Here is a 57,671-nt window from a genome sequence, read left to right as displayed (position 1 = left end):
GACAGTGAGCCGCCGAAGAAGTCGATCCCCTTGCAGGATGATTGAAGGTAAGGAGCCCTAACCGCCACAATCTTTTCGTTAGTGGTTTTAATCCGTACCGACGCACTCCCCAGAGAAAATCCGTCACGTTTAGCGCCTGAATATGAAGTTGCACCGGAGCTGGCAGACAACATCTGATCCCATAAATTGTTTAACCCGCTAGCAGCTGTCGCTGATAACGGGCAACAAAGTAAAGCAACTATAACTTTCTTTTTCATTCTTGTTCACCCTCGCTATCAGGTTTTCCGAGCATAAAATTCCGCATCTTGTTAATGAGGTAGTCTGGGTCTTCATACACTTTTTGCGTGTCAACCTTGGCTTCTGCATCGGTCATATAAAGAGCTCGTACCTGCTTCACATTATTAAGTTCTGCTTGGCTAATAATTTTCTCGCGGCTAGCAAGTTCGATGATCCTTTCACTGAGAGAATCCATGCCGATTAGCCCAGAACTCAACAGGAAGTAATCACCCGTGTTGTTGGTTAGATACAGTGTTGGTGTCGCCAAGACGTCGAAGCGCTGCGCCATGTCGGAAGTCGCCACTCGATAATCGCCTAATGCTAAAAAGTCATCATTTGGAACGGTGCCGCCATCGAGAGAAACAGGCATGATCGACCATCCATATTCCTTTGCCAGACGGATTAGGTAGGGAGTTTGCTTTGCGCAATACGGACACTGAGAGCCGTAGAAATAAATGAGGGTGGCTTTCTTGCCGATGGCTTCAATTAACTTCCATTGGTTTTCAGACTGAGCGCCTTTGAAAGTTTGCAGCGTCACGTCGTTTTCAGGACGGCGTAACCCTTCATCGAGGTAAGGGTCAAACATTTGTTCGGAAATATAAGTAGCGGCAAACTGGTTGGCGCGATCTATTGCGGCACGCTGGATGTAAAGGTAGCGTTTAACGTCTTCTGGTTTTCCAGTGTTAAGCGCCAACTCCTTTGCCTTGGGCAAGTTTTCTTGGAACCACTTAACGCTCATGGCCTCTACTGAATTTTTACTCGTTTCAGTCTCAGTTGGTGCAGAAGATGGCGTTGGCGCTATAGGTTCTTCCTCTTCCTTTTCTTCGGGCTCAGGAATGTACTCGTGCCAATACCAGCCCTTTTCGCGTTGTTTATAGAAGTTACCACCATCATTGCTATTTGCAGGATCTTCTGCCACAACTGGCAGAGCCAGAGCCGCAAAAATCAAAGCCATCAATTTATTTACTTTCATTACGCCAACACACTTTTTATATTCTATAGGCTAAATATATCACGCCTCACTGGATGAAAAAAAGCCGCCTTAATTGCAGGCGGCTGATTTATTGTTTTTCACGTTTCTCGGGCGACAAAAAAATCATCACTAATATCAAAGTCATCTTCCATTGGACTTCGAGGTTCTGCATCTGCTTCCACTTTCTCCCTTTCACTTTCGACTTCTACCTTCGGCGCCAACACAGTGCCTAGATTAAATCCCTGCTGTCTCACCATTAATCCAAATTCCATCAGGGTCATCATCTCGCGGGTCAGTGCCTTTGGCCCAAACTGATCTAAATGAGCAAAAATTAGCGGGTGAGTATCATCGGCAATCCGAATGTGTCTCTCGATTGTTTTGGGCATCCCTCACCTCAGACTGCTTTTAACTTTTGATAATCGCCTCGCGCTATGGCTCCACGAATGAATTGCTCGCCTGCGGTTTGCAAGCCACGGGCAACAGCTGTCAGAGAGTCATCAACGACTTCGATTTTGTGGAAAGGGAATGCGCGCTGAATCGAAGGCAGGTATACCGCTGCGGCACCACCGGAGACAATAATCAGGTCAATGTCCTGACCATCACCTACTTTGTTGACGACACTTGTTAATGCTTCGTCAGTAACAGACCGAATCGCGCTAGTCACATCAAATAGATCGCACTTAGGGAATTTCATCGCTTTACCGTACAGCTTAAGCTCACCACTGATAAAGGCTTGGTCGATCAACTCAGGGTTAATCTGTTTGATGTTGAAACCTTCGAGTTGCGAGCGCAGCGCGACTTCGACTGCACCAATCACTTTGGACATCCCAGTTTCAGAATCACCAGAACGATTTGGACTGACCTTCAATCCTTTCGACGTAATGAAGTCGGTGGTCATATAACCTGGGTCAATGGATAACATGGTTTTATCTTTGCACTGGGCAAAGCGTTCATTTCCGCCTTGGCGCAAAAATGACATCAACGCACCAAGCGGTTGTTCAAAAACCAAGACCTGACGAATGGTGACCTTGCGACTCGGTGTGATTTGGTGAGTGCCGGTATAAATCTTGGCGAGTTCATCTTTCCTGAACATGACACTCACTGGCAGACCAAGCACTAACACATCTATATCGATGTGATTTGATTTGCCTAAAAATGACAGGGCGCCAAACAATAACGCTTTATAGCGGTCACTCGTGATAAACGATTCTGTGTTGAGAACGCGAACATTTCGCGAACCGACCGAGGTCCCTACGTCTGAACCAACCTCATAGGTGATTCCATCGACTTCCACGTTTGTTACATCGCGTTCCTCGCCTGCTAAACCCAGATTAATATCCGATTTAATCGGAATAGGCAGGGACGGGAACGTCTTCACTGAGTAATTGCCTAGCGATTCCTTGTGTACACAAGTCGTTGTGCCATAGCCAACATCGACTGTGATGATGACGGGATTATTCATAAATACCAACTCCACACCAAATGACCCCCAATCTGGGGTTTTAAGAGGGTTTTAAGAGACTTCCAAAACCTTTCCAGCTTGCTCTTGAAGATTATTCTTACCATTCCAATACCAATCTGGGATCCATATAATACACAATATATTTAGCTCGTGTATTATTTATTTTGTGTGTATATTATGCACTTTGTTATCCATAACATGTCGCTAGTGAATTAATCAAAACATGAAATGGCTAACGAACTGAAGTGCAACTAAGTCTGGCTTAGTAGCGAAATTCCTACTCTGGATTCTTCGAAATTAAGCAGTTTTAACGGCTTCCAAAATCAGTAAATCAACGCTCTGAAAGCGCAAGTTGGCTCACGAACTGGGAAAAAACCTGAAGTGGCCAACTGAATCGCAGACGTGAGAAAGGATTTCTCAGGGGGCTTGCCCATGAATCGGTGTGTATATCACGCGAAAAGCATGAGTTGGCCAACGAACTGAAAATCTTCAAAGGATGGCCAACACCGGAGGCACCTGGGATTTATCCCAAACTCAACTGGCAGAATGACGATTAGTGAGCGACACGAGTTCGCCAACGAACTGGGTTTCTGCATGAGTTGTCCCCGTAGGCCGAAAACGGATTACTGAAGACGAACAAACAGTAGGTAAATGAATGAATGACTACTCAGGTACTTCGGGTAGCTCTGAGAACGGGAAGCCCGTACCCGCATTAGGGTTCCAGTTGGTGAATACCATCAGAAGCCTAGAGGGGTTGATTGAAGCCGCTCAGTTTCAGGCAAAGGTCATTGTCGATGATTACTGGCTGAAATGGAGATCTTCAAACCGTCAGTTGCGCAGTGATGACGGTGGGAAGTTTAGTGGCGGTGAGATGGCCCCCCGGGTCGTTGTAAAAAACGAAAAGGTGTATTTGGTCTGGACGAGGTATCGACCAGGGCGAGTTGGAAACATCAGCAAGTCTTGGGGCGATGACGTTAAACCGACCCAGCGCGGATACACCTTAGACCAGTTAACCCGCAAATCCCCAGAGTGGGAGGCGCGAATGATTGAAGACACAGAGAATCGATTGGCTCCGTTGAGAGAAACCCTTGAGTGTCTACATGAAGCAAAAGTCAAACTACGTCGCATAGAGCGAAAACAATCCTAGGAGGATTATATGAGTCAGACCAACGAGAACCCACAAGTTGCATCAAAGCGTACTCAGAAACCATCTGCAGTTCGTCAAGTTCAGCAGCGTAAATTCATTCTGAAGGAAATGGATTTCAAGAGCAGCGCCATCCAGCAGCTGTTTAGCAATGATGCTCGTCAGCAGAATATCAAATACAGCATTGCCCGTATCGCTGGTCTATTTGTGTTGACGTCTAACAACAAAGAAATCCGTGACCGTTTAGATGCGTGGTTTGTAGCTGAGCAAGAAGAAGCTGTTCGTCGCAGCACCCTTCTCAACACAATCCACAACAATGAGTTGTCTACCTCGCTTGGCAACAATGCCGATTTTGACGTGGTGACACCAGAATCGTTCAGAGTGACGTTCCAAATCGAGCACCCAATCTACTGGCGTGTAATCGACGTAATTTCCCAGATTGATGAATCTATCGCAGCTATTGAAAACCTCTGGTTAGCTGGCGTGATTTCTGAGTCAGTCAGCAACAATAGTCGCGGCATTGCGATGAACACCATGACTCGTTTCTTTGGTCGCATGAGAACTGTAGCTACAGATTCAGCTGACCGTAAGGGCGGAATTTATTCGTTAGACGCTTACAACAAAATCATGCAAACCATCACCCGCAACAATCCAGATGACCAGTCAGCCAATGACGACTCAGGGGCTGAAGAAATTGAGCAGGATTCCGGAAACCTGGTAGTGAACGCATAATGAAGAAAATAGCCAAGCTAGTTAGTTTGGCTGTTCGATCCTTCTTACTGGATGGCAAAACCCCAGATAAGAATGCGGTACGGATGGCTTTTGGTGGGATTGAAACTAAAGCGGTCAGCGAAGAGTTGGTAGAGACTTTCTACCCTCCCGTAGCTGACGGTGTAGCAGTCGTGAATCAAGCGAGAATCATTAAATCCAATAATGACCTAATCGATATGTCGATTCGTGAACTGGGTTTGACTGATATTCACCGTGACACGTTCAATCCTGCCAACCTATCTGAATACAATCAAGTCTATAACGCACAGACATTGGTTAGAGATGTGGTAGCGAATTTCCTTTCTTACGCTCACTTACTCCCAGCCTCAGAAAACCATCATCACGCAGCTGTTGGTGGTTTAGCACGTCACAGTCTTGAGGTGGCTCTGTTCTCCCTGCGTCACATGGCGTCGGTTGATATTAGAGAGACCAAATTTACCGACGAATTGCACGGAAAGAAAATCCGTTGGCAATATGCGGCGTGGGTAATCGGGTTAGTGCATGACATCGGTAAAGCGCTGCATGATATGACCGTGCAGGCCGATGATTCAGTCTGGAACCCACAACTCGAAAATATCTATGATTGGTCAGGGCGCAACCAAGTATCCCGTTATCAAGTGACGTGGAACTATGCAGACCGTCACGGCAAGCACATTGGGCTTGCATCATCCATGCTCAACACGGTACTGACCAAGGCAGCTAAGCAGTATTTGTTTGGCACTCAAGATGACCTTCAGGTCGCCATCTATGAAACCTTATCAGGCAGTATCGAAGTTAATAACTCACTGCGAGACAGTCTAAAAAAAGGCGAAGCGCGTTCCGTCCACAAAGACATGATGTGGCAATGGGACAGATTAACCGGTGCTCGCAAGATGCCACTGGAAGCAGCGTTTATTAAGCGCTTACAAATGATGCGTCGCGGCTGGAAGGTAAACGAAGAGAAAGCCGATATTTGGTGCCTGGGCGCCGAAGATGTGTACGTGTCTTACCCAGCAAGTTTCAACAAGGTGATGTCATCGCTCAAGGAAGATGGCTTTAACGTCCCAATGCAAGTCGGAAAAATGCTTGAGATGCTGGTAGAGCGTCAGCTATTTGAACCGCTGTTTGAGGATTACACCAGTGGCCACTTGCACCCTGTTACGAATCCAGAATGGACGGCAGGGCCAATCAAAGTCGTTAAGCCAAAATGGGCAGGCATCGTTTATGGCGAGGATATTCCGCAACGCGGCATTCATGGAAAAATCTCATTAACCCGTGACGATTCGCTGTTAATCCATTACGCCGATACGGGGTTAATCACCCTGACAGATACCCGTGAGCCAGACCCGCAAACTCCGGCTAACAACACGGCTGCACCAACCCAACCCGCTCCTGCGCCAACCCCTACTCCTGTGGTAGCACCGGTACAGCAGAATGGGTCGCAAACAAATCAAAGTAAGGCTCAGACAAAGAAACCGAAGAAGCAATCAGCTCGAGCGAGCACCAACACTCCGGCACCAGCACCAGCAACAACGCCAAGTGAGCCAGCGCCAGAGAAATCGCAAGTCGAAACTCAGGTAGAGCCAGAACAATCCAATACCAGAGCTCCGGCGCCAGACACCAAGGGTATCGTGTTTAAGAACATGAATGACACTCCGATAGTCAGTGAGCCAGCGGAGGCGGCAGTAGAGATAACTGAGCCAATAGCTCAAGAAATGCCTGTAGAAGTGTCGAAGGAAAAGACCTGTATTGAGCTGGTAATCGAATGCCTGTTAACGGCTAACAACACACTACATCGAGCAAAGCTGGATGGTGAAGTGCTGACATTGAATGCCAGTCTATTCGAAGAAATCGACCAGCAAATGAGAGGGCTTGGTTTTGACGAGGGTGCCGTGCTGACGGATTTGATGGATAACAAGTTACTGGTTCCAGACCCTAAAGCGCCGCGTAAAGTTATTCATGTCGTTAACAAACAAAAGTTCTACCAGCTGAAGCTAACCGACGTTCTGGCCAAGCCAGTGGGTGACATGCTGACTGAGCTTCAAGCTAAAGCAGATGAACGCAAAGCTAGAAAGCAAAAGAATAAAGCCCTAACCACCGAGGTCATTACAGAGTCGAATAACCTGCCCACGCAGGAGTCATCTATCAATGATGTGATTGATGGCACGATGACAGAAGTCGCGGAGCAAGATTTATCACAGTTAACGCCTAACGAAGTATCACCTGAATTAAGTGGTCAGTTTGATTTAGAACCGTCGTTCATTGATGACGCGGTAGATAGCTTGATTGCTGAAGACCAGGAGCAAGATTTATCTTCGTTAATGACTGACGAACTTCCACCGTTATCTGAGTACGCCCAAGAGATGTCCTTGGCCATGCCGGAGAATGAGCTGTCATGGTTTACGCCAGAAGAACTATCGATGTTAACTACTGACACGGAAACATCCGTACCCGTCGCTGAAGTGGCCATCGAAACCACCGTAGAGCCCGTTCCCACGACTGCGAGCGCTCCCCCTCCTGCTCCGCAGATATCGACACTTTCACAACTAAAAGACGCCACTGGTAATAAATCTCCGAAGGAAAAGAGCAAGTACCCGCCAGAGTTGCAAGTGTTCATTGCTTGGGCGATGGCTCGCGCAGGCAAGTCCGGCATTGACCGCCTCTCAGGGGTGATCCGAATCCAAAGTTTCGCGTTAACCACTTACGAGCAAGAAGCTGGGTTAGCCAAAAAAGAGGCGACTAGCCTCAAGCGCACAGCAGGCGACAACGCCTCAATTGCGACAGACAGCAACCAAGTTGCATGGATGGTATTTGAGACAGTAGGAATAGAGCATGAGTAAAAGCATCGAGACCAACGGCTTGTTCATGGAAAACATGTATAGGCCGATATATGAAATTAAATCCAGTTATGCTTGGGCTGGAGCTTCCTTGTTCACGGCAGGCTCGTGGGTATACCACGGGGTGAGTGGACACGATGTATCGCTGGTTGCAGTTTCAGTTATTGCGGCCACAGCTGGTATGTCTGTTAAGCGTTTAAAAGAAGCCTTACCGCAAATCCGTCGGCAGGTTAAGCTGGTCTACAACTATCAATACTTCGTTGAATCTAGCGCTTTGTGGGCGCTGAGCAAAACCCAGAGGGATAAGGCCTTCTTTGGTCGCGGCTTTGAGTGGACGATCACCGAAGCAAACCGAGCTTATCAGCTGGTGGGTAAACGCCCAGAACACGCTAAGGGTTTCTTGCCTTGGGCAGTGCGAAGAGCACTGAAGAAAGTCGAAGCAGATACCGAGAAATTAGAAGGTCGGCCGTGGATTCAGGGGTGTGGTGACGAGCAGGATTTGTGGCTGGATGCGTCGCTATTCTGGTCTCACAGTTTCTACACCGGATTACCAGGTGCGGGTAAAACAACGATGTTAACGCTTAACAGTGTTGGCGCCCTTTACCGTGGTAACTCTGTATTAGTGTTAGACCCTAAGAACGATCCAAACTGGAAGAACAGATTACGCGCAGAAGCGAAGCGTTTAGGCGTCCCGTTTTATTACTTCAACATTGCTGAGCCAAGTCAGTCGGTGCGTATCGACCCACTGGTGAACTTTACAGTGACGACCGAGATTGCATCGCGCTTAGCTAACGTCCTAGAAAAAGGTTCAGGAAGCTCTGAGGGTTTTCGCTCCTATGCCTGGGACTCATTCTACGTCACGGCTGAAGCATTACGTTTTATCGGTAAGCGACCATCAATCAAAATGGTCGCTGATTACATGCTAAACCGCAAAAGCGAATTAGCCCTAGCAGCCTTAAGCAAGATTATGACTATGCATTACGGGCCAGATTGGTACGCGAACATGGCGACCCAAATTGCCGAGGAAGGCCGCGGCAGTTTGCTACAGGGTTTAATCATGCGCTACCAACAGGTGTTAATCCCTGACGACAAAGGTGAAGACGCGGTATCGAGTTTTATTGGTTTCTTAACGCACGACCAATCTCACCAAAGTAAGATGTTAGCGACCACCAAGCCGATGTTAACCCAGTTAACCGCTGCGCCGCTGGACAAGATGTTAAGCCCTGACCCGAATGATACGGAAGACGAGCGTCCTATTATCGACATCAAGAAATTCATTGATACGGGCGGCGTGTTGTACATCGCCACCGATTCATCGGGTAATCCTGCAATTTCAGCAGCTACATCGAAACTCATTATGGAGGATACCTGCGCGGCAGCTGCTTCACGTTACAACTACGAAGGCGGAAAAGGGGTGCGTGTGTCGGTGTTTGGTGACGAAATCCACTCTGCACTCTCCGACGGCCTAATTAACTTAGCAGCGATGGGTCGTGGTGCAGGCTTTGAATTGCACCTATCTACGCAGGGTGTTCCCGATTTGATTGATAAAGCCGGTGAAGCAGTAGCGAGCCGGGTCCTGTCTTTAACCGCTAACTGGTTCTGTCTGCGAGCTCGAGATGATATCACCAGGGAGCGATTTGCGGCGCTACTCCCGGAGTATCCAATTAAGTCAAAGCAATGGCAGTTAAGCTCTAACACCGATTCGACCAGTAAGCTCCATAACTTCTCGGGCTCGGTGGGTGAGCGGATTATGGAAGCTGACAAGCCAGCGTACCCTCTTTCATTGATGTCGGAATTACCTAAGTTGCAGTACGTCGCACGTCTGGCCAACGGTAAGACCTATCAATGTCGTATTCCGATTTTACTGTAGTGAGTGTTGATTATGGACGATGTAGTTGAGAGTAAGACCCTGCACGGCAGGTTGATTTTAGCGGCTGGGGCATTAATCAGTATTTATGTACTGATTTTCATGCAGCCCCAAGAGCATAACGAGATGTTACGAAAGGAAATCTCAAATATCGAAAAGGCCATTAGCACTGAGGCGACAAAGGTTGTGGTGTTCAGGGCGAAGGGTTGGTACGAAGCGACGATGGTGGAATCTGGTTTAGCCGCGTTCATCGACCAGTATCACCAAGACACTGGCTTAAAGGGGGACCAGTTGTGGCGTACACCGCTTACACGGATTGCTCAAAACATCAAAACCATTTGGTATCAGTGTTTACTGAGAGTATCCCTGCTGATTTTCTGGTTCTGGATGGCCATTGGTTTGATAGCCGCGTCAGCGGTTGACGGATTGATGCAGCGGAAAATTAAGCAGCATGAGTTTACGGCGCCTTCGACGGGTTACTTCAGGGTTGCGCTCTGGTCAGGGATATTGGTCGCAATTCTGTTAGAGCTTTACTGCATTACCCCTGCGTTAATCTCCAATGAGATATTCCCGCTATTTCCACTATTCGCCGCAGTCATTATCGGTTGGTTGTTGAAAACCACCTTGGCTAACAGCGCGAAGAACATGTAACCCCCTCTTCCGTGTGCCATCTTTAATATAGATAGCACACGCTTTATAAATAACGTGTTGACAGTAACAAGCAAACAGTTAAAATTTGACCGTCACATTTAACGGAGATCCACAATGAACCAAAGCGCTAAAACCGAAAAGAAAGGACTGATCCAGCAGTTTAAAGAAGCCCCTGTTGCCGTAAGAGCGTTTTTCGCACTTATCGTTGTCGCGGTAGGTTGCTCATTGCTGTTTGCTGGAGAAGCAAGTGCGGTATCAGCATCTGGCGCGACCCTACACACTTTCTTCGACCAAATGTGGGACGAGGTAAAGGGTTTAATGACGGGTGCGCCTGCTAAGGCAATCATGGGTTTGTCGATTTTAGGCACTATCGCATTCTCAATGATTAAACCAAACCTAATTGGTTTCTTAGCATCTGTAGTCATAATTCTGGTACTAGCTAACGCTCCTACAACTATCGACGGCAGTTTAACTGTAACCGTAGAAGCGCTGAAAGCTGGCCTAGTTCACTAATAGCGACAATTTTTGCGGTATCAAGGAAGGGTGCAATCTTATATGCACCCTTTTTTTTCAAGGGGTGAGACATGAGTGAAGCGAGATTTCCTAAGCGTTGTAACGGCGCTATCAAAGTTGGAACTATCCACTGGGACTCAATCAAGCTGGCGGTGATTGTGATGGTTTTTGGTCTTGCATCAGGTCACATCAACTTAGGCATTATCGCGGCAATTACCAGCATGGCCGTAGTAGAAACACTGTTTAAAAAGTTTGGGCGTGGCGTATTAAAGCATCTGTTATGGGTAAACGGTTTGTGGATTTCCAAAGGGCCGGAAACCCTCATGTCACCAGCCATTCGTCGATTAATTAAGTAAGAGGTCAACATGCTTTGGAAATCGAAGATTAAAGAGAGTTACGACAATCTCAATATCTCTAACAAAAACATAGGTCGTTCTAATCTGGCACTAAGCATTAGCGTGGTGCTTTTGCTGTTCATGGTGATGACCAAGCAGACCGAAGTCATTGTCATGCCGAACGACTTTAAAGAGCCGATTGTCATGAACGGCAATAGCGTGACTCAAGAATTCAAAATCCAATGGGGCCTGATGATTGCAACCATTATCGGCAACATCACCCCCAAGAATGCTAAGTTCGTCATCGACAGGGTGACCAAGATGATCCCGTTAGAACTTAACCCCGATGAAGCGGAAGCGACGATGGCCGCAGCTATCGAAGAAATGGCGCTTAGGGGTGTTAGTCAGAAGTTCGTCCCGTCTGACGCGATATATTCATCTGTCACAGATTACGTATGGGTTGTGGGTGAACAAACCACAATCTCATTAAAAACAGGCGCAGCTGATACTACTGCATACACCTTTGAATTAAAAATCGGGATCCGAAACGGCAATCCCATGATTCTGGATATTCAACAATATCCAGCTGCTGTTAACCCTGCTCAACGTGAGCGTGAAATTCTCCAAGGTAAAAACGCAACAACGGCCTTGGATAAAGACAGTGTGATTAAAATCGAGTCACGGTGAGACCTATGAATAAAAGACCCCTTTCAACTGCAATCCTTCTTTCATTAATGATCGCTCCTGCTTTTGCGGCTGACGATGACATTTATTCGTTACCGACTGAATCGGTGAATCCGCAACGAGTACCTGTTTTGGGTACTGATTTCAATCAAGCAGAAGAAAAGCTACAGGCTGAATTAAACAGCCCTTATGCGAATCAACCTCTGGCCATCGATACGAGCCAAGAAATTGGTACCCAAACTGCATTATCGGTTTCGCCCAATGAACAAGCGCTCTATCAACAGCCAGTGACCCAGCCGCCATCGCAGCAACCGATGCAACAGGCAGATCATCAACAAGTCCCCACTTACGGCGGCGCGAGCCCTGTTAATCCGACGGCGATCTCCCCTGCCAATGCCGGAGAAGTCATTAGCCGTCGTGATGACTCAATGGACTACTTACGCAAGCAGTACAAAAGCCATCAAGTGATTGCATTGAAAGCCGGTGGCACAACGACATTGCCAATTTCGCTGTCAACCACTAACCGAATCGCGACCTCGTTCAAAAACGCCAAAATCACCACGTCAGTACCGAGTGATGCGGCGCTGGTTTACGGTGAGCAAGGTTTTGTGTACGTCACACCTGGCGTTAACGCTGGCGCGATTGACTTGATAGTTGAAGAAGATGGCGCACCAGAGACCGCAGTATCACTCTACTTGGTGCCATTAAACGTCCCGCCAGTGCTCGTGGAGTTAACCGTTAGCTATAACGCGAGTCAACGCAATGCAGCTTTGCAAGCCGTGTCTATCTACAGCGAGAACGCAGCTAAGGAGCTGGAATCGGCAAAACAAGCAGAGCGTGAGCGTATTGCTAATAACCAGCCCGTCGCTGACAGCCATGTTGACGATGTAATGACGTTACTGGAAGTTGTGGCCAAAGCCGAAGTTCCGGCAGGTTACGAACTACTTGAAGGTGACACCATTCCGGCGGAAGTGCGTTACCCGTGCGATATTCGCCAAATGCTCCCACTTTACCATGAAGTGAAACAACGCTTAATTGGATCCAAATTGGTCGTTGACATCATGGAGGTCAGAAACGATGTCAATGGCTTACGTTCATTCCGCGACGAGGCCTGCATGGGGCCTGGTCGTGAAGATGTGATGGCCGTTGGTGTGTTAGATAAAGCGACATTAGGCCCAAGGGAAAGCACCGAAGTGTACATTCTGCGTGACCGCAGCTACTTCGAGCGCCAAATGAAAGTTCCACGTCGTAGTCGTGTAGGAGGTTAACATGCAAGCGTTACAGGATTTAAAAAGCAAGTGGCTTGCGCTTCCGTCGAATCAGCGCACTATCGCGTTAATCGTGATATTGGCAATACCTGCTTATCTTGTGGCTGAAGCCATTTTCCCTTCAGCGCCGAAAACCCCTGTCAGCTCAATCCCAGCCAGAGCGAAGCCTATGTTTATGAGTACCATGGGGAGCGAGCGCTTGGAGTCCACCCAGACTTCCGGCCAGCTCATAGCGATGCGAAAGAAAATTCAAGAGCGTGAAAAAGCGATTGATGCACAGTACACCGAGCAAAAAGCTAGTGAAAAGCGAATTCAGCAACAGGTCGATACCCTGCAAATGTCTCAGCTTGAATCACAAAAGCGCCTCGAGACCATCGCGCATCAAATGCAAATGCTGGTTGAACAACAAAGCAAAAATGCCGCAACAGCACGAGACAGTGTGAGCGCGAAAGGAGCTCGACCAGAAAATATCGCCCAGCAAGCACCTTCATTGCCAAGTACCGAGTTTAGCCTAGACCCAATGGCAGGCCTTAAGTCGAATGTCGCCATGACCCCGCCAGTGTCAAAGCCTTTAACCATGAACCGTGGTGACGTGAGTTTAGGTAAGGCCGCTGCGACAGGTGCTGAAGCAAATGTTGGTAATGCGTCAACAGCCAAAACCCAAGTCGCAGCCAAAGCAAAACAAGCGATTTCTCAAGAGAATACAGGTTCTAGCAAGAAAACTGAAAAAGAGCCTGAGACATGGTTGTCAGCTGGCACAGTGATACCAACCGTCTTGCTTACGGGTCAACATGTACCTACCAGCTCATCGGCGCAATCAAACCCAGCTCCAGTGTTATTAAAAATCGTAGATGTTGGGGTGATGCCTAACGGTTTCACTATCGATCTAGTGGGTTGTACCGTGATTGGCGCGGCCCGTGGTAGTGCCAGTACCCGTCGTGTCGAAATCCGCGCTGAGAGTATCAGCTGTATCGACCAGAGAGGTCGTGCGATTGAGCAGCCGTTCATTGCCGCAGTGCAAGGCCAAGACGGTCATAGCGGTATCCCAGCCAAGTTAGTAACACTCTACGGTGAAGTGGTGAAGCAATCCTTCTGGGCAGGCATCTATGGCACTGGCGCCCAAACCCTCACACAAGCCGCGACCAATCGAGTGTCTGGAGATGTGGTTTATGACGGCACCTATTTCAAAAACACGGCGACCAGCTCACTTGCTGGTGGCTCAAGTACCGCATTCGACAAGATTGCTGACTTCTACCTGCAGTTAGCCGACGAAGCCAGACCGTATCTGGAAATGCACGGCGGTATTGAAGGTGTTGACCTCATTGTTCAACGCGGTGTTAGCCTCAAATATAAGGGTTAAGCAATGACAACCGAAAACGTAAATTCTGAAAAATTGGAACCGACTATCGGCGCTCTGGCTGAGCCAGAGCAAGCCGCTCCCGCTGAGGTTGCACAATCCGTCGCTGGGCCAACGCCAGCGACACCCGCGGCTCCGCAGGGCTTGTCCCCCGTCAAAATGATCATGGTGATGGCAGGCCTAGTGCTGCTATTTGGCGTGATGAAATTTGGCATGAGCTTCTTTGGCACGGGCGTAAGCGCCGAACAAACCAATACTCAATCCAAAATCGTAGTAGCAGATTTAGGTGAGATGTTTCAGCAATGGTCAAAGGAATCGGTTAACCAAGCGGATTTAAGCTCGGCGGCTCAAGAACTGGGACAGCTCTACTTTGACATGGGATACCTCGTCATCGATAGCAGCATGACGCTGCGCATTCCTGAAGAGTTCAAAATGGAGATCCCAAGAGCAGAGGTGTTGCTCCGCATTAAGCAAATTCGAAGCGAATACCAAGACGAAGGCAAAGTACCGCCATCGCCACAGCAGCTGCTTCAGATGGCCACGGAACTGACGGGGAATTAATTGTTTATGGCTGACATGGAAATCGAACAAGCGTTGTTGGCAGCGAGTGAACAAAACCAGCTAGCCCAGGTTATTGAGACTCACAATCTGGGTGAAACCCCACACTCACTGCGATTAGCCATCAACTTATTTGAGATTAACGCAGAGAATATCCAGCAACACCCCGAGGCAGCACAGTCCCTTCTGCGTTGCCCAATCCCAACGACATTTGGTGAGACCGAATCAATCAGGCGCACCATATTGTCACTGCTCACCCAAAAGCACAGTTAGGCAGGATGTATGGCCAGTAAGAAAGCAGCCAAAAAAATCACCGGCGATGACGAAAATGTTATGGGCTTACGCCAACAGCGTCCCATCCGTGTTCATTTACGTCGGCACTTTAGCGCGAGCAAATCAGAGTTAACTCGTGCCGTTGAGCGGTCACAAGAGATCTATAAAATCGCGCTTTGCTTAGGGGCGCTTGACTGCCTTTATTGGCAGGCTATGGGCTTAGGGGGAATAAAACTGGCCAAGGGCATTAGCCGCTTACTGGCTAAATCCTATCAACATCACCCAATACGGGTTAGCTCAACACCTATTTGACGTTATCAGAAGGAAATCATGGACGTAGCAACATCTTTTATTCAACTCGACCAGCCTTTGTTTATGCCTGGGATGCCGGAAACCTCCAAGGCCTTATCGGTGTTGTGCGTTTATATAATAGTTTGATAATTCTTAATAATGTTTGATCATTTATATAATAGTTTGATATTTTTTGGCTCTTTTGGTGAATGTGCGGATTAAGAGTTAGCACATTTTTGCCCCATTATCATTTAGAGCGATTGAATTAGTGCCGTAAGTTACTGGAAATTTTCCTTACTAAACCTCATATTGGTTACTGCTAACGGATTGCATAAAAAGTAACGAAATACGAATTAATATTCGTTATAGTGTTTTGTGGTACAACTTAAAATGTCTGTCGCTCTGGGACAAAAGCGCCTTAACTGCGCTGGCTAAGGTAGGAAAGTTCCGAGTAACATTCATCCTAAATTAGTAGTTCCCAGATTGTCTGAGGTGTAAAAAATACCTCTTATCTAGTCGCCGAGTTTACTATTTCACAACAAGATCAAGCCTGAGCTAGTCCAATTAAAGTAGACATTTCCAAATTTCCTCAATCTCTGAGTGTAGGGAAGAAGTTTCCCCTTCCTTTTTGCGACTTGGCTTCGACTCTTGGATTGGCAGGATTTCACGCTGACCAAGTGTGATAACACATGGTCAGTCAGTTGATTAGCAGTCTGCTTCTATAAATTAATTGATATAGCCGTAGCCTAATTGATTGGCTGTTAAGTCATCACCCGATTCGTCTACAAGACGCTTTCCGTAAAGTGTATGCTCAGAAATTTTTTGCCCAACAAACTCCCAGCGATTGCTATCACTATCTCCCTGATACACTCGGGTTGATAAAGTGGTTCCCGCTGGATACCAAGCCACGATGTTATAGACTTCCACCACAGTGCTATCAACGATTGCTAATGCAGTTTTATATTCTAAACTCTCACGTTTTTTAGCCGATACGTTGTGCCAAAATTGTCTTACATAATCGTATAAGCGATTTTCAGATAGAGTCGGTGAATAAGTTCGATTGATGAAAAACATCATACATTTCTCATCGATGTTACTTACACATATAGGGTCTGCATCAAAGTACTTTAGCTCCTCAACCTTCATGCGCCCACGCGAAACTCCGTGTCCCCGAACCTCGTTAGTAAGATTTTCCATTCCAATCGAATCAATAATCGCCGCCTCAACCTCAAAGGCCACATCCTCGCTGGATAAACCACTACGGAGAATCTCAACCAGAGGCTCTCGTCCTAGACTGCGTATTTGATCGATCATCGTCGTCTTTCTAGACTCTTTAACATTTTCCTTTAGATGGTCAAATGCACGGTTATTCCCAGATGCTTTACCTACATAAAATATTTTCCCTGTAAATGGGTCAATTAACGCATAAACATAAAACCCTAGATGTTCCTTCACTCTCTGCGAAAACTTCATTTTCTGCTCCATGGATGAACTTAATTAATTACAATAGGTAGAATACTGTATCTTTATTAAAAATCGATTTTAACTTATATCACGTCACAATATTTACTGAGTTCGAGCTGACTTTAAAATTTAGCGGATAAATCCGATACGAGGTTGCCCTTGCTTGCGGTTGTTCTCGGCAGTGAGAAGTACAAGGGCAGTCGCGCGGTGGTCGCGCTTAGGTTCAAAACGTTGGCGTCTTGCCAAGATGGCGAAATCGCCAGGCGTTAATTGGTTTAGCGTGTTTAGGGTGCTTATCTCTTGGTTGGTCAGGCGTTTAACGCCAAAGACCTGCTTATATAGTGCTTGGCGCTGCTCAGAGTTCAGATAGTCACACTCTAACTTAACGTCAAAGCGGCGCATAACCGCACTGTCGATACTGGCAAGCGCGTTAGTAGCTGCAAACACTGGCATGGTGTTGCACTCAAGCTGTGACAGTAGCTCATTCACGAGCTGCACTTCATAGAGCGCATGAGCGCTATCACGCTTGCTGAGCAGACTATCAACTTCATCAATGAGCATCAGCTTTTGCTGCTTGTGCGCTTGTCTGAAGAGCCTAGCGACGTTCTGCTCACTGTCGCCGACATACTTGCTTAGTACGTCAGAGCATTTGATGTGCATCAGCTCATAGCCGTGCATCTGGGCTAAGTGGTGTACCCATGCTGTTTTGCCTGTTCCAGTAGGACCACTGAGCATTACCCTAATCGGCAGGGCATGTTCAACCGCATGGTTGATTGAGGCGAGTACCTCAGTGGTTGAACTGCCGTTGTGTTTAAAGCTGAACATGCTGCTATCAAATGCCAATTCACCTTGATACTTCGGGGGTGGTGTTTCTTCACCGCAGGCTTCCAGTGTGGCTTCTATAACTTCATCCACGATTGATTCAGCCTTGCCACCTTTAAGCTTGAGTGTCATGGCAACATGCGCTGCATTACCGACCATGGCAGGTGTGACATTGGGTTTCTCAGCCAATAACAGGCGGTAATCTTCAGAGACCTTCAGTGATGTGAGTAACTGCTGCTGGATAGCATAAGCAAAGGGTTCATCCGGTACAGGCACTTCCATGACCAACTTAAAACGGCGAATAAAGCTCGGCTCCAGTAAGTCCACGTGGTTGGTTATCCAAATGGCAGGTACACGGTTTTGCTCTAATGCCTGCATTACCCGTTCTTTGGAATACTGCTCATCCGCTTGCAGAAACAGCGCTTCGCATTCATCGACCAATAGCAAACTGTCTTCACTACCAGATAGCAGTCCTTGTAATAAATTAAGATGGGCAAGACGTAACGTCGTCGCTTTTCCGTAGCTGCTATTACTGCGGTATCGGTTCTCGATGAGCTGTTCACTTTTCACTTCAAGCAGGCTGCGTTTTACCGTCTTCGCCAGTGTTCGAGCCAACTCAGTTTTACCTGTCCCCGCCTTGCCGTAGAGCAGAATATTCACGCCGACGATAGGGGCTTTGGTAATGGCGGTTAGGTACTTTGCCAGTAAGTCAGTATTCACATGCGCAAACTGCGACAGGTCAAATTGTGCCTCGGGGCTTTTACTGAGCATCGGTGCTAGAAAGTCCACGGCACTGGTGAGCTTGCACTTCACTAATATCGACACCAAGGCAGTGGGCATAATCAACTGGGAAGGGTCATCCAGTGATGCGTCAGAAATCAGCTGATACCGCTCGAACACGGCTAACTGCGAAAGGATGATTTCTAAATCCAGCTTGGCTTTTGCCTGTAACATACGTTCAAGCACACCGAAGTCGGCATCGACGAGTGAGTCTGTCAGCTCCTTGAGTCCAGCATTGGCATTCATCACTATCATGAATTCAACCACCGACTGCATCTGCGGCATTAAGCCGAACAGCTGACAAAGAAATAGTGCATTATGGTGCACCATTTCAGTGTTCTGCGGTGCGCGGTCTTTACTCTGGAGTTTGACTAATACCTCATCCAAGCTCACGCGCATAAAGGGTTCGACAGACTCGCCCGTTAAAGCCCCCAGAACAGAGGACGTCACATTTTCATCGTCGTTAATGACTGAGAGGATTAACTCCTCACTGTAGCGGCACGCCAGATAGTGGCAGTGATGGGCACGCCATTGGCGCGAGGGTTTAGCGCGTTTTAGCATGAAGTTTTCCTCGTATTTACTAGGCAGAAATTAAATTCTCGAATAGAAGATTGGTAGGTGCCCGAACTCGACCTAGCAAAGTTCATTCAATCTGAAAATGTAAAAGGTACAGACGTACCAATACCGTGCATGACTTGGCGCTGCATTCTTTGCTTTATTTCAGCTATATGAGATTTATGTGTTGTAGCTTTAGGTGTGAAGGATTGAGACAACCTGAGGTTGACATCAGTTATTAATATTACACAATTAAAACAAAATTTCAGCTTCTATTTTTGACACGGTTAGGGATTAAATGTAAAGAACGAAATCCAGATAAACATCAATTATTCAAAGAGTTATATAAAATTCCATTTTGGACAAATCGGCACTATTAAAGCTAAAGCAGACTTAAGTTAACTTTTGGTGAAATGGCTCGTTTTATGAGAAGTAAAATGCCCATTTTGGGACAGAAGCGACTTAGGCAAGAGTCACCCATTGGCATTTGCTATGCGCTACATCGGTAACTCTATAGGTGTTGAGTCTGCTTCTTCTCCCATCATCATATTGTAGTGTGAGAGATGGCCAGCATAATCAAAGACTTTTTTGAACACAGATATATATAACTCTGTTGAGTCATCTGGATGCTGAATATAAAGGTCGTCTGGGAGACAGTGGGAACCATCATTAATCCAATACATTAGTGAGTTGCAAATTTGTTGCTCCTGCAAATTTTCAAATTTTGATAATATATCGTCATCACTAAAGCGTCCGAGAATCTTGAAGTAGTTCTCAATTATTCTACGCATCGTGTTTTGGATGGTAATACCGGAGTTTGCATTTCGTTCTTTTAACTCACGCCAGAGTAATTCGTATGATGATTCAATAGGATTCTTTTGTTCGTATGCGCTTACACTAGTGACATTGTTAGCTTTTCTTAAGATCCAAAAATTTGTGTCCTTACAGCCATTTGAACGACCATTTTGAAATGAAGCCTCTTTATGGAAATACACATTGTGAGTCAATAAGATAAGTTGCTTTATACTGGACTCTTGATCTGTTTTGATTTCTCGAATGAGGTCTTTAACCAGAGCACTAACAATATAAAGTACGTTGCTATCAAGACTTGATATTGGATCATCGATAACTACAACCCGATCTTCAGCTATTTCTTCTTCGGAAAACGAACCACGGGTTAGTTGATAGAAGTAGAGGAAAGTAATGAAGGTTACTTCTCCTTCACTCAAAGTATCTTGAGCTTGTTCTCCATCTAGGCGTTCAATACTGTAATGGTTCGGAAGAGTTGTTGATGGGGATATTTTGAAGTTAAGGAAGCCAAATCCAACCAACAACCTATTTATTTCATCGACTGTAGGTTGGACACTTGTCATATTTCGACTCAGATCTTTAATATCCCGTGTTAGCCCAGATTCCTTAGTTCTTCTTTGGGTAAGGTTTTCAGATATCTTTGTGACAGCTTTATTTCGTCCTTTAGTTCCTTTGTTGTACTTCTTTAAGTCGTCTTCTATTTGATTCGTTAAGAATCGCCAAATCTCTTGAATAAAAACAGCTAGAGAAGAGTCGAAGTCTCGGGCTAGTTTGTTATGTTTATTCAGGGTGTCGTTTGCTTCTTTAATTAAGCTGTTAAGTTTAGCTATTTCCGCTCTGGAGCTTGTAACATTTACTTGTAAGCTCGCTTTTTCAGATTTTGAAACGAACTCTAAGTGATTAGACTTTATGATGTTCTTTAGGGAGGTTAAATGAGTTTGATATAGGTCAGTATCGAGCTTCGTATCGGTATTTTTCTTCTCCGTATCCAGAGTGTTTTGAAATTCTTCAAGAAGACTATCTGTCATACTCCGGTATGAACGTTCCAATGTTTTGACCTGTTCAATGTCTCTTAAGAACGTGTCATCAAAATATCTTTCAAGTTCTTTTTTAAACTCATCATCAATCGTATTCTGTTGGCAGAATGGGCAACGAGAGTCTGATCCTATGTAATTTCTACCTTGGTTTACCCAGTCATTATTACTGAGGTGCGAGATTAGCTCTGAAATTGCAACATCGGATTTACCAATAATTACTTTTGACCAAATACTATCTTCTTCTATCGTTGGAAGGGTTGTGCTAGTTGAAGAGCTGAGTAAAGGGTAAACAGGTGGTCTCTCTCCCAGTAAGGTTTTGCCTTTTGTTTGTAATTCTTCTAGTGATAAGAGTGCTGTAGAACCCGTGTTAGTTAGCTCTGAAAGCATTTTGTCTCGGAATCTTGCCTTACTACCAATGGAGCCTGTTAACGCAGAGCGAAATTCGGATTCATAAGATTTAAAGACTTTCCAGCAACGTTCAGTTATATCATTCTCTGCATCATTAGTGGCATCCGTCTGCTGATTTAAACTAACAATAAGGCGTGCAATCTGATCTTGTTCATTTTGCAATGATGCTTTTTTTTCTTTGATGGAATCAATCTGTTCTTTTGTCGCTTGGCCAAGCGTGAAAACACCAGCGATATCACTAGAGCCAAAATTCTTTTCTCTGAATGCTTTGTTATAAACTAGAGTGCCTAATGGTCGCTCGTTTTCCCATATGATTTGGCAGTGCTGATACTTGTCATCATTGGGTTGACTTAAGTAAGTTGATGCAGTGGTTTTGCCGCAACCATTAGCGCCATAGATGAAATTGATCTTTTTTAGGTCAGACAAATGAACACCTGAAGCATTGTATGTTGCAACGTTTGCTAATTTTAATGAGCGTATCACTGCACACCTACCTCTCTGAGAAGTTAATATTAAATCTTGGGAAGATACCCTAGGTCTCACAACTCTCCGAAATCCTTAGTGCATCCTCGATCTCGACACCAAGGTATTCAATCGTGCTTTCTAACTTAGCATGACCAAGAAGTAATTGAATAGCGCGTAAGTTCTTGGTTTTGGCATAAATTAATGATGCTTTGGTTCGCCGTAACGAATGGGTTCCGTACTGACTGGTATCGAGCCCAATATCACTTACCCAGCGATTTACCAGCGTCAGGTAGTAGTGGTAAGACAAATGTTGGCCTTTGCGCCGGTAACTCGGGAACAAGTAGTCCGCCATTTCCAGATGATTGGTAAAGATCCACTGCGATAAGGCTTGCTGTGTTTTAGGGGTGATCTCAAACTGGACTTCTCGATGGGTCTTCTGTTGTCGGATGGTGGTTCTGGATAGCACTGTTCCGCTGCGGGAGACATCGCGAACTTTCAGGCTCAGTAAGTCACAAGAGCGAAGTTTGCTATCGACCGCCAGATTAAACAGCGACAACTCTTCAAAGCGCTTTTCCAACTCCAGCCGAATACGAATTCGCCAAATATCCTCCAGTTTCAGCGCTTTCTTCTGCCCAACACGTATGCCCTTGTTCCAAGCGTCCATCATCTTATGTCCTCTTTTTGATAGAAAACATTTAAAGTAAGGCACAAACCAATGAAAACATGCCAATTTCGAGGTATTGTTTTTCGATCTAAACGTCACAAAAGTTGCCAAAGATGAACGAACTGGAACAAGAATTTCTAAAATCATTAGAAAAGAAGCTATGGAATGCTGCTGACAAACTCAGAGCAACGCTCGACGCCGCGCAATACAAACACGCTGTCTTAGGGCTAATCTTCGTCAAATACGTCTCAGATGCGTTCTCCATGCGTCAGGATGAGATTAAAGCCGACCTCACTAACCCAGAGCATGAGTATTACTTAGATCCGGCTGATTTCTCACAAGAAGAATTGGCGGAAGAGATCGCCACCGAGCTAGAAGTTCGCGATTTCTACACCGAGAAAAACGTGTTTTGGCTACCGACTGAATCCCGTTGGAAGTTCCTGCAAGACAACGGCCCGCTGGTGATTGGCGGTGCTGATTTGGTGATTGACGGTAAGCCTAAGAAAATCACCTCTGTCGGTCACTTGATTGATAACGCGCTGGAGGGCATTGAGCGTGATAACCCAAAACTCAAAGGCGTACTGAACAAGCACTACGCGTCGCTCAAAATCGACCAAGCGAAATTGAATGAGCTTATCAACCTGATTGCGACGATCCCGTTCACGCACAAATCACTTAACAGCAAAGATATTCTTGGACATATCTACGAATACTTCTTGGGTGAATTTGCCCTTGCTGAAGGCAAGAAAGGCGGTCAGTTCTACACAATGTCATCTTCAATTTGTTTTAGTAAATGCCATCTTGGAGTTTTTCTAAATAGTGTTACAAAGTCAGCGGCTTAATCCCAGTCAACTAGTTCCTTTACAGCTACATCATACATATCTTCATTGAGCCGACTCAGAAGGCTCTCATCATCAAGAAACCTAGCCAATCGCGTAACTATACTAGCTGGATGTCGTTTTAGCTCTTCGGCAATTTGTCTACATGTATAGGCTAGGTCAATCATATCGTATAGCAGCTCTTCATCATCTTTAGACCAGATCTTGCCGAAGTTTTCTGGCAAATCTAGCTCCCCGGTCAGATAGCGGTGATAGAAGTCTGATAGTTCACCAATGAATACTTCTGATGTTACGCCGGTAGGTGAGATATGTTGGTAGCGCCCAGACCTAGGCCATAAGTACCATTGACGATCTTTGTAATAGAGTTGGTATCTGTATTTGCTGACTTTTCTAAACTTAAGTCCTGGGTGATTCAGTATTCGTTCCAGCTGCTTTTGTTGACTACTGTTCCACATTCGCTCTTCCCAATTTTCTTATGATGGGTAAAGAGTAACGCAAAATCCACAGAATGAGCGATATATCCCGTGGCGATATATTCGTTACTTAGTGATAGTTCTGTTTTTTGAACAGGGCTGTTATGAAAGATCCACGTTTAGTCGCATTTGGGGAAAGAGTACGCCAGATAAGAAAAGAAAAAGGATTGTCACAGGAAGCCTTGGCCGATCTAGCAGGCATCGACCGCAGTTATATGGGGCACATTGAGCGTGGCGATCAAAACATCACACTTACTAAAATCTATCAGATATCTGAAGCTTTAATGGTGTCAGTTTCAGATTTGATTTCTGACTAAGTATAACGCCCTTCTTTGCAAGAAGGGCGTTTAATCTGCTAAAAAAACACTACTTGGCGATTTCGTAATACATTACCGTCATATTTATCTTTCAAAGGGTTAATCGCTTTTTGAACAGCTTCAGCAAGGTCATTAACTTCGTTGTAGAGTATCCTTAATGCCTCTACTTTTTCTTCTGCATTGAATATCTTTCTTGACTCATCAGGGACGATTAGCGCGTTTCTTTCGTCATCAAGATATGAAATGATTAGCAAGTATGAACGTAAGTTATCAAGGAGTGTAAGCGGTAGGTATTGGCTGCAAGACAATCTTTCGTTCATAGAATAGGCAATCGCAGCAATGTCATAACTAGTCAGTTTTTTTGCTTTTGATTTTTTATAATCTGGCATGTCGGCAATGATGTTTTTCATTAACCGAGTTACTTTTTTAAGGTTGCCGCCGTACTGCGTATCTCTGTCATTTACCTTCTTGATATGAAGAAAAGGCTTGTTCTCGATTAAAGCATGATTGTCTTTGTCGTAAATATTTACTGCTCTGAAGTGCTCAAACTTTGATCTTTGGTAGTCATGTGTATCGTGCCAACTACTTGGAACGATATCCACTTTTCGTTTGAGGCTACCCCCACTAAGGGCAATCGACTTGGCCCCACTAGTATTTACGTCAGCGGCATGATAGCGAGACTTGAGTTTCGCTTCCGACTGAAGTCTCAGCTCTCTTATTATATCAACCATTGACCGAGTATCGCTTGAATCTGAGTAATAGGTACCGGGCAAAGCTGGTCTTTGGACAGTAATTACGTCCGATTTCAGTATCAACATATCTACGTCAGAATGACCTTCGATATGAATATCTAATGCAACAGAGCCTTGCATTCTAGCTTCGGCATTTATTCCAGACGTTTTGAGCATGTCAATCAGTGTTGATGCTACTCGTTCACCCTCGTCTTTCGAAACTTTTGTAGACTCTTGGCTGACTGCCGCCATTGAACCAATTACATATTTTATCGCAGCATTTTCATGTAGTTTTTCATGCGCCTCTGTCGATCTTAGATCGCCATAGTAAGAATACATTCCTTTTTCCAGGCGATCTCTTTCGGCTGTCCCTTGGCGACGATTTTTTAGGTTTGCTAATCTGTTTTCAAAGTTGATCATTATTGTTCTTTCCTTAAAGTCATTCTTCCGAAAGTCCTTCTCCCGTTACTATTAAAGTAAGCAGCATCGCCTTGGTTTAGATCTTTGTTAAAAACTAATTCGCAATAGCCTTTGTGAGAATTCAATTCATGAAATTGATTAGTATCAGGGTTATTCGTATAGCTATAGTGAAGAATCCAGCCGCCTTTTGTTCCTGGCTTTTTGGCTAGAGTAGCGGTATAGCTTTCGCTTGAACTCTTTGCCGTTTTTAAAGTTATAGAGATTTTTTCCCAAGTTTGCTCAATGTCTATTTCGGCGTCCCAATTGTGCTTTATGGAGCCGTCTTCATTTAGCGTTTCACCTTTCACTGACCATATGCCAGTAATATCCGGGATGCTAAAGAATGGAATTTTCCAGCCAAACCGATCAAAACAGTAGTGAAGGACAAAATAAATTATGGCTGGCGTTATTATGGCAGTTGCGAATGCTTCTATGTTTGTAGCTTCATATAGCCAAACCAATAACGAAGAAACAGCACCTGTTAAAATTACAGATGCAACACCGAGCCATCTTCCTATAGTGGCTCTGCTGTGCCCAAATATTGCGTAGTCGTGCATATGTTTGCTCCTATGAATTCAGTAATCAATTTGCGATAACAAAAGCCATCCCATCCAGCCGCTCTTTCGTCTTTTCCCACTTTGGCATTACCTGGCTGATTAGCCGGTAGAACCGCTCGCTGTGGTTATGTTCGGCGATGTGGCAAAGCTCATGCAAAATCACGTAGTCAATACACTCTCGAGGCGCTTTAACAAGGTGAGGGTTCAGGGTGATTCGGCCATTAGGTGAACAGCTGCCCCATTGGGTTTGCATGGTCAGTAGGCGTAGCGGTGGTCGTTCTTCTACCCAAAGAGCTTGATCCAGCATGGCATCGAGGCGCTTAGCGAAGGTTTCCTTGGCCCGCGCTTTGTACCAGTCAGTCAGTAGCTCTTTCACCTTTTCGGTGGACCTTGCTCGTACTGAAACTTCCAGTTTGCCACGTAGCAGTTTCACGCCTTGAACCTGCTCGGGCGCTTCAATCACTTTCAGTAGGTATTGCTTCCCTAGATAGTAATGGCTCTCACCGCTGATGTACTGCCGAGGTGTGATGAATTCAAGCTGTTTGCGGAAATCCCTAAGCTGCTCGTAGATCCAGCGGCCACGCTTTTTAACAGCAGATAACACGACTTCGTTTTCAGCTCCCTCAGGAGCCGATGCGATTACTCGACAATCGGGATGTACCTTGATTAATAACTTACCTGTTGCTTGCGGGCGATTAATTCGCTCAAACGTAATTTGCTCGTCACCGTAACGGAAGCTCATGGTCAGACACGGTTTCGTGGATTGAGGTTTAATAGGGACATTCATCTGGTCATTCCCGTTCAAACCTCACTCAAACCGACCCGAGTGATCTGAACAATCATCTCAACAATCTTCTTTGCCTGATCCATACCGCCACCAATACCTTTGCATTCCTGAAACATTCGGGGAAGTAGCTTTTTACGAATGTCAGCCTCGATGTTCAGTGGGTTGATAGAGTTCTCCGCAACAGAGGTTTCTACCGCCTGGTCAATTTCAAAGGCAACTTTGACCCACTTATCCTGAACCTGGCTGTCGAGTAGAGCCAAAGCTTCAGGCAGCACTTTCTTGAATACGCCAAAGTAAGCCTGGGCATGGCGATTACCGGCAAAGGCATCGGGTATGTCGTTCAAGCGCCTGTCTTGAACTTGCTCTTCAAATTCACGGAATAGCATGTACTGTTTCAGTGGGTGGTCGAATAGCTTTTCAGCTTCCTCAATAGCTTGGCGTAGCAGCTTGGAAAACGCTTCTTGAGCATAGGGGTCATCCCGTAGCTCTTGTTCAATCATTCGGGTTACGCGGGTTTTGATGATGTCGGTTTCGTTGCGGGTTTTATCTTCGCTCCAGTCTTCCGGCTGTTGCTTTTGACCCATCTTGCCCACTTCATACACGCCACCGGGTTCTTTAACCTCAACACCCACAACATGCTTATCCAGCAGCTTTTTAACCTGTTCGGCGTATTCGTCGTAGTCAATCCTCTCACCGGCATCTTGCTGCACCAGTTGGCGCAGGCTGGAGAACTGCTTCACCGTTTCTTTGTAATGACGGCGATCCTGGTCGCTAAAGCTCTTGTCTTCAAAGAAGGTGGCGGATTGCAGCGCTACCTTCAAGCAACTGGCGAAGGCCGTCAGGGCTTCGTAAAAGTCTTCACGTACCTTTAGATGCACGTCAACTAGCTCTCCATCTCGCTGTTCAATCTTTGGTATCAGCACCTGACGCAACTGCTCAATGTCGTTCTTGTTTTTCACGCCATCGAATATGGCCCATAGCTGCTTATACAGCTGTGGCAGGCGCTTGTACTCGGTACTCATCTGATTGTAGAGGCCAGCAATATCATTAATGTCGTAACCGCCCTGAGTGCGGGAAGCTAGATCCTGATATTTCTGGATGGTGGTATCAAGTTCCGCCAGAATGCCGCGATAGTCGATGAGCAGACCAAATTTCTTCTTCGTGTGCAGGCGGTTTACCCGTGCAATCGCCTGGATCAGGTTGTGCTCTTTCAGTGGTTTGTCGATATACAGCACAGCGTTTTTTGGCTCATCAAAGCCGGTGAGCAGCTTATCAACTACGATGAGTATCTTCAGTGAATCGTCTTTGTCGAAGCGTTCAATCAGGTGCTTGGTGTAAGCCTGTTCATCCTGGCTGCCAATATTGTCTTTCCACCACTGGGTTACTTCGGGTGTGGCGGCCTCATCGACAGCAGTGTTACCTTCACGGCTATCCGGCGGGCTCATCACTACCGCAGATTCAAACAAGCCAGCTTCGTCGAGATACTTTTTGTATTTGATGGCGGAGGCTTTGCTGTCGCAGGCTAACTGGCCTTTCAAACCTTCGTCGATGTTTTTTACGAAGTGGTTAGCAATATCCAGGGCGATCAAGCGAATGCGATCATCCGCACCGTAAACTTGGCCTTTTTTGGCAAATTTTCGCTTTAGGTCGGCCTTTTGCTCGTCTGAAAGCCCTTCGGTAATGCGCTCAAACCAACTGTCGATAGCGCGTTCATTCACATCCAGATCGGGAATACGCTCTTCGTACAGCAGCGGCGTCACCGTCTGGTCTTCCACCGCGCGTTGCATGGTGTAAGCGTGCACTATGGGGCCAAACTTATTGGTGGTCTTGTCGTTTTTTAACAGTGGCGTGCCGGTGAAGGCGACAAAGGCAGCATTGGGCAGCGCTTGCTTCATGCGGATATGGTTTTCACCGCCTTGGCTGCGATGGCCTTCGTCAATCAGCACAATGATGTCAGAGCTGTTGTTCACACACTCTGGCATTTTGGTAGCAGTATTAAATTTCTGGATGAGCGAGAAGATAATCCGCTCAGTACCTTTGCCAATCTGCTCGGCCAGGCGTTTGCCAGAGGTTGCCATCGCTGCTTCTTTATCTTTTTTCCCGGCCAGCTCGCCGCCAGAAGCGAAGGTTTTGCTCAGCTGGATTTCCAGGTCTACCCGGTCAGTCACCACCACGATACGGCATTGTTTCAGGCTTTCGTGTAGTATCAACGCCTTACTTAAAAACACCATAGTGAATGACTTACCCGATCCCGTGGTATGCCAGATCACACCACCTTCACGACCTCCGGTGCTACTTCGGGTGTTGATGCGTTCAATCAGGCGCTTAATACCAAATACCTGCTGATAACGGGCGACGATTTTGCCAGCCTTCTTATCGAACAAGGTGAAGTAGCGAGTCATCTCCAACAACCGGGCCGGGCTTAATAAGCTGATTAGTAATTGGTCTTGACCAGTAACAGCAAGCTCCCCCGAAGCGGTCAGGCTCTGATACCAATCCAGATCTTTCGCCGGACGGTGGATGAATAAGCCTGCCAGCTGTTTATCTTTAAGCGTTTTGTTTTTGATGGCGTACATCTCGGCATGGGAGATGTCTTCTTCACGCCAGGCGGCCCAGAACTTAGTAGGCGTGCCACAGGTACCATAACGGCCCTCGTTGCCGTTTATGGAAAGCAGCAACTGGCTATAGGTGAACAATAACGGGATTTCATCATGGCGCTGGTTACGTAAGCTTTGCGAAATGCCTTCGTCAATGGTAGGGCCTTTTTTGGCATTGCCATCGGGGCGTTTCGCCTCAATCACTACCAGAGGAATACCGTTTACAAAGCACACGATATCCGGTCTGCGACTTTCAACGCCGCCAGTGCGGGTAACGGTAAACTCTTCGGTAAATACAAAGCTGTTATTGGCTGGGTTCTGCCAGTCAATCAAGGCAACCGTCGGGCTGGCCTTTTTGCCATCCACAAACTCACTGACGGAGATGCCATACAGCAGGTGGTTGTACATACGCTCATTGGCAGTTAACAAGCCTTCGTTAAGTGCAGGGCTGCATACCTCAGCAATCAGGTTGTCGATAGCCTTTTCAGACAGCGGGTAGCTTTTACCTGCAAAGGTGAAGGTGCGCTTTTGAAGTTCACTACGCAGCACCTCGCGTAAAACCACCTCATCGTTCTTGCCACCACGGGCGGCTAACGCGAGTTCAGGAGAGAGGAACGACCACCCTAGGTTGGTCAATAGCGTCAGCGCCGGTAACTTAGCACTATATTCTTCCTGAAATTTGGGTGTGTACTGTGTCATTCGTTATCTCTCTTCAACCCCTGATACCCAAGGTGCAATAATTCATTCACTGTCGCAATAAAACACAACAATCATCAATAGGAGTCAGGATTGTTGTCTTTTGCCTGCCTCGAGTAATACTTACCCTAAAATTTTGCCTCGCCTGACTGTTCACATTCTCTTTTGAATTACTCCAAACGATCCTATCTGTGTTGGCAACAATTTCTCTACCAGCCCATCTTGGCCACCCTTCAAAAATAATTACCTCATCAAATTGCTTGCCCTTAGCTTTATGCATATTCATAACGACAACACCACTTTCAGGTTTTGATGATTTCGAGAAATGTTCTTGTATAAATGATTTTCTAACTATCTCTAGAGATCCTTTATAGCTCGCGTACTCTCGCCAATTGTTAGCCAAATCTTTTCGTAGATTACTACCTCTAGCTAGCAAGCGGATATTCCGTACTTCCTCTGCAATTTCTGCCATATTTCGGCACGATGAACTAGCCAATATCCTGCGGATTGAATTCCAGTCAGAATCTGGGTCCCCCTTAAATTCACAATTTCGTACCAAGTTAAGAACTTCGATTGTTTTAACTAGCACACTCGTTGTGCGAATGCTTTTTCCTTGCGAGGTTTTTGTCATGTATTCTGCATAAGCCTTTCGATAGCGATCTGCCTCTTTTAGCGCTGTCTGTGTCGGTTGATTCCCGCCTTTTCCTTCAAAGTAGTTGCATATCAAGTCAACAAAAGTTGATAGTTGATTAAATTCATCAGTTGGCTGCATCAAATGAGCGATGATTTCTGCTGCCAATATTGCGGCGTCCATGTCAATCGATGCTGAATGTGAAACTGGTGTCAGTTTCGCTGGAGGCTCATGCAGCGCTTCAGACACTAAACGTGTCATTTTCTTGGTTGGAACCAAAATAGCTAGTGACCAATCGGGCTTATGCTGGTTTAGCAATCGGGATCTCGCGCTATAGACGGACGTTATTAGCTTTGTGATAGCTTTATGGTAAATGGATTCAAAAGTATCAACTTCAATGCCTACATATTCTTTCTGGCGGAATTTGCCATGTAATATGTCATTGCCGAATTTAGCAATATCAGTGCCTGCGCTGCGATGATTATCAGTAGACAAATCAATATCTGTGGGATTAAATGCCTCAATGAAATGATCCAATCTCTCGGGATCAGCGCCGAGCCATTCATAAATTCGCTGTTCCGGATCGGCAAGTGAAATCAATCTGCTACACTTGCCCAGTTCAAGAACGGCTGCCCATTGATCATCATTCGTATCTTGAAATTCATCAAGAATAATGACAGGGTACATGGTCCCCAGTAGCTTCCTTAGCTTATTGCTAGCGCTCAATAACCTAGCAACATAAGATGCAAAGTAGTCAAAGCATAAGCGCCCATTTTCATGGGCCAGCCGATAACGTTCGGCATGCTCTGCCAGTTCTTTTTGCTCTTTCTGTTCAGAAGTTAAATTTTTCTTTGGGTATTGAGACCTGATTTTTGATAGAGCTATTGCTTCACTCTGTGGTGTTAAAATATCAAGTCGTCTTGGCAATCCCAAAAGATAGCCGTGTGCTTTTAGAATTTGCCAGAAAAATGAGTGGTATGTATCCACCTCGATCTTCCGTTTCTGCTCCAGGTTGATTGTGCGGTCTAGTTCAATCGCTTCAATCACGCGTGATACCGTGGCGCGCGCAAAACTCAAAAACAAAATCTTCTGCCCAGGACGAATATCACTACTCGCTATCTGAGCCGCCTTCATAATCGAAATTGTTGTTTTACCTGAGCCTGGCCCGCCAGTTACTAACAAATGGCCTTCAGCTGATAGTACAGATTTCTGTCCCTCAGTCAGCTGCATCTAGAGAACCTCTTCAGCTGCATCTAAATGCTCGGGTGTATCACAAGGTTCTATTGGTTCGGCATGATTAGAGCAAACTTGTACTAATGTGGTAGCGGCACTTCTCAGCCATAGAGGGATTTCATCCTCACTGCATTGTGCAAGGAAATCAGCGATCCCCCAATTACCTTTAGCCCAAGCAAAATATTCACTTAATGCTTTAAAGGCACAATCGGTAGGGTTCGGATACTTGGCTTCTAAGTGTTGCGGCCAGTCCAAACTTGATGCAAATCGTGTCATCGCATCCTCAGTTGTACCTTTTAAAACAAGGTCTTCAAAGCCTGTTTCCTCATGCATCAAAAGAAGTTCAACCTGAGAATCAATAAGTGCTTTATTTTCCGCACCTTGTTTGTCACAAATAGCGAAAACGCGCTTACCAATGCTCTTATATAGGTCTGCCATTCCTGGAATATTTGTTTCGCCCCCCGCATCTACAATGCAGATACCAAGTGCTTCGAGAGACAGATATTGTTCAGGGTTAAGCTCGGCAAGCCGTCGGCAGGCAACTGGAAATGCTGAATATTCGGTTGGTCCCTCTGCAACAAGTACACGCCGAGCCAACAACCCCTCACAAAATCTGGTGCGAAACTCTTGACGGTAGCGCTTCAACTTCACATTTGCAGGCAAATTAATCATCTTTTGTGCTAACTTGCCCTCGGTATCTCTCGCCAATACGATTGTCTCTTCGGCAGTGAACTCTTCGAGTACATAAGGGGAATGAGATGTAAAAATGGCTTGTGATGACAGTTTACGTACTTCGTGAATAATGCGTTTTTGTGCATATGGAGGGATCGCAGTTTCTGGCTCTTCCATTGCAAAGATCACGTTTTGTTTACTTTCAGCTATTTGCGACAGCATTGCCAAAACTAGCATATTGATTGTGCCAGTGCCTTGACGGTAAAACGGCCCCGCATGGTCGCCATCACCTGACGAGATAAAAGCAGTGATTACTTTACGTAAATGTTCGCGGGTAAGCGTTGATACTTTGAGGTGCGGCTCGCCTCCCCATTCTTTAGGTACATACTTCTTAAGCGCGGTGTTTATGCTCTGTAGAACAGGCGAGACACCGAGAGCAGGATCATCTGCAACAGTCACTCCTGCCAAGGTTGAAAGTGTTGCCTCCCACATTTGAGGCCGCACCTCTTTTAAGCGCAGAATAATATCCAGCAAGCTACCACGTTCTAAACTTAATGCCCTTGAGCCTGTTCGAACTGTTCTCAGATACAAAAAACCGCAAAGCTGTTTGTACTTGCGTGTAAAGATAACTGGCTCACTACCATCAACAAGGCTTCTAGTGAAGTAAGTTGCACCTTCAAAGTCATCTTCTTCTGGATCATACCAGCCGCGAAATGTCACACGAAGCGCTTCAGAGATTTGCTCCGAGTCAACCCCTGCTGGATTTGGCTCTTCATAAAGGGCTCCATTCTCGAAATCCCAAAATTCCAATTCATTACCAAAGGTAGCAAGTTGCTCTTCACTTAGATCGGTTATGACGACCTCAATTGAAATAATTGGTGCTACTGATTCTTCGAGTTCATCTGTCGATTTTTCAATTTCTTCCTCGGCAGCAGCGTCTTCAGCTGATTTTGCAGTTTCAGTTAGATATTTACTTTGGTGAAAATCATGCTCATCAATCACTGGCATCCGATTTAAACGGTCAGGCCCCAAAACCAAATCCAGAGCTTCAAGAATTGTCGTTTTGCCTGTGTTGTTATCTCCTATCAATACACCGTGTTTAGGCAGCAATAAAGAAGCACATTTAATTCCTCGAAAATTCTCGATATTAATTTTGGTGATTTTCATGATTTTCCTTAAGTCAACTAATTAGCAGTGCACGCGGCGCTTGCCGGTAAGTAAGATTTGCATCAGCGCTTTCTTTTCTTGCTTTAAGGCATTGAGCTTTTGTTGCAGGGCGGAGATTTCCTGATCGGCGTTGGAAAGTACGGCGGCGATTTTTTGTTGTTCTTCAATATTTGGTAGTTCGACAACCCAACTGTTAAACATATCGGGACTGAAATTTCTACGAACTACTGATGCACCGACTATTGAAGAGCCTACTAAAATACGCAGGAATACTGTGCTTCTTACAAAGTGCTTCATGAAAGAAACATCTGCACTGTCTGAGATATCAAACACCTTATATGCTGGAGACACTTTTACTGGTTCCGAGCTACTGTGAACATCAGCCGATCCCATCCAGAAGTTTAATCCACTCATGATGAACTGACCTTTCCGAATTACTCTATAAGTTGAAGTGTCTTCACTGGCGACCGCTTTTTTGAAGTACTCTGCTTGGTCAATAAGTCCGTCCTTTGTTACCGAATAAACTCGATACGGACGATTTCCGGCTTTTTCTGTGCTTGGGGTAAAAATTTTCTGAATTTTTAACTTTCGCCAATTACTGTTAAACCTGACTCCATTGTTATCAAGCAGGCGTTTTTTGCCGGTGAGCAGTTGTTGCATCAGGGCTTTTTTCTGCTGCTGGCTGTTGGCAAGCAGCTGTTCGGTGGTGGTAATTGCCTTATCCCAAGTGGAGAGGATTTGGGCGATTTTCTGTTGTTCCTGGAGCGGAGGCGTAGGTATTGGAGTCTTCTCTAGAATTCCTTTATTGATTTTTACCATTGTGCTGCTACTACCAGCGGCGCAATTTTTAAAATATGTTCTAACTTTTGAGCTTTTTAATTGTTGCTCAATAAAAGACATATTCGCTTTTCTTTGATCTATGCGAAAGCGCATCATTAAATCTGGGTATGAACAATTTGCGACTTCACCTCTAAAGCGAACAGATCTTCCGACTTTGTCTGGAGTGTTTGATCGACTAACTAAAAAATCGTCTTTTTCTAGGAGATTATTCAAAACTTTATATTGTGGTGCTACAGGCTTAATTTCTGAGGCAACAATTCCATCTTCTCCAAGTGCTCCCAGCCCCAGTACCCAGTAACCTGTGTCTGATTCAGCAGGATTAGGTGAAAAACCGTTTTTAATTGAGCCCTCTATCAAATCTTTCAACTGCGAAACCTCCCAACCCTTAGGCACCATAACCCAGCTCCTCAAGATACTTGGCCATCTCGGTTTCCAGCTCAGTCAGTTGCGCTTTAAGTTGTTCTCGTTCACCTCGTACCGCCATCAGGTCGATCTCTTCCTCTTCTTCAAAAGTATCGACATAGCGGGGTATGTTCAGGTTGTAGTCGTTCTCTTTTATCTCATTGATGCTTGCGACATAAGCATATTTGTCTACGTCTTTGCCAGAGTGGTAGGTAGCTACAATCTTGGCGATATTCTCTTCGGTAAGCAGGTTCTGGTTTTTACCGGCTTTGAAGTCGCGGCTGGCGTCAATAAACATGACGTTATCGTCGTTCTTATTTTTCTTAAAGAGCAGGATTGCCGCTGGAATACCTGTGCCGTAAAACAACTTCTCTGGCAGACCAATCACGGCATCGAGCAGGTTTTCGTCAATTAGTTGCTGGCGAATTTTACCTTCGCTTGAACCTCGGAACAGTACGCCATGTGGAACCACTACACCCATACGACCTGACTTGGGCTTCAGTGTTTCAATCATGTGCAGGATAAAGGCGTAGTCACCTTTGGTTTTCGGCGGTACACCACGGCGGAAGCGGCTGAACTTGTCGTGTTCGGCTTCGTCATGGCCCCATTTATCCAGACTGAACGGTGGGTTGGCCGTAACGATATCAAACAGGATCAGATCGCCATTTTTGTCGAGCAACTTGGGGTTACGGATGGTGTCGCCCCATTCAATTTTGTGGTTATCTTCCCCATGCAAAAACATGTTCATTTTGGCCAGCGACCAGGTCGAGCCAATGGCCTCTTGCCCATACAGCGCGTAGTTTTTGCTGTTATGGTTTTTCCGCACCTTACTGCCGCATTTCATTAATAGCGAAGCAGAGCCACAAGCTGGGTCGCAAATGCTGTCGCCCGGTTGCGGGTCTAACAGTTCGGCAATCAGGTCACTGACTTCTGGCGGGGTATAAAATTCACCGGCCTTCTGGCCACCGCTGGCAGCAAAGTTTTTGATTAAGTATTCGTAGGCGTTACCAATTACATCCAGCGTACCGACGCGGCTTGGTTTAAGGTTCAGCTCAGGCTTAGCAAAGTCTTCCAGCAAGTGACGCAGAATGGTGTTTTTTTGCTTTTCTTCACCCAGTTTATCGGTGTTGAAGCTGATGTCTTGGAACACACTCTTGCCAGCGTCTTTTAGCTTGGTGCCGTTAGCTTCTTCAATAGCGTGAAGTGCCTGGTCGATACGCTCACCGTTGCCGGGTTCGTGACGACGTTCGTAAAGGGCATAAAAACTGGCTGCTTTGGGCAGTACAAAGCGCTCATTTTTCATCATCTCTTCGATGAGCTCCGGCTCGTCGCCGTATTCGGCCTTGTACCCATCGTAGTGATCCTGCCAAACATCGGAGATGTATTTCAGGAACAACATGGTGAGGATGAAGTCTTTATAGGTATCTGCGCTGATTGTGCCTCGGAAGGTATCGCAGGCATTCCATAGCGCCTTGTTGATACTGTCTTGATTGATCTTATCGTTCATTATTTCGTGTCCTGGTCGTTATTGTCGCTCAACTTCTTTGCTGCCGACTCTAGTTGTTTGATGCTTTTCTCTGGTGCGGGCAGGTTTTCAGGCATAGTGCCGCCCAGTTCAGCAATGGTTTGGCGAACCTTCTGGCCGACTTCATAGTGGGTTTGGTTTGCCTGCTGTTTGTTTTGGACATTATCGCGGCGGAGTTTTTCTTCTGCCTGGGTTGCTCGGAAAAGATTAGCTGCCAGCTCGGTCGATCCCATGTGGTCGAGAATCTTTTGGCTTTTCTTTAGTCCTTTTCGAGCGTGGATAGCTTTTTGATCTAATCCACCATATAAGCCTTTGTAACCGTGGTTTTGGAAGATTGCGAAATCGAGATTTGTCTCAACCCCGGCTTGCTGTGCAGCTTCTACAAGCTGCTTGTTATGTTCTTTAAGCTCATTACGCAGAAAAAGTCGCTTCTGCTCTTCCTTAAGTTGCTGGAAAGCCTGATCATCGGCCAACTCTTGTCGCCGAGTTTGTACCGCAAAGTAGGTTTGGCCTGCGGCGATCACAGGTTTTGTTGGATCACCATTTTGCACAACCAGATAGCAGGCATAGCGAGACAGTTTGATATCAGGCAATTCTCGCTGTGCTCCTGAGCCGATGGCGACCATTGCGAGTACGTCCTCGAAATGGTCTTCTATGGCGTGTTCGCTATTTATACAAGCTTCTTTTGCTTTTGTGATTACGGGTTGGAAGTGTCGATACTCGGAATAGCCTAATAGCTTAGAAATTGATCTTGCTGACCAAAATTCCATTCCATTTTCGTCAATTAGCTTGAGTTGTTCGAATAATTGATGCTGGTCACTCATGGGCTTACCTCCTTGTTTTCGAATAGGTCTTTAGCGATAGCACTCATCATTCGTTCGCCATTGCTCACTAATTTTTGTATCAGTTTATGTTCGTCACGTAGCGTAGCCGCCATCGAAATAATTGCTCGCTGCTTTGCCAGCGGTGGAACAACCACAGGAACATCTTCGAGCACACTGCGACGAATGCTTTTTGTTAAGGTGCCTTCGGCATTCTGCTCAAAATAGCGCTGAGCTGGGGTCTGATTCAGTAACCACACTAAAAACTCAGGCAGGATGTCTTTCTTTTTAAGGCTAATCACAAAAAAATGTGGTGCAGCAACAGCCTGCTTACCTATGGTAGCCAGTGCCTGATCCACCTGTACGGCGTAGTTATGGCTGCCTCGCGCGGCCACTAAAATATCACCTGTGGTGAGGTAGTCGGGTTCACGCTTGCCGGTTAACTCTGTTTCCAAACAGTCTGACCAGCGAATCCCTTCGGTTAGCGAAACATCCTTCATCTGAACCGCGACCATAGCAGAGCCAGGCACTTCAGGGATTTTTCCTCGAAATGGGTAGCCTGCATTGATGGTTGCGATCTGTTTAAGTCTCACACCTTTTCCTGTTCATAGCCGATGATGCATAAATAATCTGTTGATCCTGATTAAATGTCAAGCTAAAGTTGTTTCATCGCTTTTGATGCAAAATAAAATTACTCAGAAGCTTTTTTGTTCGCTAACTGCTCTATGTCATAGGTGATGATGCAAAAAAAGAATCTAGGTATATATAGACTGAAATTTAACGTGGGGACATTGCCGGTGTTCTCTGGTGAAATTGACGAGCATGGGATAAGAGCCATTGAGTACCGAGATGACCACTGGGTAGATAATTTTCCTCTTATCTGGTCGAGTGGACGCCAATTTGATGCACTGGAAATGAATTTGTATCTGGAGCATCGCTATAAAGGGCTGTACCGCGCTCCTAAACGGGCTGCCAGGTCGAACTCATTAGGTGGTGTCTCTGTCAAGACGCTGCAATCAATAGCTAACTCGTTATGTATTTTTCTGAGTTGGCTGGCAGAAGAAAACGTTGATTGGCGTCAGGTTACCGCTCAAGCATCGACACAGCGAGCCAAGTATTGGCTTCCTGTTTATCGATTTAGAAAATCTCTAATCGATTTGATCCAAGCAAAATCTTTAGGCCGCGATAGCGCCAATTTGTATATGACACATGTTAGACAGTTTTACGAGTGGGCACATCGTAGAGGGACTATCGAAAAACTACCTTTTGAGTATCAGCAGTTGCATATCAAGCGTAGTAATGAGCATTCAAATATTAACTCAGTATTTTTTATAAGCCATCGATCACCTGGATTAACTGTTCAAACATCCGACCTAACTATCCCGAGAAAATACCGGCAAAAGTCATTACCCAGCGATCAATTGTCACCTTATACCCATGACGAGCTTTGTTCTCTATTTAATACTAAGTACTTGAAGTCTTCGGCAAGGCGTTTATGGGTGGATTTGGCTCTATTTACTGGAATGAGAGCCTTTGAAATTGCACAGTTTCTGGATTCCCATGTAATTGATCCATCCGTAATTGATGTGGCTTCATACCATGCAACCATCACTGGAAAGGGTAATAAAGAGCGCCAGATATTAATCCCTCGAACATTGATGCAGCGATTATGGCGCTACAAAAATTGTGCAGAACGAATGCACAGAGTTATGAAATGGGAAGTTAACAATGGCACTCAGCACGATAAGCCGCTATTTCTTAACCGATCTGGAACAGGAATTTCTGAAAAGTCTGTTAGCAATACTGCTATTTTTGCACGTAAAGAGCTGTCACGCTCAGGTTGTGTTCTGGAGCGGAGCTTTCATGATTTACGTTCAACATACGCAACCAATCTTGCAAAATATATGCTCGACAAAGGCTTAGAGCCGGGATTCATAGAGTTTAAGTTGATGGCGTTACTTGGTCACTCAAATTTCTCAACGACCAGGAAGTATTTAAACTTTGCTCGAGCAGTCACCTTTGATAGTGAAATGAAAGGTTGGTCAGACACTATCTTCGATGGTATTGATGCTCGATTAGTTGACGATTACCAGCACTTACTTAGGGGGAATGATGCCTAGGCAAATGCTTTGCGACCTCTCCCCAGTGCTAGAGCGGAACTTTTTTGAAATTCAAAATGGAATTGCAAGTGGTTCAGTTAAAGCTAACAAGACAACACTGAATAGTTACCGTGCAGGAATTATACAGGGCATGAAGTTCTGGCCTGAGGCATGTTCAGAACAGCTTATTAACCTTAAAGAGCATGGAGTTGAAGCGCTCAGTAATAAAAAATATTGGTGTTTTATAGAAGTCAGGGCATTTAGAAATTTAGATAAGCAGAAAGCCATTGCTTTCAGTCGAGCAATGGACTTCCTTAGCAAACTAACTTATCCAGAGATTTATGAAGGTAAACCAACGACTGCATTGGTTCACAGTACCTCGGTTAGTTTATTGGATATCTACGTAAAATCTGAGCAGCTTGGAGATGATGTCAAAAATGCAATCACGAAATTCATTGACTCAGAGGCCTTATCAAAAGCTACCAAAATCGCAGTTGTTCAACAAGTTGTTAGTATTGTCAAAGTTTTTGCGTCAGATGAGAATTCAGATCTTGCAGCACTGCTCGAATCCGTCCTTGATGAGCAAAGTCTTGCTGAAGCGGGCATTAAAAAACATAGAGTTATAGCCGTACGATCGCAGCTAAGATCTTTTATTGAAGCGGTATATCCAGATCTTTTCACTAGACATAAGTTGATAGTTGGCGGGCTAAGACTGGATGTTACTGAACTTCATTCCATATCAACAGTTGCATTGGCCCAGATAACGGCGCTCACTGGAAATACTTACTATTCAGGTGAGTATGGGCATTGCTTAGGTGGGTTAAAGGGACGGTTGTCGTGCTCCATAAGAACAATTTTAAAATTTGTCCAGAAAGACAATCATTTTAAAAAGCAGTTTATGGAAATGGGGCTGGATGCCTTGGCATTGAATGGGTATCGCCCACTGAAAGAAATTTTTCGATACTACAAGCAATATGAAGCTACAGCGGCTGCAAATCTGTATGAGCACTATGCTGGGGTGGAAGTAAATCAGCGAATATTATTCCAAGATATTATAGGCCTTGAAAATGAAAAATCCGGAAGAGTTAAGACAATTGATATATCTTCCATTTCTGAAATTTGTTTAAAGCTTAGAGAGGAAATTATTTCGATTCATCAAGAGGAAACCGAACTTCTAAATCAGAAAAACTATGGAGCTGAAACGCTTTATAGTCGCTTTGCAATACTAATCAAAATCATCTCAAAATATTGTAATCGAGATGCGATAAAAGGACTCGGTTTGAGTTTTCTATCTGTGAATGACGGTAATATCCAGCTTGATGTTTTATCCAGAATACAAGCGGATGTTCTTGCTAAATCGCTGTCAAGACGAACTGCTGAAAGCTATATTTCTGCGGTAAGATGGCTGTGCGGAATCACTGCTCAAAAATTTATCAATGCTTATCGGGTAACTAGTAATAAGCATACAGTGCATGCTTTGAGGATGACAAGTGGTGATACATATAACTTAGAGGAAGTACGGGAGCTGGCGTTTCATATAGAAAAGGGAATTTTAAAACATGACTGGCCATTACAGGACAGGTTAGCAATGCACTTTGCTAGAATTCAAATAAAGACGTGTTGGAATACATCTGCAATAGCTAAACTAGAATGTTCGGATATCCAACAGGTTGACATACCTACCAGCAATCGCCCTATAACAATACTTCTCCAAAAGCCGCGCAAAAACTATCAAACAGACAACTTTAAATTTGACTATAAATCATCACGATCAGCAATTCATGATTTCCTAACGATACGGGATACCTTAACAAACTCTATAAGGAGCAAGTATAGTGCGTATGATAACTCAAGGTTCCTATTCATTTATGAAAAGCTAGGTCAACTGAATATTATAGATTACAACGGAATTGTATCTAGAATAGCTACTCTTCTTAAGAGTCTTGGGTGCTCTGTAAAATATAACTCCGCAAAACTCAGAAAAACTGGTACTAATGAAGTCTATCTTCAATTTTCAAAAGATTTTAGAAGATATAAAGATGCTTTTAAACATTCATACCCGACCTTTATCAAAAATTATCAACGAGTAAATGAAGCATCTTTAAAAGCAAATCTAAGCGATGCAGCGAAGATTATGGAACAGTACTTTATTGGAAAAGAGTTATCTTCTAACATCGTAATTGTTACTGAGTACGATTCCGATACTCAGCTAACCCCGTTAGGAGGATGTAACGCAGAGAGAGGCTCTAAAGAAGCGCACCGTTATGCAAAGCAAAACAGGATATTAGCTTCTGGTGAAATCAACAGGTGCGGTGATTTTATGGCGTGTATATGGTGTAAGCACTATCGGGTTGTTGCTGATGCCGATCATGTCTGGCAATTATTGTCTTTCAAAGATTATGTACTGGGCGATATGCAGGGGGCAATTGCGCATTTTTCTGATGTTAGCCTTCAAAAGCAGGCTCATCACGCCTTATCTGAAAGGGTAGATGAAATCGTATCTAGGCTTAAAATTACAAGCTCTCATCAGGTTAGTTTAGGTCAGAAATTGTTTAAAGATAACGGGCTGCATCCAATCTGGAGTTTTGCCATAACTGATATCGCAGGTGTTACATGAGTATTTCTGTCGTGCTTTCCGAGTGCCTCAGTGGTAATGGGGAATACAATTTAAAGCCTTATTGCGAAAAGCGTTGGTTGGATTTACGAGATGAAATTATCTGGAGTGGTTCTGACCGTAGCGGTTATTCCAGGGAGGTAAGGCTTTCAGATGCCACCTGGAAGCCGATAAGTGAAAAACTTGGTATCTCGTTCAATGAACTCAGTATCGAGTTTGAGTATGAATTCAAGATACTTATATTGGCACTATACACATCAGGGATTGGCGAGGGTATGCCGCCGCTGAAATGGAGTACTATTATAAATGGGGCAAGAAGTCTGATGACTATTGCCAGATTTCTCTGCGTAAAGCGCATCCATTCGTGGATAAAACTCGATCAACTCAATCGTTTGAAAATATCACATTATTGTGCTGAAGCGATTAGTTACATTGGTGCCAAAGATAAGCCCAGCTTGTGCATTTCAATTAACACGGCTATCAAATGGATGAGATGCTATGGCTTAATTAGCGAGGAAGCATCTAATGTGATTTCAGATAAGCTCACGCCTTTCGTGTCAGCTCATCAAGTAAACGGAAGGAAGAAGCATCCTGTCATCCCTAGTGGAATCTTAAAACAATTAATTTCAAAAGTTATCTCTGAACTTGATATGATTGATGAAGTTCGTGACGAATGGATTCGACTTCAATCAGATGAGATACGCAGAATTGAAAAAGGTCATTACAAAATTGTAAAGGGGCGCTACAGAAGCATCCGTGGCACTATTAATGAAGCGGTAGTAGCAAAGATTAATAGAATAAGAGGTTTAGTAAATATATTAGTTCTGGCCTTCACGGGTATGCGTGATGGAGAGGCCTTGGCTCTTGCAATTGATTGCTTAGTGACTAGAGATATTGGTTCTAGCGAACTTCAGTACTCATTGGTATCCGAGTTAACAAAAACAACAGATGGTTCGCAGCATGTAGAATGGGTTTGCGGAGAAATCGTTGCAAAATATATTAATTTAATTTCTTCATTAAATAATTCCGTTTATGAGAAAGCTACTGCCATCGTTGAGTACCTGTCATCTGAGATATCAGATGATTATCTGAATGAGTTACAGCAAGGGCTAAAGTATAAATATCTATTCGCAGCTAACTACACGCTGTCTGGCTGCGGATTCTATCGAATGAACAAGAGACCAAATTCCGCTGCTTTTAACATCAGTGATTTTTTTAAAATTCCCGTTGGCCCATCAGACATAGAGCAGCTGGAGCGTCTTGGATGTAATTACAAATCAGTTGCTCCTAATAATTCTGAACGGCTTAAACCGTATAAAGCAGGCGATTACTTCAACTTCACACCTCATCAGTTCAGGCATACATTTGCCTAGTTTATCATCGCAAACCGCTTAGGTGAATTAGATGATATTAGATACCAGTACAAGCACTTATGGCAAAATATGACACTGGTCTATGCTCAGCGTGGATTTGAGTCTATCGGAGAACTGCTAAATATAGCGGATGAATTCTCAGAGCATATTACAAGTTTGACGGTGAGCGAGATTGTCGAAGCGTCACTTGAGGGAAATATTGCCGGACAAGGTGGTGCTCGATTCTCTAGTCGAATCAAAGAAATGCTGGGAAGCCAAGTTGAAAATAATATTCAACCACACTTCAAAGATATGAATCAACTGGTGGAGTTCATATCGAAAAATTCACATGATTTGCGAGGAGTTGGGCATGGCTATTGTACTAAAGCCAAAGATTGTAAGGTTAAGAATGTAACTGATCCAAGCCATTGTATTTACTGCGATGGATACATCGCTACACCCAGGCATTTAACCTACTGGAAAGCAATTAAGCTTAACTGCGAAGATAAAATCAAGAAGATCGAATCTGCTCCTGAAAGTGTTCGAGAGAAGTTGGACTCATTTAGTATGGTTATAAAAAGTAACCTAGAGGCAGCTAGAATTGTTATCAATCAACTAGAACCCTCAAGCCAGGTTGATCAAGCATGAGTGAAGAAACTAGAAAAGTATTATTGAAAGCCTTACATGAACTAGTTAGTGAAGGCAAAAAAGTAAGTATCAAATCAGTTTCTGACCGAGCTGGTTTAAGTCACTCTGTCATATATAACCGTTATCCAGATTTGAAGTGCATAATTAAAGATGAGCAAGTTAAGCAAGCTGAACGACTAAAACGGGATGAGAATATAGCGGAGTTAGAAAGGCTAAAACATAAGCTATCTTCAGTTAAAAGAAAGACTCAAAAGCTTGAGCAAGAGAAGTCAATTGAATTTCCTGCTTTACTTGCCCATATTCAACAAGTGTATTCGATGTATGATCAATTGGCTGAAGAGCACGTTGAGGCTCTTAACAGATTGCGAGAAAATAAGGTAACTGAAAAATAAATTGGATTGATCTGAATTTAATCTGACATTAATCATGAGCTGGCTTGATCACATTTGACCGTAAACTTAGTGCCAAAAACAGACTGTCGGCTCTCGCTTTAGCTCTATTCATTGTCTTTGTGGTAAAAGTGAAGTGTATATGTTTTTATATACAGCTCTATTTGAAATATCCGCCATATCAGGTCAAATATCCCGTTAACATTGTGTATAAGCTAGTTGCTAGTTTTATTTACGTGCTATAAATTAGGTACTTACTAAAGCGAAGTACGTAAAAATGAAACACAAGTTCCGAAATATAACGTGTGCTCGCTTTCCCAAATAGTGAAAATGTGAATTGAGTATTTACGCTTATTTTTCAGTTGTTTATCAAATGATATTTTCTCTATCTGAACCTAGGAAATGAGCAAGCCCAATAATAAAATGTTAGAAATAAATTAAAGTAAGGAGACAACATCATGGCGAGATGTACTGCACCAGTGAGAGGGCATAGTTCAGCCGCAGCCGCAGCAAATTGTCCAGCATGTCGTTATAAAAGTCGCGGGTACGGTAGCTACAACGGTTATAGTTCTCCATATTCGTATTCCAGCGCTAGTAGCTATTCTAGTAGTAGTGGTGGTAGCTCCAGAAGCTCAAAACCTCGCTGGTCTAAACCCAGCTCTACAGTTTCCTATACTTCGTCTCAAATTCAATCCTTAACGCCTGTAAGGCAGGCGGTTGAAGTTAAAGCAGCTGTACAGCCTGATATTCGAGATGCATTTTTATGCCATGCGTGGGCTGATCGTAAAGAGTCAGCTAAGGAGTTACATGATTTACTTGAAGCTGCTGGTGTAAAAGTTTGGTTTAGTGAAAAAGATCTTGGCCTTGGTGTGCCAATGATGCGCGCCATCGACAAGGGCTTAGCAAATTCCAAAGTGGGACTTGTTCTGGTAACTCCCGCAATGCTTGAGCGTTTGCCCAAAGAAAGTGTTGCTGATAAAGAGCTATCTGCTTTACTGGCGGGAAACCGACTCGTTCCTATCGTGCACAATACGACGTATGAAGCTCTTCGTAACGTAAGCCCTTTGCTTGCGTCGAGGTCCGGTTTAGACACATCGGAAGATTCAATGGCTGAGATTGCTGAAAAAATCGCGGAGTTGGTAGCTATTTAATTCAGCGCGGTTTATTTCTAACAAGCGCAAGTTATCGAACTGGTTCTCCGCTACGCTTCAAACCAGCCGCAAATGCGCTTTTTAGCTTGGTTTCGTTTCGTCGGGAGTGGCGGCATGCAAAAAGATCAATGCTACATGTGTGAAAAATCAGCCACATCTGCTGAGCATGTCCCACCAAAGTGCTTATTCCCGGAATTTAAAGACGTCAAGAAAAACTTAAGGGTTAACTTAATTACTGTTCCTTCATGCGATGAGCACAATGGAAAAAAATCACATGACGATGAATTCTTGATGGTTAGCATCGCCGGAATAATTGGCAATAACTCAATCGGCTATCAGCATTACAGCGGGAAGATCCAAAGAGCATTAAGAAGAACATCATACAAGTTATTGGAAAAAGTGTTTCTACGAAAAGAGCTTGTGAGAATAGGGGATGAAAACAAATTCATCGAAATTCTTTGGGGTACTCCCGACTATGAAAGATTAATTAACTGTTTCAGCCACATCGCATATGGAATTTACCATCACCATTTCAAACAGAAATTCAACGGTGAGCTGAAGCCCTATCTAGGGTTTCTTCATACAAATGAGCAAAACCCAAAGGCATTCAAGGCTTTTATCAAAGAAAAGGTACGAGTTGAGCTGGCCGACGAACCGAAATATGGAGACAATCCCGAAGTTTTTTATTACCAATTTACGAAACCTGATAATTTTGGCATTTTTTTGGTCAAGCTTTGCTTTTACCAAAATGTCGATGTATTTGTCTCTTATATGCCATCAGGGTCTCAAAAGCCAACTCACCTCGGCTTCGAACTTATGAATCGAGGGATAAAAACTATTATCACTCTAGGTGACAAAGAGTACGAGTTCAATTGAAGCTTACAAGGCGCAGTATTCGCGGCCTGCGGCCGTTGGGATGCCAACCGCTACATGGTCGTCCCCCGTGTGCTTTGCGTTAATGTCAGCTTCACGCTCATAACTTACTGTCAGATTAGCTTGAAATCTCTCGGCTATGTACTAGCTCAGACCTGATCTGACAGTTGCCCATTTTTTAGGGTGTCACTGTCAGCTTAGATTTGAGCTAAATTCTTTTCAGCCCAAACCCGTTTCCCATCGATTAATGTGGTCATTGGTGTTCTACCACAGCACATTTTACCTTGATGGGTTCGTTCATTGTTGTAATAAGCCAGCCATTCGTCCAGATCTTTCTGTAGTTCCTCCATGTTGCCATAGAGTTTTTTGCGGAAAGTCACCTGATAAAACTCATTCAAAATGGTTTTATGGAACCGTTCGCAAATGCCATTCGTTTGTGGGTGTCGTGCCTTCGTCTTAGTGTGTTCTATATCGTTTATCGCTAAATACAGCTGATAGTCGTGCTGTTCCACTTTGCCACAGTATTCGGTTCCTCGGTCAGTCAAGATGCGCAACATGGGCAGCGCCTGTGCTTCAAAGAACGGTAAAACTCTGTCGTTGAGTAAATCGGCCGAGGTGATTGGGGTTTTCGTGGTATACAGTTTCGCGAAAGCAACTTTGCTGTAGGTATCGACAAAAGTTTGCTGATATATCCGGCCTACGCCCTTTAGATTGCCAACGTAGAAGGTATCCTGCGAGCCGAGATAACCAGGATGATGCGTTTCTATTTCACCGCAGGCTTCATCGTCTTGCTGCTTACGCTCAAGGGCAGCAACTTGTTCATCCGACAGGATTATCCCTTCTCGCTCGACTTTGGCTTCGAGGGCTTTTAATCGCTTTTTAAAGTTCTCTAAGCCATGCCGTAACCAAATGGAGCGCACGCCACTGGCAGAGACAAATACCCCTTGTTTTCGAAGCTCATTACTCGTGCGAGACTGTCCATGGGCTGGAAACGCGATAGCATGCGTTAAGACGGCATTTTCAGTGACATCATCGACACGATTCTTGAGATTAGGTGTTCTTCTAGACTGATTGATCAACGACTCAACGCCGCCGTTTTCAACCAGCTCTTGATAGCGATAGAAAGTATCACGGGAAAGCCCCATGACTTTACACGCTCTAGACACGTTTCCTAATTCTTCAGCGAGATTGAGTAAACCCGCTTTGTGTTTAATGATGGGATTGTTAGTATGAAGCATGAGAGTTACCTTTTTTCTTTGATTGAAGTTTCGACACCTTTATCAAAGTGGGTAACTCTCATCTTTTCAAGATGATGTGTCAGATCTAGTCTGAACTAATACAATTGAAAGATGTAACTCTGCTTTTCACCAAGCCCTCAACGTATAAGAGTTTCATAGAGCTTTGTGATGAGAAGAACAAACCATTCTATAAGCAGGTTGCTGGAGTAATTGTAACCGAGCAGGTGTTTTTCTGAAAATGCATAATCGGGTAGCCGGAGGTATCTATCTAGCCTCCAGCCCCCACACCACCCTGCATGCGGCTCCGCACAGGGCGGTTCATTTAGAACACCTAACCTGTTTTCTGGTTAGGATAGTGAACAGCAATCCATCCCTCTCTTAGTGAATACAATCCAGCTTTCATTAGGTACTCGTTACTCAGTGCTTGCTGTATTCCTGGTGTTTTCGAACTACGCCAAGGGCCTTTACTTGTGATCCCACAAGCAACGGCTGCTTGGATCCTGACCCCTCGTTTAAGTAGATTCTGCACCTTAGTCCGTGGTTTTCTCCACTGACGCCAGTAGCACATACGCACTCGGCGGCGGATCCAGTGGTCTAAATCGACGCACCCTTGATAAGCGTTGGCTATGCCGAAGTAATTGATCCAACCTTGCATGTATTGCCGCAGTTTAAACAGTTGATAGCTCATACTGACTCCCCAGTTGCGGTTCGTCAGTCGTCGTATCTTTTGTTTGAAAATGTGCAACGTGTTGTCATGCCATTGGATCTTTCCTCGGTTAAAGGTAAAACCAAGGAACTTGCTTTGGCCTACCTTAACCACTTGGCTTTTATGCTCGTTAACGATCAGTTTTAGCTTCGAATCAAGATAACGAGTAATACTCTTGAGAACACGTTCTCCCGCCCGTTGAGACTTCACCAAGATGATAAAGTCATCAGCGTAGCGGGCAAAGTGATGTCCTCGGCTTTCCAATTCTTTATCCAACCTATCCAGCATGATATTTGATAGTAATGGTGAGAGTGGGCCGCCCTGAGGGACACCTTCGAAGCTTGCTTCAAATTGGTCGTTGACCATGACGCCCGCTCGTAGGTATTTGCCAATAAGTGCCAGCAGACGCTTATCCTGCACCTTACTCCTTAACTGAGTCATCAACAGATCGTGGTTGACGCGGTCAAAGAACTTGGACAGATCAACATCAACAGCAAATTTGCGCTTCTGTTTGATGATATCCCTGACTTGCAGCACCGCCTGTTGGGCATTTCTGTTCGGCCTAAAGCCGAAGCTATTCACAGAAAAGTCATGGTCAAACAATGGCGTGAGTATCTGGGCGATTGCTTGTTGTATCACACGATCAATCACTGTGGGGATCCCCAATTTGCGTTTACCGCCATCGGGTTTATCGATCTCTACACGCCTGACCGCTGCGGGTTGATATTCTCCTCGCTCAAGCTGAGATTTACACTGTTGCCAGCCGCCTTGTTGCATCCAGCGCGGGAAGGCTTCAATGGTCATGCCGTCGATGCCCGCCGCGCCTTTATTGGCTTTAACTTGTCGCCAAGCTCGGTGTAGATTCTCAGGTTCGAGTAGTTGCTGAAATAGATTGCTGCTGAAGGCTGGTTGCTGGCTAATACGCTGTTGATAGTAATCGTCTGGCGACGTAGTGAATACCGACAAGTTTGGCAAGACTCCTCCTTCTTCTAAATGTTCAGCCCTCACCATATCCCATCCATTACGATAGGCGTTGGGCTACTATGCCGTCTGCTGACTTCTGCTTAATCACATGCCGAGTTGCCCCGTCATGCGCTATCGGTTTTCATCTAATTCGCTCTTTCCAGTCGATGAAATTGAAAAGCCAAGACACTTGTAGACCAGAGCCTTACTGGTTAATGACCGATCGCATGCTAAGCAGATCTCCCCAGATAAGGACATGAACTTTCTTTGCACTGCTGCATCATTTACGGTGGCCGTTAGATCACGTGGTTTCGTCGTCTTGTGCCAACTCACCTTCAGCCTACGCCTCATATGATGTTCTTGTTCATCAGCTCGCAAATTTGCTAGCGGCTTCCTTTAGACCGCCCCTCACGGGTAAGCCCTTGCCATTCGCTAGTAGTTAACGTTTAATAACAGCATGTTATCGAACGGTGACCTTCCTACAGAGGACTTTCACCTCATTAGTTCATGCCCATGCTGGGCGTACACAAGCAACTGCAGCGGATCAATTTACGCTGCGCTCCAATTGCCCGCTGAGTTGGGCGTTAAGCCATAGAAATTTTTATCTGAAACCAAAACATAGACACCCAGCCCTAATAGCGCGGAAGTAAACCTCCTACTATGCTTTGGTTAAGCATTGAACAAGGAGGTTTGTATGCCGCGCCCTCGCCGAACTCAGATAAGCCTTGAAGACACACCTTATTACCATTGCTGTAGTCGCGTGGTGCGGCGTGCCTTTTTATGTGGCGATGATAGTTACTCGGGTAAAAACTATGACCATCGGCGTGGTTGGGTAGAGTCATTATTGTTTGAACTTGAAGCAGTTTTTTCAATTGGTGTAGCTGCTTATGCAGTGATGTCGAATCATCTGCATGTGGTGCTACGAGTCGATATCGAGACGGCAAATCGTTGGACTGACCGCGAAGTGCTTGAGCAATGGCATAAGTTGTTTAAAGGCGATGTGTTAACGCACAAATTCGCCAAAGGTGAGTTGGTCGAGGCGTATGAGGTTAACAGATTAAAGCACTCAATCGCCCTTTATCGCAGTCGATTATGTGATATCTCATGGTTTATGCGCTGCCTCAACGAACCGATTGCAAGACAAGCAAATCAAGAGGATAACTGTACAGGTCGTTTCTGGGAGGGGCGATTTAAATCGCAAGCCCTACTCGATAAAGCTGCGGTGTTAGCCTGTATGACTTACGTTGATTTAAATCCGATTCGAGCGCAACTCGCTGATACACTAGAACAATCCGACCATACCAGTATCCAACTACGTATTCGGGCCGCATTAAAAGGTGAGCAGCCAAGCAATCTCCTGCCGTTTATTGGTAACGAGTGCGACAACCAACCCAATGGCATTGCGTTTTCATTAATGGATTACCTCGAATTAGTCGATGATACAGGCCGAATCATTCGCAATGATAAACGTGGATGTATCAACGAAAGTAGCACCAAGATACTGAACAGATTAAATATCCCCCATGACAATTGGCTCAAACTAACCACAGAGTTTGGCAAACTATTTCATGGTCCAGTGGGCACTCTGCAAGCACTAACCGATTATTGCGAACATCTCGAAAAGCGACGACGGCATTTTGCTAAATGCTGCCAGCACTTTAACAGTAACTGACAACTGCATATCACTTCGACAGCAATCCTTGCCTAACACTTCCCAAGCACTATGGGACGATTTACCTCGTCTGAAATACACCATTTTTGAAAGAATTAGCTCAAGCTATTACCTCAGATGCAGTCCCTGCGACTTTTGATGGCTCTAATTCAAATCATTTGAGCTAGAGCTGGTTGTAAGCAAACATAAAGTGCATTACGTTATTGATTTATATTGGGTTGGGTGGCTCAATTTATTCATGCGTGGTTACCTAATTGGTTAGGGGCTCCCTACGTAGAAACAGGCAAACTAGAATTGGTGATGGACAGCCATCGAGTGCAGCCGATTGATATTCATGTCGTTTGGCCTAAGACTAAATATCTACCGCAGCGAACTCGTTTGCTCATTGATTCACTTTCCGAGCAAGTACCACTGTTGATGGGGTAATGCCCCAAATCTTGCTAGAGATTGATCAGACTTTATTTGTCATTTCCACAGTCCTTCTGGTAGCAACGCCCCTCTATAATGATCTTTTATAACCTACAAATCGCTTGGAAAGGCACGTTTCCGATCAACGTTTATTGTCCTCCGACAGTTACCAATCTCAGCTGGCCTCACGAGTTTAGTTCCCATTCCAATATTTTGTATTGATATAACCCAAATCACCGTCAACATATGAATTACTATAATCATTAAGTGGTTTCACACTGAATTTTTTCTTATCACTTAACTTAACGGTTCTTTCTTTGGGCTCCCTGAATTCCGGTCGAATTCCAGTACCTTCGCAATTTGAGCAACTATTTCTCTTAGTACCACCCGCGAAAAAATAAAAACCTTCACCGTCACAACTTAAACAGGTGGTTTTATCTATAATCGCCACTGGAGCACTTAAATTTGACTCTTTCTTAAGATCACTAAACCACTCTGTGGTACTCCAATTCGCTGTATTTTGACTTGTTCTTACAGTGACCGCGTTACCTATCAATTGTTGAGCTTTTTGATAAACTTCAATTGCTGAACCTTGATATTTACTTAGGCTCATTCTTAAAACTTGCCCCTGTTCATTTTCTATCAGAATCATTGTTGGCGATTTTGACACCTTTACCAAAATACCAAAATTACTCCAGGTAAAATTTTGCATAATTAGTCTCCATTTTCGCTATGGTCTCGCCGCCATGATTTCATTCGTCATGACTTTTGCGACAACTCCAATAGCGTATTCATCAAAATTTGAGTGGCCGTGGGGATTCTAGAAGTATTCGCCAAATCTAACTTTATTTAAATTTTGGCGCGTAGGGCAAATTTAGCCAAGTTCTTTAATCTGCTATGTAAAAAGCGAAGTTTCGACAAACTCAATAGCATGACTCACGAATCAAAATCCTTATTCACCTACAGGTGTACACTGTGCAGGTGTAATAATCAACAATGAATTACAGGGGTTTACGAGGCTCTCAACCTGTGTGTTGCTTTGAAGTCAACCGCTCCAATATAGCAACATACAACTAGGATATAGTGCAAGACTAGCCGCCTTCTGGCGGCCAAATTCAGTGTGCCAATACAGAGTACAAAGATGGAACAACACTTCCAAAATTGGGTGAGTATGTATATTTCGGCGATCAAAGCATAAAATTTCAAATATCAGCTCGTGATCACTTTTATCAAGATGATGACACGGTAAGGATAATTTATCGCCTTACACGTCCACGGCAAGTTGAAGAAAGCGAAGAAGCGTGCCTATGTGCACCATTAATTCAACTCAGTGACATGGGCTAACCCATCATTCCACCGGACCTGCGCGAAAAGCTGCGCAGACCGGTGAATTCAAACGTTAGGTGGCCTGCGGGGACACAAACTCGCGGTGAGCTTCGCTATTTTACCCCACGCGTTTGTGTCCCTTAGCTTAGCGTTATCTCCATAGAAATTTTAATCCGAAATAGACAAATTAGAGCAAAAGATCTATCACGTTTATGTCCAAAAGTGAGTTTGAAAATGATCAAACTTAATTATGAGAAACTGAAATTCGTCCTCAGATAAATTATCAAACAATAGCGGTATTACCGTTCATGACACCCATAATTTTTATCAAACTTTATTATGGTCGTACAGGTGTTAATGACTAACATCGATTGGCCATCCGGCGCGACATGTGCGACTCAGGAAGAGGACGGTGAAATCATTTTCTGGAAAGCCCGGGTGGAGACTGTATTGTCAGTGCGTGACGACGCTGAAAGCCGTGGTGATCTGCCATCTCTTCTCCATAAGGATATGGTACATAGCTGGTATCATAGGGATAGCGGCCATGACGATGATTTACCAGAGCTGGCGTGTGATTGGCGTACCGCGTTAGTCACCAAACCAGCTCGGTTCTAAGTTAAACGATGACAGAGATAGGCCAGAGATGAAAATCAGTAAGTTAGTTGAACATCAGTACCGTGCTAAGCCAAAACAGCTGGCGTTAAAACCGATCCTTCACCTCGTCTGCGTCTTAGAAGAAATCCTAGGAAATGCCAGTGCTGAGCAACTGCTGGCTATTATCAAAGACCATCAACAGCTAGTTGCGTTGCGTAAGCAATGCGCCACTCCGCACCACAACACGCTTGACGTTTATCGGATAGTGCGGAAAACCTCGCCGTTCAGGGCGAGGATGAATAGCGCAACGGCGAAGCCGTTCTGAGGGCTACGCCGGAGTTTGTTGCTGCTCAATATACTGCCGGATGATCTCAATTGGCGCACCACCACAGCTCCCCGCAAAATAACTGGGCGACCAGAGCGCACCTCCCCAGAGTTTCTTTTTGATCGAAGGGTAATTCTTTTTTCGGATCATCCGGCTGGATACACCTTTGAGACTGTTAACCAGATTCGACACGGCCACCTTCGGCGGGTAATTCACCAACAAATGCACATGGTCGTCTTCACCGTCGAACTCAACCAGCTCTGATTCAAAATCAAGACAGACCTTTTCAAAAAAGATTTTTAGATCATCCAGCACTTCTTTGGTAAAGACATTTCGTCGGTATTTTGTTACAAAGACCAAATGAACGTGCATTTTAAAAACACAATGCCTGCCATGCCTTAAATCGCTTTCAATTTCCATAGACCAATCTATAATTGAGTTGTATTGACACAGTATGAGCAAGCCATGCAACGACTGCAAGCCTACAAATTCGAACTGATTGTCACTGGAGAGCAGCAGCGCCAGATGCGCCGCTTCTCCGGTGCTTGTCGGTTTGTCTATAACAAGGCGCTGGCGTTGCAAAAAGAACGACATGAGCAGGGTGAAAAGAAACTATCGGCCTTTGAACTGAATAATCTGTTACCACAATGGAAAGCAGAGCCAGAAACAAAATGGCTGTCTGATTCACCTTCTCAAACGCTGCAACAGTCGCTGAAAGATTTAGATCGGGCGTACAAAAATTTCTTTGCCAAACGAGCAGACTTCCCGCGCTTCAAAAAGAAGGGTCAGTCAGATAGCTTTCGCTATCCACAAGGGGTGAAACTGGAGCAAGGCAATAATCGACTCTTCCTGCCCAAGCTCGGCTGGCTGCGTTACCGCAACAGTCGGACGGTGGAAGGTGAGATTAAAAACGTCACGGTCAGTCAGGTTTGTGGTAAGTGGTATGTATCGATCCAGACCGAGCTGGAAGTTGAAATTGCCGTGCATCAGGGCGATGCCATCGGCATTGACATGGGCATTGCCCGCTTTGCCACCCTGTCCGATGGCCGTTTCTACGCCCCGCTCAACAGTTTCAAACGGCACGAAACCGCTTTGCGCAAGGCGCAGCAGGCCATGAGCCGCAAGGTAAAATTCAGCAATAACTGGAAAAAGGCCAAAGCCAAAGTTCAGCGCATTCATTCCAATATCGGCAACAGCCGCCGTGACTACCTGCATAAAATATCAAACGACATTAGCAAAAACCACGCGATAGTCTGTATTGAAGATTTGCAGGTCAAAAACATGTCAAAATCAGCGGCAGGAACCGCCGAGCAACAGGGTAGGAATGTTAGGGCGAAGTCAGGCCTGAATAAAGCCATTCTTGATCAAGGCTGGTTTGAGTTCCGTCGCCAGCTCGATTACAAGCTGGCATGGAATGGCGGCCACCTGATCGCCGTTCCACCGAAAAACACCAGCCGGACGTGTCCGTGCTGTGGTCACATATCGAAGGATAACCGCGCCACGCAAGCTCGGTTTGCCTGTGTGGAATGTGGCTTTGAAGAAAACGCCGATGTCGTCGGCGCGATCAATGTATTAAGGGCGGGACACGCCCGATTAGCCTGTGAAGTGAGTGGTGCAACAATGCCGCCAGCAGCAGGAACCCACCGAAGCGAGTCCGGCGTTCGCGCCTAACCGCAGTAGGAATCCTCGTCGTTTACGGCGAGGAGGATGTCAATTCATAGACGGATGGCGAAAAAGCGATATCCCCAAAAGTGGAAAGGAAATACCTGACAAGCTATTAGAGATGTACAAGCTAATCGGGAACACGTTCCGTAGTTTCTCTGAGGATGATATTGCGAATAACATCTTAAGTGGTGAGTTAAGAGAGGTTCGAAATGACTGATGAACGCTTAGATAGAATGCACAAACTGGCTCAGCGTTTAGCTAAAAATGGCACGATGGATCAGCTAACCATGCGAAAAATCGATGCACTCGCGCTCAGCGCAAAGCTAGATGAAATGACAGCAGAGCGAATAAAGCATATTAGGGAGCGTGAGCACATTAGCCAAGGTGTCCTCGCTACGATTCTGAATATGAGCAATGAGAGCATTCAAAAATGGGAACAGGGAAAGTCTAAGCCACAGGGTGCCGCGTTAAGATTGCTTAACATGATTGATAAGAATGGCATTGAGTGTGTGCTTTCTTAAGAGACACAAGCCGCAGACGGAGCCGATGGTTCCGTTTTTTGCTTCTACCGTTCAAATTCCTGCAAATCTGCACCAAGCTAAATCACACCTAACAGCATGAATGTAAAGTGTTAACTTAAATATTTTCAGCTTAATTCCACCGAATCAAAGTTTGAATTTAGCCCTCCCTTACTTAAAATAATGTGACATAATTTACTATTAAATACCCCTACGAGAATTTGCGCATGGTTCAATCATATCAACAGATAGAAACGATTTTAGCCGCATGGCTTAGCGTGGGGAATGAGTTCAATCCTCATAATAAATTGTATCGGCATCCTGAGTTTATCTTTAGAAAAGCCGGAGAGTGGAATGGATGGAATGATTTTTTTGGTCTGAGCCCCGATGCAGACACTTATGAGGAAAATGATCGAATAAATGAGTTAGAGAATCAGGCTTGGGAGTTATACAAAGAACGCTTTCATCAAGTGCGCCTTCCTTAATATATGTCCCCTGGGAGCGTTGCCGGGAACAACACATCTCCCATGTAAAGGCCTAACAGAGTTACGGACCTGGGGGAATCATGTCCCGGAGCTGAAGAAGTCCCGGACTAAAACACTCACATCTATGTCAGTGCTTAACACACATCTCAACGTCGCTTCATATCTATCCGGGCATTGGCCAAAATCAACAATTCCCATGTAATCGCCTAACAGAGTTGTCAGCCTGGGGGGAAAGCGTGTCCCGGAGCTGTCGTACTTGAGCCATCAGAAAAACATCAATCCCCGTTTGAGAGATTCCCTAGAAATTTGTGTCGTTTTGAATCTGTGAGAAGCTGCTAGAAACTCAAAGCAGGAGCGTACAAGATGACGATGAATATCCTAGGGACAGTAACAACGAGCGAAGGTGGCAGCACTCAATGCCTTAATCAATCCGGCAAGTGGGACTGTAGTTCTCTCTTTAATTGCTGTGATTGCGGCGTAAGCGACGGCGGCGCGGGTTGCGGTTGTCAATACTGTTTTAGCTGCAATGCTTGTGATCATTGCCTACAAGAAGAATGAATCGCTATGAGACCACTGTGTTATTCGGCAATAAGGGCGCGATTAAGCGCCTTTTTCCATGCTTAATGGCAATAAAAACCCGCACTAAGCGGGTATTAATTAGAAGGGACGCTCTTAGCCATTAGAGGTTTTCACGCGCCCAGTCGTAGGCTTGGCGATGATTGTCTAACGAGACTAGGCTGACTGCCAGCTCAACAAAGCCAGCCGCTCGAAGTGCTTCACATTGTTCAAGGTATTTGTCCATTTCGCTTGCGGCAGCAAGAAACGCATCCTCAATTTTTTCGTAGTCTGAAGAAGTGCAGTTGCTAACATCTGACTCGTCAGTGATTTCTTTAACAAACGCTTCTCTTGGGTCTACTGATTGAGTTTCCATCTATTTTTCCTCATTGGGTTATCTACTGTGAATAGGCTACCAATGATTGAATTTCTGGCAAATTTCAGATCTGGTGGATTAGACCTTCGGGAAAATATAGGTGCGTTCTATCTCGAAGCAGTGCAACGGTACTTTGTTAGCGCCGTACTCAGAATTAAAGTTGACCGTGGCTTCAAAATACCTGACGCGGGATACCCCAGCCTGCTTGTAAAAGTAATCAGCGGTTTGAGAGCGGTCATCGTTGTAGCCGCTCAACAAACTAAACTCTCGATGGATCCCCCCAAAAGCCTTCACGAAGGGATAGTACAATCTTGAGCGACTGCCATCATCAAAATCAGACTGATAACCGAGCTGTTTACCTACAGGCGAAGTCTCAGAGCAATCCAATTGGGTAAAGGATTTTTTCTGTTCTATTCCACCGTCTGCGTAAACACAGAGTGAACACGCTAGAGCTACTGAACACAAAAATCTGACTTTCATTTTAACCTTCCTTTTATCCACAATTTTTGTGAATAACGCTTGGATATGCTTAATACAAAATTAGGTTTCATCTGTTTCATCAGCAATTTAACACAAAATCCCCAGATAGAATCAAATCTATAGGGGCTAAATTACATCTTAGGCAGCTTCTTAGGTGCCTTGATGAAACAGAATATAGGCTGCGCCATTATCAATGGCCTCTAGGACCGCACCCCTGATTTCCTGCGGCACATCATCTATTGA

General features: G+C 44.9%; 55 protein-coding genes (2 of these 55 cut by a window edge). 29 read left to right on the top strand and 26 right to left on the bottom strand.

Going from position 1 to position 57,671, the window contains the following annotated elements:
- From N7386_RS22265 to N7386_RS22250, 4 genes are all read right to left on the bottom strand, one after another.
- Window positions 1-257, bottom strand: partial view of a conjugal transfer protein TraH gene (locus N7386_RS22265; RefSeq protein ID WP_037426927.1) — the start only. 1,138 nt of this gene lie to the left of the window's left edge; only the first 257 of its 1,395 coding nucleotides appear in the window; it begins with the start codon at window positions 255-257; its stop codon lies beyond the left edge, outside the window.
- A complete protein-coding gene (gene traF / locus N7386_RS22260; protein WP_208660813.1) occupies window positions 254-1,249 on the bottom strand; it encodes a conjugal transfer protein TraF in 996 nt (331 codons plus the stop codon). Before traF ends, N7386_RS22265 begins: the two co-directional genes overlap by 4 nt.
- A 98-nt stretch (window positions 1,250-1,347) precedes the next feature.
- On the bottom strand, window positions 1,348-1,635 hold the full coding sequence (locus tag N7386_RS22255; protein ID WP_011711605.1) for a hypothetical protein: 288 nt from the start codon (window positions 1,633-1,635) through the stop codon (window positions 1,348-1,350).
- Between the two features lie 8 nt (window positions 1,636-1,643).
- Window positions 1,644-2,711: a hypothetical protein gene (locus N7386_RS22250; RefSeq protein WP_011711604.1), complete on the bottom strand. Its 1,068-nt coding sequence runs from the start codon at window positions 2,709-2,711 to the stop codon at window positions 1,644-1,646.
- Between the two features lie 655 nt (window positions 2,712-3,366).
- Here N7386_RS22250 and mobI point away from each other — a divergent pair.
- The 13 genes from mobI (at window position 3,367) to N7386_RS22185 (ending at window position 15,260) form a co-directional block, all read left to right on the top strand.
- Window positions 3,367-3,858 (top strand): conjugative transfer protein MobI(A/C), encoded by a 492-nt coding sequence (gene mobI, locus N7386_RS22245; protein ID WP_083848305.1) that lies wholly within the window; start codon window positions 3,367-3,369, stop codon window positions 3,856-3,858.
- A 9-nt stretch (window positions 3,859-3,867) separates the two neighbouring features.
- The gene (locus tag N7386_RS22240) at window positions 3,868-4,587 is read left to right on the top strand and encodes a hypothetical protein (protein ID WP_011711602.1); all 720 of its coding nucleotides are present in this window, start codon (window positions 3,868-3,870) and stop codon (window positions 4,585-4,587) included.
- Complete coding sequence (mobH, locus tag N7386_RS22235) at window positions 4,587-7,445, top strand: MobH family relaxase (protein WP_279771253.1); 2,859 nt, start codon at window positions 4,587-4,589, stop codon at window positions 7,443-7,445. The genes N7386_RS22240 and mobH overlap by 1 nt, the downstream gene beginning before the upstream one ends.
- Window positions 7,438-9,312 carry a conjugative transfer system coupling protein TraD gene (traD, locus tag N7386_RS22230; protein ID WP_037426915.1) on the top strand — a complete coding sequence of 625 codons (1,875 nt, stop codon included), beginning with the start codon at window positions 7,438-7,440 and terminating at the stop codon, window positions 9,310-9,312. The genes mobH and traD overlap by 8 nt, the downstream gene beginning before the upstream one ends.
- 12 nt (window positions 9,313-9,324) lie before the next feature.
- Window positions 9,325-9,960 (top strand): DUF4400 domain-containing protein, encoded by a 636-nt coding sequence (locus N7386_RS22225; protein ID WP_037426913.1) that lies wholly within the window; start codon window positions 9,325-9,327, stop codon window positions 9,958-9,960.
- A gap of 114 nt (window positions 9,961-10,074) precedes the next feature.
- Complete coding sequence (locus N7386_RS22220) at window positions 10,075-10,473, top strand: hypothetical protein (RefSeq protein WP_279771251.1); 399 nt, start codon at window positions 10,075-10,077, stop codon at window positions 10,471-10,473.
- 71 nt (window positions 10,474-10,544) lie between these two features.
- On the top strand, window positions 10,545-10,829 hold the full coding sequence (locus N7386_RS22215) for a type IV conjugative transfer system protein TraL (protein ID WP_011711597.1): 285 nt from the start codon (window positions 10,545-10,547) through the stop codon (window positions 10,827-10,829).
- A 9-nt stretch (window positions 10,830-10,838) separates the two neighbouring features.
- Complete coding sequence (locus tag N7386_RS22210; protein ID WP_011711596.1) at window positions 10,839-11,495, top strand: TraE/TraK family type IV conjugative transfer system protein; 657 nt, start codon at window positions 10,839-10,841, stop codon at window positions 11,493-11,495.
- A gap of 5 nt (window positions 11,496-11,500) precedes the next feature.
- On the top strand, window positions 11,501-12,760 hold the full coding sequence (locus N7386_RS22205) for a type-F conjugative transfer system secretin TraK (RefSeq protein ID WP_279771248.1): 1,260 nt from the start codon (window positions 11,501-11,503) through the stop codon (window positions 12,758-12,760).
- A 1-nt stretch (window position 12,761) separates the two neighbouring features.
- Window positions 12,762-14,120, top strand: a complete 1,359-nt coding sequence (locus N7386_RS22200; protein WP_279771246.1) for a TrbI/VirB10 family protein — start codon at window positions 12,762-12,764, stop codon at window positions 14,118-14,120.
- Between the two features lie 3 nt (window positions 14,121-14,123).
- Window positions 14,124-14,678, top strand: a complete 555-nt coding sequence (locus tag N7386_RS22195; RefSeq protein ID WP_279771244.1) for a hypothetical protein — start codon at window positions 14,124-14,126, stop codon at window positions 14,676-14,678.
- A 6-nt stretch (window positions 14,679-14,684) separates the two neighbouring features.
- Window positions 14,685-14,948 (top strand): hypothetical protein, encoded by a 264-nt coding sequence (locus N7386_RS22190; RefSeq protein ID WP_279771242.1) that lies wholly within the window; start codon window positions 14,685-14,687, stop codon window positions 14,946-14,948.
- Between the two features lie 9 nt (window positions 14,949-14,957).
- On the top strand, window positions 14,958-15,260 hold the full coding sequence (locus N7386_RS22185) for a hypothetical protein (protein ID WP_279771240.1): 303 nt from the start codon (window positions 14,958-14,960) through the stop codon (window positions 15,258-15,260).
- A gap of 705 nt (window positions 15,261-15,965) precedes the next feature.
- On the opposite strand, the gene N7386_RS22180 is transcribed toward N7386_RS22185, so the two are convergent.
- The 4 genes from N7386_RS22180 to N7386_RS22165 form a co-directional block, all read right to left on the bottom strand.
- Entirely contained in the window at window positions 15,966-16,712 is a 747-nt protein-coding gene (locus tag N7386_RS22180) for a hypothetical protein (protein WP_279771238.1), read from the bottom strand.
- Between the two features lie 120 nt (window positions 16,713-16,832).
- On the bottom strand, window positions 16,833-18,866 hold the full coding sequence (locus N7386_RS22175) for an AAA family ATPase (RefSeq protein ID WP_279771235.1): 2,034 nt from the start codon (window positions 18,864-18,866) through the stop codon (window positions 16,833-16,835).
- A gap of 491 nt (window positions 18,867-19,357) precedes the next feature.
- Complete coding sequence (locus N7386_RS22170) at window positions 19,358-21,598, bottom strand: AAA family ATPase (protein WP_011711575.1); 2,241 nt, start codon at window positions 21,596-21,598, stop codon at window positions 19,358-19,360.
- A 49-nt stretch (window positions 21,599-21,647) separates the two neighbouring features.
- Window positions 21,648-22,244, bottom strand: a complete 597-nt coding sequence (locus tag N7386_RS22165; RefSeq protein ID WP_279771362.1) for a tyrosine-type recombinase/integrase — start codon at window positions 22,242-22,244, stop codon at window positions 21,648-21,650.
- Between the two features lie 113 nt (window positions 22,245-22,357).
- Here N7386_RS22165 and N7386_RS22160 point away from each other — a divergent pair, with 113 nt between their 5' ends.
- Window positions 22,358-23,086 (top strand): type I restriction-modification system subunit M N-terminal domain-containing protein, encoded by a 729-nt coding sequence (locus N7386_RS22160; RefSeq protein ID WP_279771234.1) that lies wholly within the window; start codon window positions 22,358-22,360, stop codon window positions 23,084-23,086.
- Here the strand turns inward: N7386_RS22160 and N7386_RS22155 are convergent.
- Window positions 23,083-23,538 (bottom strand): hypothetical protein, encoded by a 456-nt coding sequence (locus tag N7386_RS22155; protein ID WP_279771233.1) that lies wholly within the window; start codon window positions 23,536-23,538, stop codon window positions 23,083-23,085. The genes N7386_RS22160 and N7386_RS22155 overlap by 4 nt on opposite strands.
- A 122-nt stretch (window positions 23,539-23,660) precedes the next feature.
- Here N7386_RS22155 and N7386_RS22150 point away from each other — a divergent pair, with 122 nt between their 5' ends.
- Window positions 23,661-23,873, top strand: a complete 213-nt coding sequence (locus tag N7386_RS22150; protein ID WP_279771232.1) for a helix-turn-helix transcriptional regulator — start codon at window positions 23,661-23,663, stop codon at window positions 23,871-23,873.
- A gap of 38 nt (window positions 23,874-23,911) precedes the next feature.
- Here the strand turns inward: N7386_RS22150 and N7386_RS22145 are convergent, their stop codons facing one another.
- Genes N7386_RS22145 through N7386_RS22100 form a run of 10 tightly spaced genes read right to left on the bottom strand, consistent with a single transcriptional unit; the run spans window position 23,912 to window position 37,584 of the window.
- Window positions 23,912-25,024 (bottom strand): hypothetical protein, encoded by a 1,113-nt coding sequence (locus tag N7386_RS22145; protein WP_279771231.1) that lies wholly within the window; start codon window positions 25,022-25,024, stop codon window positions 23,912-23,914.
- On the bottom strand, window positions 25,024-25,620 hold the full coding sequence (locus N7386_RS22140; RefSeq protein ID WP_279771230.1) for a hypothetical protein: 597 nt from the start codon (window positions 25,618-25,620) through the stop codon (window positions 25,024-25,026). The genes N7386_RS22145 and N7386_RS22140 overlap by 1 nt, the downstream gene beginning before the upstream one ends.
- A gap of 25 nt (window positions 25,621-25,645) precedes the next feature.
- Window positions 25,646-26,407: a SprT family zinc-dependent metalloprotease gene (locus tag N7386_RS22135; protein WP_279771228.1), complete on the bottom strand. Its 762-nt coding sequence runs from the start codon at window positions 26,405-26,407 to the stop codon at window positions 25,646-25,648.
- A gap of 14 nt (window positions 26,408-26,421) precedes the next feature.
- Window positions 26,422-29,703: a type I restriction endonuclease subunit R gene (locus tag N7386_RS22130; RefSeq protein WP_279771227.1), complete on the bottom strand. Its 3,282-nt coding sequence runs from the start codon at window positions 29,701-29,703 to the stop codon at window positions 26,422-26,424.
- A 46-nt stretch (window positions 29,704-29,749) separates the two neighbouring features.
- Window positions 29,750-31,561: an ATP-dependent helicase gene (locus tag N7386_RS22125; protein ID WP_279771225.1), complete on the bottom strand. Its 1,812-nt coding sequence runs from the start codon at window positions 31,559-31,561 to the stop codon at window positions 29,750-29,752.
- Window positions 31,562-33,403, bottom strand: a complete 1,842-nt coding sequence (locus tag N7386_RS22120) for an AAA family ATPase (protein WP_279771224.1) — start codon at window positions 33,401-33,403, stop codon at window positions 31,562-31,564.
- Between the two features lie 21 nt (window positions 33,404-33,424).
- Window positions 33,425-34,639 (bottom strand): restriction endonuclease subunit S, encoded by a 1,215-nt coding sequence (locus N7386_RS22115; protein ID WP_279771221.1) that lies wholly within the window; start codon window positions 34,637-34,639, stop codon window positions 33,425-33,427.
- Entirely contained in the window at window positions 34,629-36,152 is a 1,524-nt protein-coding gene (locus tag N7386_RS22110; RefSeq protein WP_279771220.1) for a type I restriction-modification system subunit M, read from the bottom strand. The genes N7386_RS22115 and N7386_RS22110 overlap by 11 nt, the downstream gene beginning before the upstream one ends.
- Window positions 36,152-36,994, bottom strand: a complete 843-nt coding sequence (gene dinD, locus N7386_RS22105) for a DNA damage-inducible protein D (RefSeq protein WP_279771219.1) — start codon at window positions 36,992-36,994, stop codon at window positions 36,152-36,154. The genes N7386_RS22110 and dinD overlap by 1 nt, the downstream gene beginning before the upstream one ends.
- Window positions 36,991-37,584, bottom strand: a complete 594-nt coding sequence (locus N7386_RS22100) for a restriction endonuclease subunit S (protein WP_279771217.1) — start codon at window positions 37,582-37,584, stop codon at window positions 36,991-36,993. The genes dinD and N7386_RS22100 overlap by 4 nt, the downstream gene beginning before the upstream one ends.
- A 204-nt stretch (window positions 37,585-37,788) precedes the next feature.
- Here N7386_RS22100 and N7386_RS22095 point away from each other — a divergent pair, with 204 nt between their 5' ends.
- From N7386_RS22095 to N7386_RS22065, 7 genes are all read left to right on the top strand, one after another.
- Window positions 37,789-39,111, top strand: coding sequence for a site-specific integrase (locus tag N7386_RS22095; protein ID WP_279771216.1), 1,323 nt, complete (start codon window positions 37,789-37,791; stop codon window positions 39,109-39,111).
- Entirely contained in the window at window positions 39,104-41,707 is a 2,604-nt protein-coding gene (locus N7386_RS22090; RefSeq protein ID WP_279771215.1) for a hypothetical protein, read from the top strand. The genes N7386_RS22095 and N7386_RS22090 overlap by 8 nt, the downstream gene beginning before the upstream one ends.
- Complete coding sequence (locus N7386_RS22085; RefSeq protein WP_279771213.1) at window positions 41,704-43,077, top strand: hypothetical protein; 1,374 nt, start codon at window positions 41,704-41,706, stop codon at window positions 43,075-43,077. Before N7386_RS22090 ends, N7386_RS22085 begins: the two co-directional genes overlap by 4 nt.
- Window positions 43,078-43,146: 69 nt before the next feature.
- Window positions 43,147-43,704: a hypothetical protein gene (locus N7386_RS22080; RefSeq protein WP_279771212.1), complete on the top strand. Its 558-nt coding sequence runs from the start codon at window positions 43,147-43,149 to the stop codon at window positions 43,702-43,704.
- Window positions 43,701-44,096 (top strand): DUF6262 family protein, encoded by a 396-nt coding sequence (locus N7386_RS22075; RefSeq protein WP_279771211.1) that lies wholly within the window; start codon window positions 43,701-43,703, stop codon window positions 44,094-44,096. The genes N7386_RS22080 and N7386_RS22075 overlap by 4 nt, the downstream gene beginning before the upstream one ends.
- Window positions 44,097-44,551: 455 nt before the next feature.
- Window positions 44,552-45,244, top strand: a complete 693-nt coding sequence (locus N7386_RS22070) for a toll/interleukin-1 receptor domain-containing protein (RefSeq protein WP_279771209.1) — start codon at window positions 44,552-44,554, stop codon at window positions 45,242-45,244.
- A 114-nt stretch (window positions 45,245-45,358) separates the two neighbouring features.
- A complete protein-coding gene (locus N7386_RS22065; RefSeq protein ID WP_279771208.1) occupies window positions 45,359-46,120 on the top strand; it encodes a hypothetical protein in 762 nt (253 codons plus the stop codon).
- Between the two features lie 194 nt (window positions 46,121-46,314).
- On the opposite strand, the gene N7386_RS22060 is transcribed toward N7386_RS22065, so the two are convergent.
- On the bottom strand, window positions 46,315-47,355 hold the full coding sequence (locus N7386_RS22060; protein ID WP_126512854.1) for an IS481 family transposase: 1,041 nt from the start codon (window positions 47,353-47,355) through the stop codon (window positions 46,315-46,317).
- 331 nt (window positions 47,356-47,686) lie between these two features.
- A complete protein-coding gene (ltrA, locus tag N7386_RS22055; protein ID WP_279771207.1) occupies window positions 47,687-49,036 on the bottom strand; it encodes a group II intron reverse transcriptase/maturase in 1,350 nt (449 codons plus the stop codon).
- A 682-nt stretch (window positions 49,037-49,718) separates the two neighbouring features.
- Between ltrA and N7386_RS22050 the strand changes: the two genes are divergently transcribed.
- Together N7386_RS22050 and N7386_RS22045 are read left to right on the top strand one after the other, a co-directional pair.
- Window positions 49,719-50,696 carry a hypothetical protein gene (locus N7386_RS22050; RefSeq protein WP_037429902.1) on the top strand — a complete coding sequence of 326 codons (978 nt, stop codon included), beginning with the start codon at window positions 49,719-49,721 and terminating at the stop codon, window positions 50,694-50,696.
- A gap of 222 nt (window positions 50,697-50,918) precedes the next feature.
- Window positions 50,919-51,122 carry a LysR substrate-binding domain-containing protein gene (locus tag N7386_RS22045; protein WP_279771204.1) on the top strand — a complete coding sequence of 68 codons (204 nt, stop codon included), beginning with the start codon at window positions 50,919-50,921 and terminating at the stop codon, window positions 51,120-51,122.
- A gap of 175 nt (window positions 51,123-51,297) precedes the next feature.
- On the opposite strand, the gene N7386_RS22040 is transcribed toward N7386_RS22045, so the two are convergent.
- Window positions 51,298-51,816 (bottom strand): hypothetical protein, encoded by a 519-nt coding sequence (locus tag N7386_RS22040; protein WP_037429898.1) that lies wholly within the window; start codon window positions 51,814-51,816, stop codon window positions 51,298-51,300.
- A 971-nt stretch (window positions 51,817-52,787) separates the two neighbouring features.
- On the opposite strand from N7386_RS22040, the gene N7386_RS22035 reads away from it, so the two are divergent.
- Window positions 52,788-53,045 (top strand): hypothetical protein, encoded by a 258-nt coding sequence (locus tag N7386_RS22035; protein WP_279771202.1) that lies wholly within the window; start codon window positions 52,788-52,790, stop codon window positions 53,043-53,045.
- 28 nt (window positions 53,046-53,073) lie between these two features.
- Window positions 53,074-53,349 (top strand): hypothetical protein, encoded by a 276-nt coding sequence (locus N7386_RS22030; RefSeq protein WP_259216134.1) that lies wholly within the window; start codon window positions 53,074-53,076, stop codon window positions 53,347-53,349.
- A gap of 3 nt (window positions 53,350-53,352) precedes the next feature.
- Here N7386_RS22030 and tnpA read toward each other — a convergent pair whose 3' ends face one another.
- The gene (gene tnpA / locus N7386_RS22025; protein ID WP_037426855.1) at window positions 53,353-53,769 is read right to left on the bottom strand and encodes an IS200/IS605 family transposase; all 417 of its coding nucleotides are present in this window, start codon (window positions 53,767-53,769) and stop codon (window positions 53,353-53,355) included.
- Window positions 53,770-53,814: 45 nt separating this feature from the next.
- On the opposite strand from tnpA, the gene N7386_RS22020 reads away from it, so the two are divergent.
- The 3 genes from N7386_RS22020 (at window position 53,815) to N7386_RS22010 (ending at window position 56,017) form a co-directional block, all read left to right on the top strand.
- Window positions 53,815-55,020, top strand: coding sequence for a transposase (locus N7386_RS22020; protein ID WP_279767801.1), 1,206 nt, complete (start codon window positions 53,815-53,817; stop codon window positions 55,018-55,020).
- 203 nt (window positions 55,021-55,223) lie between these two features.
- Window positions 55,224-55,535, top strand: coding sequence for a helix-turn-helix domain-containing protein (locus N7386_RS22015; protein WP_140906700.1), 312 nt, complete (start codon window positions 55,224-55,226; stop codon window positions 55,533-55,535).
- Window positions 55,536-55,759: 224 nt separating this feature from the next.
- On the top strand, window positions 55,760-56,017 hold the full coding sequence (locus tag N7386_RS22010; protein WP_279771201.1) for a hypothetical protein: 258 nt from the start codon (window positions 55,760-55,762) through the stop codon (window positions 56,015-56,017).
- Window positions 56,018-56,696: 679 nt separating this feature from the next.
- Here N7386_RS22010 and N7386_RS22005 read toward each other — a convergent pair.
- The 3 genes from N7386_RS22005 to N7386_RS21995 all read right to left on the bottom strand — a co-directional run.
- On the bottom strand, window positions 56,697-56,948 hold the full coding sequence (locus N7386_RS22005) for a hypothetical protein (RefSeq protein WP_259216131.1): 252 nt from the start codon (window positions 56,946-56,948) through the stop codon (window positions 56,697-56,699).
- A gap of 78 nt (window positions 56,949-57,026) precedes the next feature.
- Window positions 57,027-57,428 carry a hypothetical protein gene (locus N7386_RS22000; protein ID WP_259216130.1) on the bottom strand — a complete coding sequence of 134 codons (402 nt, stop codon included), beginning with the start codon at window positions 57,426-57,428 and terminating at the stop codon, window positions 57,027-57,029.
- A gap of 150 nt (window positions 57,429-57,578) precedes the next feature.
- On the bottom strand, window positions 57,579-57,671 hold the 3' portion of the coding sequence (locus N7386_RS21995) for a hypothetical protein (RefSeq protein ID WP_279771198.1). Its footprint extends 195 nt past the window's final position; 93 of the gene's 288 nt are visible here — the last part of the coding sequence; the start codon falls outside the window, past its right edge — the gene reads right to left on this strand; it ends in the stop codon at window positions 57,579-57,581.

It is taken from the genome of Shewanella sp. GD04112 (genome assembly GCF_029835735.1).
Lineage (GTDB): Bacteria > Pseudomonadota > Gammaproteobacteria > Enterobacterales > Shewanellaceae > Shewanella.
The sequence above is the reverse complement of the archived record's forward strand: the minus strand, read 5'-3'. Positions and strand labels throughout refer to the sequence as shown.

Bases quoted from the DNA above. Each gene is read 5' to 3' on its own strand.
- N7386_RS22185 (WP_279771240.1), top strand. From the start codon at position 14,958: ATGGCCAGTAAGAAAGCAGCCAAAAAAATCACCGGCGATGACGAAAAT.
- N7386_RS22060 (WP_126512854.1), bottom strand. From the start codon at position 47,355: ATGCTTCATACTAACAATCCCATCATTAAACACAAAGCGGGTTTACTC.
- traD (WP_037426915.1), top strand. From the start codon at position 7,438: ATGAGTAAAAGCATCGAGACCAACGGCTTGTTCATGGAAAACATGTAT.
- N7386_RS22255 (WP_011711605.1), bottom strand. From the start codon at position 1,635: ATGCCCAAAACAATCGAGAGACACATTCGGATTGCCGATGATACTCAC.
- N7386_RS22220 (WP_279771251.1), top strand. From the start codon at position 10,075: ATGAACCAAAGCGCTAAAACCGAAAAGAAAGGACTGATCCAGCAGTTT.
- tnpA (WP_037426855.1), bottom strand. From the start codon at position 53,769: ATGGAAATTGAAAGCGATTTAAGGCATGGCAGGCATTGTGTTTTTAAA.
- N7386_RS22115 (WP_279771221.1), bottom strand. From the start codon at position 34,639: ATGGTGCCTAAGGGTTGGGAGGTTTCGCAGTTGAAAGATTTGATAGAG.
- N7386_RS22005 (WP_259216131.1), bottom strand. From the start codon at position 56,948: ATGGAAACTCAATCAGTAGACCCAAGAGAAGCGTTTGTTAAAGAAATC.
- N7386_RS22175 (WP_279771235.1), bottom strand. From the start codon at position 18,866: ATGCTAAAACGCGCTAAACCCTCGCGCCAATGGCGTGCCCATCACTGC.
- N7386_RS22195 (WP_279771244.1), top strand. From the start codon at position 14,124: ATGACAACCGAAAACGTAAATTCTGAAAAATTGGAACCGACTATCGGC.
- N7386_RS22080 (WP_279771212.1), top strand. From the start codon at position 43,147: ATGACACTGGTCTATGCTCAGCGTGGATTTGAGTCTATCGGAGAACTG.
- N7386_RS22250 (WP_011711604.1), bottom strand. From the start codon at position 2,711: ATGAATAATCCCGTCATCATCACAGTCGATGTTGGCTATGGCACAACG.
- N7386_RS22205 (WP_279771248.1), top strand. From the start codon at position 11,501: ATGAATAAAAGACCCCTTTCAACTGCAATCCTTCTTTCATTAATGATC.
- N7386_RS22150 (WP_279771232.1), top strand. From the start codon at position 23,661: ATGAAAGATCCACGTTTAGTCGCATTTGGGGAAAGAGTACGCCAGATA.
- dinD (WP_279771219.1), bottom strand. From the start codon at position 36,994: ATGAGTGACCAGCATCAATTATTCGAACAACTCAAGCTAATTGACGAA.
- N7386_RS22180 (WP_279771238.1), bottom strand. From the start codon at position 16,712: ATGAAGTTTTCGCAGAGAGTGAAGGAACATCTAGGGTTTTATGTTTAT.
- N7386_RS22030 (WP_259216134.1), top strand. From the start codon at position 53,074: ATGAAAATCAGTAAGTTAGTTGAACATCAGTACCGTGCTAAGCCAAAA.
- N7386_RS22015 (WP_140906700.1), top strand. From the start codon at position 55,224: ATGACTGATGAACGCTTAGATAGAATGCACAAACTGGCTCAGCGTTTA.
- N7386_RS22040 (WP_037429898.1), bottom strand. From the start codon at position 51,816: ATGCAAAATTTTACCTGGAGTAATTTTGGTATTTTGGTAAAGGTGTCA.
- N7386_RS22120 (WP_279771224.1), bottom strand. From the start codon at position 33,403: ATGAAAATCACCAAAATTAATATCGAGAATTTTCGAGGAATTAAATGT.
- N7386_RS22155 (WP_279771233.1), bottom strand. From the start codon at position 23,538: ATGTGGAACAGTAGTCAACAAAAGCAGCTGGAACGAATACTGAATCAC.
- N7386_RS22035 (WP_279771202.1), top strand. From the start codon at position 52,788: ATGACTAACATCGATTGGCCATCCGGCGCGACATGTGCGACTCAGGAA.
- mobI (WP_083848305.1), top strand. From the start codon at position 3,367: ATGAATGACTACTCAGGTACTTCGGGTAGCTCTGAGAACGGGAAGCCC.
- traF (WP_208660813.1), bottom strand. From the start codon at position 1,249: ATGAAAGTAAATAAATTGATGGCTTTGATTTTTGCGGCTCTGGCTCTG.
- N7386_RS22140 (WP_279771230.1), bottom strand. From the start codon at position 25,620: ATGCACGACTACGCAATATTTGGGCACAGCAGAGCCACTATAGGAAGA.
- N7386_RS22165 (WP_279771362.1), bottom strand. From the start codon at position 22,244: ATGGACGCTTGGAACAAGGGCATACGTGTTGGGCAGAAGAAAGCGCTG.
- N7386_RS22160 (WP_279771234.1), top strand. From the start codon at position 22,358: ATGAACGAACTGGAACAAGAATTTCTAAAATCATTAGAAAAGAAGCTA.
- N7386_RS22070 (WP_279771209.1), top strand. From the start codon at position 44,552: ATGGCGAGATGTACTGCACCAGTGAGAGGGCATAGTTCAGCCGCAGCC.
- N7386_RS22130 (WP_279771227.1), bottom strand. From the start codon at position 29,703: ATGACACAGTACACACCCAAATTTCAGGAAGAATATAGTGCTAAGTTA.
- N7386_RS22090 (WP_279771215.1), top strand. From the start codon at position 39,104: ATGCCTAGGCAAATGCTTTGCGACCTCTCCCCAGTGCTAGAGCGGAAC.
- N7386_RS22010 (WP_279771201.1), top strand. From the start codon at position 55,760: ATGGTTCAATCATATCAACAGATAGAAACGATTTTAGCCGCATGGCTT.
- N7386_RS22215 (WP_011711597.1), top strand. From the start codon at position 10,545: ATGAGTGAAGCGAGATTTCCTAAGCGTTGTAACGGCGCTATCAAAGTT.
- N7386_RS22225 (WP_037426913.1), top strand. From the start codon at position 9,325: ATGGACGATGTAGTTGAGAGTAAGACCCTGCACGGCAGGTTGATTTTA.
- N7386_RS22065 (WP_279771208.1), top strand. From the start codon at position 45,359: ATGCAAAAAGATCAATGCTACATGTGTGAAAAATCAGCCACATCTGCT.
- N7386_RS22020 (WP_279767801.1), top strand. From the start codon at position 53,815: ATGCAACGACTGCAAGCCTACAAATTCGAACTGATTGTCACTGGAGAG.
- N7386_RS22000 (WP_259216130.1), bottom strand. From the start codon at position 57,428: ATGAAAGTCAGATTTTTGTGTTCAGTAGCTCTAGCGTGTTCACTCTGT.
- N7386_RS22125 (WP_279771225.1), bottom strand. From the start codon at position 31,561: ATGCAGCTGACTGAGGGACAGAAATCTGTACTATCAGCTGAAGGCCAT.
- N7386_RS22085 (WP_279771213.1), top strand. From the start codon at position 41,704: ATGAGTATTTCTGTCGTGCTTTCCGAGTGCCTCAGTGGTAATGGGGAA.
- N7386_RS22135 (WP_279771228.1), bottom strand. From the start codon at position 26,407: ATGAATGTCCCTATTAAACCTCAATCCACGAAACCGTGTCTGACCATG.
- N7386_RS22145 (WP_279771231.1), bottom strand. From the start codon at position 25,024: ATGATCAACTTTGAAAACAGATTAGCAAACCTAAAAAATCGTCGCCAA.
- N7386_RS22075 (WP_279771211.1), top strand. From the start codon at position 43,701: ATGAGTGAAGAAACTAGAAAAGTATTATTGAAAGCCTTACATGAACTA.
- N7386_RS22200 (WP_279771246.1), top strand. From the start codon at position 12,762: ATGCAAGCGTTACAGGATTTAAAAAGCAAGTGGCTTGCGCTTCCGTCG.
- N7386_RS22190 (WP_279771242.1), top strand. From the start codon at position 14,685: ATGGCTGACATGGAAATCGAACAAGCGTTGTTGGCAGCGAGTGAACAA.
- N7386_RS22210 (WP_011711596.1), top strand. From the start codon at position 10,839: ATGCTTTGGAAATCGAAGATTAAAGAGAGTTACGACAATCTCAATATC.
- mobH (WP_279771253.1), top strand. From the start codon at position 4,587: ATGAAGAAAATAGCCAAGCTAGTTAGTTTGGCTGTTCGATCCTTCTTA.
- N7386_RS22050 (WP_037429902.1), top strand. From the start codon at position 49,719: ATGCCGCGCCCTCGCCGAACTCAGATAAGCCTTGAAGACACACCTTAT.
- N7386_RS22240 (WP_011711602.1), top strand. From the start codon at position 3,868: ATGAGTCAGACCAACGAGAACCCACAAGTTGCATCAAAGCGTACTCAG.
- N7386_RS22110 (WP_279771220.1), bottom strand. From the start codon at position 36,152: ATGAACGATAAGATCAATCAAGACAGTATCAACAAGGCGCTATGGAAT.